Source organism: Stenotrophomonas sp. YJH_SMC_16 (assembly GCF_059367875.1).
On record NZ_JCAFRH010000001.1, the window covers coordinates 906,649 to 963,073 of the forward strand.

Below are 56,425 nucleotides of genomic sequence, written 5' to 3' on the forward strand. Positions count from 1 at the left end.
GCCGGGCTGGCCGCGCTCTCGGCGGCCGAGCCCAGGCGCATCTGCATGGCGCGCTGGGGCACGTCGACGATGGCGTGTTCGCGGATCAGCGGATCGATCGCATCGATCACCTTGCGGTAGTGGCCTTCCAGATGATCGTCGGCGATCTTGTCGGCCTTCAGTGCGCGGATCACCGCTACCGGGTCGCTCGGGTCGGCCACCTTCAGGCCCTTGTCCTTCACCACCAGCGGCGCCAGCTGCTGCATCGCCGAGCGGGTTTCCATGAACTCCAGCTGCGCGCGCTGCATCAGCAGCTTCGGATCGATGTCAATGCCGACCTGCTTGAGCTGGTAGGCGTACAACGGCGCCGGCAGGCGCGCATCGGTGCGTGCCTTCGGCAGCACTTCCTTGCGGGTCCAGGCGGCGTAGTCCTTCATCTGCCCGGCCAGCGCCTTCATCGCCTCATCGGCGCCGGCGATCTGGTACTTCTTCAGCAGCGACTCGATGCCGGTGATGTAGGTCTCGACGTTGTCCAGCGACTGCTGCACTTCGATCTTGGTCGGCTGCAGCAGGCTGCTGTCCTTCAGGCGTTCTTCGTAGCGCTGGCGGGCCAGCGTGGTGAACGCGGTGCCGCCCGGCTGCAGGCCGGCATAGGCCTTGAGGCGGTCAAGCGCCTTGGCCCGGCGCTCGGCCGGCACCTGGTCGGACAGCAGCAGGTTGAGGCCGCTGAACACGGTCTGCGGCGCATCACTCCACGGCAGCAGGTATTTCTCGTTGAGCTCGCTGCCTTCGATGTTCTGGCTGGCGGCGTGGATCATGATCTCCAGGTCCTGGCGGACGTTGGGATCCTTCTCGGTGACCAGCTTTGCCTTGAGTTCATCGCGGGCTTTGGCCATCGCGGCGCGATAGCGCTTGCCGTTGTCCGGGCCAAGGTCTGCGACCTTGTCGTCGTAGCCGGGAACGCCGAAGAAGCCGGTTTCCTCCGGCTGGAACGGGCCTTGTGCATCAAGCAGGATCTGCGCCAGTGCATTGCTGCGGGCAACCCAGGCCGGGCTGGCCGGAGTAGTGGCCTTGGCAGCCGGCGCGGCCAGGGCCGGCGGTGCGGACAGCAGCGGTGCGGCAGTCAGGGCCAGGGCAACGGCGAACGCAATCGGCTTCATGGTGCACTCCAGGACAGGGTTGCCCGCACCCTACGCGCTCAGCGCGGTGGCGACAATCGGCCGGAGGTCACAACGCCGCGGTCAGCGGGCATTCGCCGCGATCACGGCAGGCCTGCAACTCGCACTCTCCCGCAGCCTCGTCGTCATCCAGCGCGGTCAGATCGAAGGTCTGCTTGTCTTCGGCCAGTACATACATCACCGGGTAATCCCAGACTTCATCGCGACGGCTGCCCTGCACGAACAACCGTCCGTGCGCATGCGGTCCTTCCAGCGCAACGGTCAGGCCGACATCGCGCTGGCCGTTGATCGCGGTCTGCATGCTGCCCAGCGGCATCGATTCGATATGCAGCGGCTCGCCGAAGGCTTCCACCAGTTCGATGCTGCAGCCCGCGCGACGCAGCGCTTCGCGCATCGGCGGGCTCTCGCGTGCCGCCTCGCTCCAGCGCAGCACGCTCCAGGTCACCACGCCACCTGCGCCGCCCAGCACCAGCACCACCGTCAGCGGCATTGCCCAGCGCCAATGGCGGCACCACCAACCGGCGGACGTCTGTCGATGGGTGGGAATCGGTGGTGGCAGGGTCATCGGCGGGCTCCTTCCCGGCTGCGGATCAGGGCTTCAGGCAACGTCCCAGGAAGGCTTCGGCCACGCGGTAGCGATGCAGGGCATCGGCGCCGGACAGGCCATGCTTGGCACCCGGGTAGGTCATCAGCTCGAACGGCTGTGCACGCTTCTGCAACGCGCTCATCAGGCTGGTCGAATTGGTGAACAGCACGTTGTCGTCAGCCATGCCGTGGATCAGCAGCAGCGGCGAGCGCAGGCCGTCGATATGGGTCAGCACGCGCGCTTCGCGGTAACCCGCTTCATTGCGCGCCGGCAGATCCATGTAGCGTTCGGTGTAATGGCTGTCATACAGGCCCCAGTCGGTCACCGGCGCACCGGCCACGCCACAGGCGTACTGGTTCGAGGCCTTGGCCAGCAGCATCAGGGTCATGTAGCCACCGTTGGACCAGCCCTGCACGCCGATGCGCGCCGGGTCCACCCACGGTTGCTGCTTCAGCCAGGTCACGCCGCGCAGCTGGTCGGTCACTTCCACCGTGCCCTGCTTGCCATACAGCGCACCACCGAAGTCACGGCCACGTCGCGGGGTGCCACGGTTGTCCAGCGAGAACACCACGTAGCCCTGCTGGGCCAGATACTGGTTGAACAGGTGGTCGCCACGGCCGGGCCAGCTGTCGGTGACGGTCTGGCTGGCCGGGCCGCCGTAGACGTACACCGCCACCGGGTAGCGCTTGGACGGATCGAAGCCGGCCGGCTTGATCAGGCTGTAGTTCAGCGGGGTCTTGCCATCGGCAGCCGTCAACGTGCCGAACTCGACCGGGCGCTGCGCATCGCGGTAGCGCGCATACGGGTGCTTGGGATCGGCCAGGTCGTTCTCCACCAGCGTAGCGATCTTCTCGCCGTTGGCGCGGAACAGTTCAATCTGCGGCGGCGTAGTGCTGTTGGACCAGCTGTCAACGTAGACGCTGGCATTGCGGGCGAACGTGGCGCTGTGCATGCCCGGCGCCCTGGACAGGCGCTGCGGCTCGCCACCCTGCAGCGACACCGCGTAGATCTGGCTTTCGCGCGAGGTCTCGATGCCGGCACGGAAGTAGGCCTTGCCGGCCTTTTCATCGACCGCCAGCAGTTCGTCCACCGGCCAGTTGCCGTGGGTCAGCGCGGTGGCCTTGCCCTTGCTGTCGATGCGGTACAGGTGCTGGAAGCCGGTGCGCTCGGACGACCACAGCACGCTGCCGTCGTCGAGGAAGCGCAGGCTGTTGTGCAGCGGCACCCAGGTCGGGCTGGTCTCGTGGGCGAGCACGCGCTGGCGGTTGGAATCGAGCGCCACTTCCACCAGGTCCAGCTGTTTCTGGTCGCGCGACTGGCGCTGGAAGCTCAGGTGCTGCGCATCGCGCCAATCGACGCGGGCCAGGTAGATGTCCTGCTCCTTGCCCAGGTCGACCCAGCGCGGCTGCGCGTCGGCGGCCGGTGCGATCACGCCCAGCTGCACGCGCACGTTGGCATCGCCGGCGGCCGGATAACGCTGCTCGATCACGTCGGTGCGGTCGGCGTAGACCTCGTAGCGCTTCTGCACCGGCACCGGTGCCTCGTCGATGCGGGCAAAGGCAATGGCCGAATCATCCGGCGCCCACCAGTAGCCCGTGTGGCGGTCCATCTCCTCATCGGCGACGAACTCGGCCACGCCGTTGCCGATGGTGGTGCTGCCATCACGGGTCAGCTGCAGCTGCTTGCCACTGGCCAGGTCGATCACCCACAGGTTGCGGCCGCGGATGAAGCTGACGAAGCCGCCCTCGGGCGACAGCTTGGCGTCGGTGGCGAATCCTTCACCGTGGGTCAGCTGGCGTACCGCGGCTTGGCCCTGCTGCTTGAGGTCGTACAGGTACAGCTCGCCGCCCAACGGGAACAGCAGGCGCTGCGCGTCCGGCGACCACTGGTAATCGACGATGCCGGTCATCGCGGCGATGCGCTGGCGTTCGCGGCGTGCCTTTTCCTCATCGCTGAGGGTTTCGGTGCCGGGCAGCACCACCTTGGAATCGACCAGCAGCCGGGTCTGGCCGCTGCCGATGTCGTAGGTCCACAGGTCCAGCTGGTTGCGGTCGCTGTCCTTGCCGCGCAGGAAACTGACCTGCGAACCGTCCGGCGCCACCTTCGGCTTCATCAGGGTCGGGCCGGACAACGGCAACGGGCCGGTGATGGCTTCCAGGGTCAGCTTTTCAGCGTGGGCGGCGGTTGTGGTGGCGAACATGAGGGCGAGCGAAGCGAACAGGTGGCGCATGGAGGATCCCGGCAAACGGCAGGTCCACCCCGGCTCGGAGCACGGGGCGGTCGTTCCCCATCCTAACCAAGCCCGTGCAGGAAGGCAGCATGACCTTTTGCCCATAAGGAATGCTGACGAGTGCCGACCAACGGCCGGCACCCACCGTCCTGGGTCAACGCTGGCCGAACAGGTGCTTGCGCTCTTCGTCGCTGAGCGGCTTGCCGGCGTTGGGGTTCACCTGCTGGCGCAGGGCATAGGCGCGCTGGGTGGCCGGGCGTGCGGCGATGGCGTCGTGCCAGCGCTTGAGGTTCGGGAACGCGGCCAAATCCACCGGCAGCTTGTCGTAGGCGCCGATCCACGGATAGCTGGCCATGTCGGCGATGCTGTACGCGTCGCCGGCAAGGAAGGCGTGCTGGGCCAGGCGCTTGTCCATCACCCCGTGCAGTCGGCGCACCTCGTTGTCGTAGCGCTCGATGGCATACGGGATCTTGTCCGGCGCATACACGTTGAAGTGGCCCATCTGGCCGCTCATCGGGCCCAGGCCGGCCATCTGCCAGAACAGCCATTCCAGGGTGGTGACGCGGCCGCGCGGGTCGCTGGGCAGGAACTGGCCGGTCTTTTCGGCCAGGTACAGCAGGATCGCGCCGGACTCGAACACGCTCAGCGGGGCGCCGCCATCGGCCGGGGCGTGGTCGACAATCGCCGGCATCTTGTTGTTCGGCGAGATCGCGAGGAATTCCGGCTTGAACTGGTCGCCCGAGCCGATGTTGACCGGGTGGATGCGGTACTCCAGGCCGGCTTCTTCCAGCAGCAGGGTCACTTTGTGGCCGTTCGGGGTGGGCCAGTAATACAGGTCGATCATGGCGGCGGCTCGGGGTGCGGAAAGGAACCTGAAGTCTAGTGCGTGAGTTGGGTTGGCACCGTCATGGCGGGCCGGTAACCTCGCGGCTCCCCCGAAACGCACTGTCCTGCATGAGCCACAGTCCTCGCCCCCTGTCCCCGTTGTCCTCGCTGATCTTCGCCTCGCGCTGGCTGCAGCTGCCGCTGTACCTGGGCCTGATCCTTGCCCAGTGCGTGTACGTGTTCCTGTTCGGCAAGGAACTCTGGCACCTGCTGTCCCACTCGGTCTCGATGGGCGAACAGCAGATCATGCTGATCGTGCTGGGCCTGATCGACGTGGTGATGATCTCCAACCTGCTGGTGATGGTGATCGTCGGCGGCTACGAGACCTTCGTCTCGCGCCTGCGCCTGGAAGGCCACCCGGACCAGCCGGAATGGCTGAGCCACGTCAACGCCAGCGTGCTGAAAGTGAAGCTGGCGATGGCGATCATCGGCATCTCCTCGATCCACCTGCTGAAGACCTTCATCGCCACCAGCGCGCTGAAGGGACTGCCGCTGTGCAAACCGGAACAATGGGCCGCTGCAGTGTCGTCGGCTTCGACCAGCTTCTACAACGCTGGCGTCGATACCTGCACGACCATGACCCAGGAAGGCGTGCTGTGGCAGACCATCATCCACTGCGTGTTCATCCTGTCGGCGATCGGCATCGCCTGGACCGACAAGCTGATGTCCAACAGCCACAGCAAGTCCCACGACAAGTCGCACGACCACTGAGGTCGTTGCCAGCAGCGGCATGACGCCGTTGCCCGTCCCGGCCACCACCCCTTGTACGCGGCGGTGGCCGGGATGCTAGATTGCACCCTCGCCGTTGCCGGCGGTGGCGTCGGGAAACGTCACCCTGCCGCGCCCGGACCCCAGGTCCCGGCCATGCGTATCAATGATTTACGTCACGTCGTCTTCTAGAGGGGAGCAGGATGTCGCACGTCTCAACGATCACCGCCGCGCGCCGGTGGCTGCCGGTTGCCCTGGCAGTGGCACTGGCCGCCTGCTCGGGCAAGGAAGAATCCGCAGCGCCTGCTGCCGCCACGGCGCCTGCCGCTGCCGCACCCGCCGCACCGGTGGTCGCTGCCAAGGTGCAGTCGATGGGTACCGAGCAGCTGCGCGAGTCGGCCAGCCAGGCGCTGCGCGAGAACCGCATGTATGCACCGGCCGGCGACAACGCCATCGAGTACTACCTCGCCCTGCGTGACAAGACGCCGGACGACGCCTCGGTGAAGAGCGCGCTGACCGATCTGCTGCCCTACACCCTGATCGCCGCCGAGCAGCACCTGGGCCGCGAGGACTACACCGAGGCGCAGCGCCTGGTGGCACTGATCGAGAAGGTGGATGCCTCCGCCCCCGCACTTCCGCGCCTGAAGGAAGGCCTGGCCAAGGGCGTGGAGAACGCCGCCAAGCGCACCGAGACCGAAGCCGAGAAGGCAAAGAAGGACGCCGAGGACCGCAGCAAGCAGCAGATCGAACAGCAGCGCCTGGCCGAACAGCGCACCAAGGAAGCCGACGCGGCCAAGCAGATCGCCGCGCAGCAGGATGCCGCACGCCGCGACAACGAGCGCCAGGAGGCCGAGCGCCAGGCCGCGGCCCGTCGCGATGCCGAACAGAAGCAGCAGCAGGCCGCCGCCCAGCAGGCCAGCGCCGCGCGCCAGGCAGCCGCCGCCGCAGCTCCCACCCTGCGCCCGGTCAGTACGCCAGCGCCGCGCTATCCGGCCGAAGCCCTGCGTTCGGGAACGTCGGGGGAAGTACTGGTGGAGATCACCGTCGGCACCGACGGCTCAGTGGTCAGCGCCCGCGTGCTGCGCGCAACGTCCGGACGGACCTTCGACCGCGAAGCCCTGAACGCGGTCAAGCGCTGGCGCTTCGAGCCGGTCAACGCGCCGGTCACCACCCGCCGCACCCTGGTGTTCGCGCCGGGCGGCTGACCGCAGAAAAGGGGACGGACGGGATCAAGTCGTTTCTGCCGCCTCCATGACGCCAAGGCCCGGTCCGTCCGGGCCTTGTCCGTTTCAGGCCGCGCCATCAATCAGGTGCTGCAGGGCAGGATCGCGCGCGACCAGCACCTGGAACAGGCCCAGCGCATGCAGGCCCGGCAGCAACGCACGCAGGTCAGCTTCGGCAGTGGCGCGGAAGGCGGGATCGTTGGACGGATCCTGCCAGTCACGAACGCTGGCCAGGAAAGCACCTACGCTGCCCTTGCGCACGGTGACGCCGTTCACCTGCACGTCGTTCTGATGGTCGGGAAGAATGTCCTGTGGCTGCATGGGAAAGCGCTCCGTTGAAGTAGGCTCCAGTGTCGGGACGCGGACGCGACGTTTCTGCCGTATAACTGCCAATTGATATGGCAGATCAGACAACCACCGGATTACTCGACCCCACGTTGGCCGATACCGCCGACGGACCGGTGGTGCTGGCGGCCGGGCTGCACCAACGCGGTATGCGTCGCACAGCGCGCCACCGGCATGCCCGTGGGCAGCTGCTGGGTGCACACCAAGGGCTGCTGCGGATCGCCGCCGACGACCTGCACTGGCTGCTGCCCGCAGGTCACGTCGCCTGGATACCGCCCTTGCTGCCCCACGCGCTGCTGAGCGCAGACGGGTTCGATGGCTGGAGCCTGTACTTCAACGCCCAGGCCTGCCTGGGCCTGCCCGCCACACCGCGCATTTTCCAGCCCAATGCACTGCTGCGGGCGGCGACAACACGTGCGCTGCGATGGCCCCACCAGCCACTGGATGCTGCGCAGGCACGACTGGCCGGTGTGATCGCCGATGAGATCGCCGCCAGCACGCCTCTGCCGCTTGCCCTGGCACAACCGCGTGACCGGCGACTGCAGAAGATCGCCGCCGCACTGGCGCACGCACCCGAAGACGGCCGCAGCATCGAGGACTGGGCCGCCAGCAGCGGCCTGTCCGGCCGCAGCCTTGCCCGCCGTTGGCAGGCCGAAACAGGCATGACCTTGAGCCAGTGGCGGCAGCGCCTGCGCGTGCTGCTGTCGCTGCCACGCCTGCTGGCGGGCGAACCGGTGATCAGCGTCGCGCTGTCGATGGGCTACGACACGCCCAGTGCGTTCATCGCCGTGTTCAAGCGCGAGATGGGCGTGACGCCTGCGCGGTACGGGGAGGACTGACGTATCCAGCACTCCCTCTATGCTTCCTTGCGACCTAAGCTGCTTGCTGATTTCAGGAGCGCAACAGATGAAGTACGACGACGCCAGCTGGCATTCCGGGGGTGACTTCCCTTCGGATCTTCCTGCAGAGGCCGGTGCCACTCACATCGGTATGTACCTGGCATGGCTGCTGCTACAGGGCATGGCAAGCGAAGAGCTCGCCGAGGACGCAGAAGAAGACCTGCAGGCGCTGCTGGAACGCAGAACGACGCCAGGCCTGTTCCTGCTGGAGTGCAGCGACGGCAAATTCGTCGACGATCTGATCAGTGATGAAGCCAACACGTTCACCGCTGCGTACTACGACCTCGAGAATGGCCAGTACCTGGACGACTATGAGGGACAGCTGGGCGCCAATGTCCCGGATCTGTACCACGTCGCCGATACCTGGGAGAACTTCGATCGACTGGCACCGGTGATTGCCCAGCGTTTCGCCATTTGGCAGGCAACGCAGTCCTGAAATCAACGAGGCCCGGAATGACCGGGCCTCGTTTCAGATCCGCCGGGCATGGCCCGGCGCTACCACCCGCACTTAGCCGGAGATCGCCAGACGCTCATTGTGGTAGCGCCGCACCGCGGCGAACCACAGCAGTGCGGCCAGGCCGAGGCTGGCGCCCAGGTAGATGGCCCAGACTGCCGGCGTGATCGGCTCGTGGCGGATCACCTTCAGCAGCATCTGGTTCTGCGACAGGAACGGCACGGCGTACTGCCACAGCTCGCTCTTCAACGGATAGGCCACCAGCGCGTAACCGGGCATCATCGGCAGCAGCATCAGCCAGGTCATGTGGCTCTGCGCCTCCTTCATGCTCTTGGCTGCGGCCGACAGGAAGGTCAGCAGCGAGGTGCCGATCATCAGCATCGGCAACATCACCAGCAGCATCTGCAGCATCGAACCGACATTCATGTTGAACTGGCGGCCGATGTTGCCGGGCGCGATCTGCGCGCTCACCTTGAACGCCACCAGGGTCAGCAGCAGCGACACGAACCCGACCACGCAGGCGGCGGCGATCTTGCCGCTTACGATCGCGCTGCGCGAACCCGGCGTGGCCAGCAGCGGCTCCAGCGACTGCCGCTCGCGCTCGCCGGCGGTAGCGTCCATCACCAGGTAGGCGCCACCGATGAACGAGGTCAGCGTCAGCAACACCGGCAGCAGCATCGACAGGATCATGCCGCGCTTGGCTTCGGCACTGGCCAGGTCCTGGCGCGCCACGTCCAGCGGCCGCGCGACCTGTGCGTCGATGCCACGCGCCATCAGGCGCAGCGCACCGATCTGGCCATTGTAGGTCGCCAGTGCCGCCTCCAGGCGTGCGCTGGGCACTTCTGCGGCGCGACGGGTACTGTCCTTGATCACCTCCACCAGCGCCGGCTTGCCATCGGCCCAGTCCTTGCCGAAGTCATCGCTGATGCGCAGTGCCACGTCGATCTGCTGGCTGCGGATGGCCTCGGCCAGGTCCTTCGGTGCCGGCGCGGCGTTCAGCCCCTGCGCGGCGAGGAAACGCACCAGATTAGGGGCGTTGTCCGCACCGATGGTCGGAATCTGCAGCGGTTGTTCAATCTGGGTGCGTACCCGGCTCTCGGCCAGCTTGCCCATGCCCAGCAGCAGCACCGGGTACAGCAGCGGCCCGAACAGCAGGGTCAGCAGCAGCGTGCGGCGATCACGGGAAAGGTCGCGCAGTTCCTTGCGCATCACCGTCATCAGGGTCGACATCATGCTCATGCGTGCAGGCCCTCTTCGCTGCCGATCAGTTTCACGAACGCATCTTCCAGGTTGGATTCGCCGGCCTGCGCACGCAGTTCATCGGCGCTGCCGGCAGCCATCACCGTGCCCTTGGCGATGATCACGATGTGGTCACACAACGCCCCCACCTCCTGCATGATGTGGCTGGACAGGATCACGCAGCGCCCCTCATCGCGCAGGCCCAGCAGGAAGCGGCGCAGTGCGCGCGTGGTCATCACGTCCAGGCCATTGGTCGGCTCATCGAGAATGACGTTGCGTGGGTCGTGCACCAGCGCGCGGGCAATCGCGGTCTTGGTGCGCTGGCCCTGCGAGAAGCCATCGGTCTGCCGGTCGAGGATATCGCCCATGTCGAGTGCATGTGACAGCACCTCGATGCGCTCGCGGATGCGCTCGGCCGAGAGACCATGCAGTTCGCCGAAGTAGGCGATGTTCTCGCGCGCGGTCAGGCGCTTGTAGACACCGCGCGCGTCGGGCAGCACGCCAAGGTGGCGGCGTACGTCCACCGGATTGCGCGCAGCATCGACACCATCGACGCTGATGCTGCCCTGGTCGGGGGTCATCAGCGTGTACAGCATGCGCATGGTGGTGGTCTTGCCGGCACCATTGGGGCCGAGCAGGCCGGTGATGCGGCCATCCTCGGCGCGGAAGCCGACGTTGGAGACCGCCTGGATGCGGCCCGTGCGGGTGTCGAAAGCCTTGTGCAGGTTGTCGGCGACGATCATGGTTCCCATCCGTTGAACGAGGTGAACGCCGGCACGTAGCTCAGCGTGTCCAGGCAGCCGGCATCCAGCGCCTTGGCATCGGTCTTGTCGATGAACTGGCCGAGCAGGCGCGGCATGCAGCCGGCGGTCAGCGTGCCGTGGCCCTGGCCGCGGGCGACCAGCGCGCGGCCATTGGGCAGGCCCTTGAGCACCTGCTCGGCATAGCGCGGCGGCGTCACCGGGTCCAGCTCACCGGACAGCAGCAGCGCCGGTACGTCACTGCGCAGCGGCACGGCATTGGCCGCCGGTGCCGGCCGGTGCGGCCATACTGGGCAGGCGGCGAAGAAGGCACTGGCCACGTCGTTGCCGAACAGGCGCTCGGGATCTTCGGCCGGTGCGTGGTAGCGCGGCGCATCTTCGCTGCAGATCACCGACCACTGCATGCCACGATTGATCTGGAAATCCATGCTGCGGTTCGCACCGCGTGCCAGCGACGCCAGCGGTGCATAGCGGCCATGCGCGGCTTCATCGAGAACCAGCGGCAGCAGCGAGGAATACTGCGGCACATAGGAGAAGGCGAACGCCAGGCCGATCACGCTGTCCGGACTCAGTACATCCTGCCGGGTCTGGTTGGTGCCGGGGTCGCGATACTCCACCGAGACCGGCGCACGGCGCAGGGTCTCGACCACGCTGCGCAGCTGCGCGCGGGTGTCGGTCGGGAAGCGCTTGCTGCAGGCGGCATCCTTGCGGCACTGCGCCGATTGCAGGGCGATCGCATCCTCGAACGTCGTGGCGAAATCACCGCCCACCACCAGCTCATTCGGCACTACGCCATCGATGACGATGCTGCGCGTGTGCTGTGGATAGGCACCTGCATAGCGCTGGGCCACGCGCGTACCGTAGGAGCCGCCGACCAGGTTGATACGCTCGACGCCCAGCGCCTGACGCACCGCATCCAGATCAGCAATGGCCTCGGTGGTGGTGTAGAAGCGCGCATCGGCCCGCCCCCGCAGCGAAGCGGCGCAGCGCTCGGCGTAATCGCGCAGCGACGCTTCAGTGGGTGCGGCATCCTCGTCCATGGCCAGTTCCTTGCCATCCGCGCCACGGCAGTTGAGCGGGTTGGAGCCGCCGGTACCGCGCTGGTCGACGAGGAAGATGTCGCGCTGCTTGCGCACCTGGCGCAGGGCGGTATCGACAATGACGGCCACCTCGCTGGCTGCCTGGCCAGGACCACCGGCCAGGAAGAACACCGGATCGGGCTGGCTGCTGCCGCCATCGCCCGATTCCAGCCAGGCGATGCGCAGGCCGACGCGTCGACCATCGGGCCGGGCCCGGTCCTCAGGCACCTGCAGGGTGGCGCACTGCGCTTCCACGTTGGCGCTGGCGCCTTCGGTGGACAGCGTGCAGGGCTGGAAATCGATGCTGCCGAAGCGGCGGCTGGGTGCATCGCTGGCGCCTTCGGCGCCGGGTGACGGTGACTGGCTGCAACCGGCAAGCATCAGGCTGGCCAACGCTGCGGCCAGCGCGAGGTGGTGTCTTTGCATCGTGCTCGTTTCCCCTGGAGGACGTTCCTGGCAACCACGACGGGCTGCCGCGGAAGATGTGACTCAACTTACACGGGCACGGCGTCGTCGGCGATGGGCAGACGCGAAATCTCCGCCGGCGTGGCGCAGGCCAGGCGATCGCGGCCGGCGGCCTTGGCCCGGTACAGCGCCGCGTCTGCCGCTGCCAGCAGCGTGGACAGGTCGCCGTGGCCGTCGTCCATGGCCAGGCCGATGCTGGCGGTGACCGTCACCGGCCCGGTGGTCAGCCGCGCCGGCTTCTGCTGCAGAGCGGTACGGATCGCCGCAGCCCCCGCCATCGCTTCACCCTGCGTGCTGCCGGCCAGCACCAGCACGAACTCCTCGCCACCGTAGCGGCCCAGCAGCGTGTCGTGGCCCTGCAAACCGTGCTGCAGCAGCGCAGCGAAGTGGCGCAGTACCTGGTCTCCGGCCAGATGACCCCAGCGGTCGTTGATCTGCTTGAAGTGATCGACGTCGACCAGCAACAGGGCCAGTGGCCGGCCCTGCCGACGCATCCGCTGCAACTGTGCCTGTCCATCGGCCAGCACCGCGCTGCGGTTGAGCAGCCCGGTCAGCCCATCGGTGCGCGCCGCACGCCGCAGATCGACCAGCATGCGCTCGACCAGCAGCAGCACCATCGCAAAGCACCGCGCCAGTTCCAGCATCACGCCGGCAAGGTAGGTGACGAACATCGGTGTACCGGTGCGCATGATGTCCTCGCCGGCATCGGGTGCCACCGGCAGGAACAGGCGCACCGCGTACAGGGCCGCCTCGGCCAGGAACACCGCCGCCGCCAGACGGCAGCTGGTGCGCTGCTGCACGGGGGCATGCCGCAGCAGCAGCCACGCGATCCAGCCATCGACCAGCAACGTGAACACACTGAACACCTGCAGGCGCGCGCCCAGGTCCGGCCACAGCACCAGGAAGGCGAAGATGCAGGCCATGAAGGCGGCCGCCATCAACAATGGACGCCACAGCGGCAGCGGCTGTTCCAGATGCAGCGCCACGCCGCGCAGCATCAGCACCGCGCAGCCGGCCATCGCCGCATTCCCGGCCAGTATGGCCGGCGCCAACGGCAGGTAGGGTCGCAGCGCCAGCAGGGTCACACCCAGGGTCAGCAGCCACAGGCTGGCGGTCCACAGGCGCAGCACCGGTTGCCCGCGCAGCACCACCAGCAGCAATGAGAACCCCACGGCAATGCCGATGCAGAGCAGGAAGCCAAGCACGGTAATGGTCGGGAAATCCAGGGACATGCGGCGCTCATCGGCCGGGGGGCGCGCGCATCTTAGCGCCTTGTGGTGCGATCCCTCCGGCGCTTCCCGCCCCGATGGCGATGCGGGGTCTGAAAACGGCGAGCATGGCGGCCGGCGCATGCGCAGAATCCGCGGAAAACCAAGGAGACGCCCATGCATGCGTGGTACCTCGGTGGCATCGACCACCGCCCGTTTCTGCACCTGTTCGAGAAGAGCGACACCGCGTTGGCTGCGCTGGGCATCCAGCGTCGCTGGGCCGGCGAAACAGGAGGACACCCCTGCCGGATCAGCCTGGGCGATCCACCCGGTGGCAGCGAGCTGCTGCTGTTGTCCCATGTGCACCTGCCCCTGCATTCGCCCTATCACGCCTCGGGCCCGATCTTCGTGCAGCGTGGCGTGACCCGATGCGTGCTGCCGCCAGGTGAAGTACCGCCGTACGTACAGCGCCGGATGATCTCGTTGCGCGCCTATGACCAGGCTGCATGGATGCTGGCCGCAGAGATCAGCGCGGGCACGGACGTCTCCGCTCGGCTGGACGCGCTGTTTGCCGATCCTGCCGTGGCCTTCGTGCAGCTGCACAACGCGGCGCACGGCTGCTTCTCATGCCAGGCGGATCGCATGGGTATGGCGCCGACGTAGCAGGATCTCCACGACGTGATCGTTGCCACGCCAAAGACGTGATCGTCAGCGCATCCGTTCAGTCCCGCGTGAAGCCTGCGGGAAGGGCTTCACACCCACAGTCACGGATCGGCATTTCCATGGTTCCGCACCCTGCGCTGCGACTCGATACTCGCCGTGGTGCCGCCGAAAGTCCGCCGTGCAGCGCAGCTCCTGCGGTCACCGCTCTCATTCGACGACCACAAGGAAGCGCCATGTCATTCCGATCCATACCGTTGCTGATGGCCACCTCGTTCGCGGCTGCGGGCCTATGCCTGGCCGGGAATGCATCCGCCCACGGCACCATGACCACGCCGATCAGCCGCGTCTATGCCTGTTTCCAGGGCAATCCCGAGAATCCGACCAACCCCGCCTGTGCCGCCGCCAAGGCGGTTGGTGGATCGCAGGCGTTCTACGACTGGAACGGCATCAACCAGGCCAACGCCAACGGCAACCACCAGGCCGTGGTGCCCGACGGCAAGCTGTGCAGCGGCAACAATCCCACCTTCCGCGGCCTGGACGTGAACCGCAGCGACTGGCAGACCACGCCCATCCACGCCGATGCCAATGGCAAGTTCACCTTCGTGTTCAAGGCGACCGCGCCACATGCCACGCGTGACTGGCGCTTCTACGTCACCCGCGAAGGCTGGCAGCCGGGCAGCCCGCTGGGCTGGGCCGATCTGCAGGAGTTCTGCACCCTGGGCAATACGCCGCTGTCGGCCGATGGCACCTACAAGCTGCAGTGCACGCTGCCGCAGCGCACCGGCCAGCATGTGATCTACAACACCTGGCAGCGCTCGGATTCGACCGAAGCGTTCTACACCTGCATGGACGTGCGCTTTGAAGGCGGCGGCGGAGGTACGACGCCGGCACCGCAATGGCAGGATGCTGGCCCGGTGACCGCACGCGGTGAGTTGCCGGTGGGTACCACGCTGGCACTGCGGGTGTTCAACGCCAGCGGCAACGATGTCGAACGTGTGGAAACGACCTTGGCCAGCGGCCAGACGTCTGCCTCGCAGTGGCCCTTGGCGCTGGCGCGCAAGGTCAATGGCAGTGCACAACATGCGCGCGTGGGCGTGCTTGCCAATGGCGTGATCACGCCGTCGGCGTCGGCCACCGACAATCGCGTGTACCTGAAGGACGGCAACCGCTTCCAGCTCGATACCAGGGTGCCGGACCCGGGTACGCCGTCGCCGGGCGGTGATTTCGACCACGTGTACCCGGCGGGCATCGGCAGCTATGTACCGGGCCAGACCGTGGTGAAGAGCAGCGACGGCAAGCTGTATGCCTGCCGCCCGTTCCCGGAAGGTGCGTGGTGCAACGTCAATGCCGAGGCGTACCGGCCGGGTGTGGGTGCGGCCTGGCGCGATGCGTGGATCGCGTACTGAGACCGTGTACAGGGAACGGTGGCAGAGCGCCGTTCCCTGCATAGCGTGAGACGCGCCAGCGCGTGAGTGTGAAGCCGTTCCCATACGGAACCACGCGATGCTTTTTTCAAAGTAGTCCTATGGATGCGGGCGGGTGGGATGCCGAGACTTCGCGGGGTTTCACCACCCACAGGAGATCTCCATGCATCTGTCATATCGGACTGTCATCGCGCTGTCTGTGATCGCAGGCATTGCCACCTCTGGCAGCGCTTTCGCCCACGGCACCATGTCCAAACCCTCCAGCCGCGTCTACTCCTGTTACCAGGGCAATCCCGAAAATCCGACCAACCCGGCCTGCGCTGCTGCCAAGACCATCGGTGGCGCCCAGCCGTTCTACGACTGGGCAGGCGTCAATCAGGCCAACGCCAATGGCAATCATCAAGCGGTGGTTCCAGATGGCGAGTTGTGCAGCGGCGGCAACAGCAAGTACCGCGGCCTCGATCTGAACCGCAGTGACTGGCCGACCTCACCGATCCACGCCGATTCGCGCGGGCGTTACACCTTCGAGTTCAAGGCCCCGGCCCCGCATGCCACCCGCGAGTGGAAGTTCTACGTCACCCGCGACGGCTGGCAGCCGGACAGCCCATTGCGCTGGGCCGACCTGCAGGAATTCTGCACGGTGGGCAACGTGCCGGTCTCCGGCGACGTCTACAAGCTGGATTGCCCGCTGCCCAAGCGCAGCGGCCAGCACATCATCTACAACACCTGGCAGCGCTCGGATTCCGGTGAAGCGTTCTATACCTGCGCGGACGTGCGCTTTGAGGGGGGCGGTGGTGTGACCCCGCCGCCGCAGTGGCAGGATGCCGGCCCGGTCACCGCCCGCGGTGCGCTGGACGTGGGCACCACCGTGACCCTGCGCGTGTTCAACGCTCAGGGCAACGATCTGGAGCGCCCGGAGATCACCCTGGCCGCAGGTCAGACCGCTGCGAACCAGTGGCCGCTGGCGCTGGCCCGCAAGGTCAACGCCAGTGCGCAGCAGGCGCGCGTAGGCGTGATGAAGAACGGGGTGATCACACCGGTCGCCTCGGCCACCGAGAACCGCGTCTACCTGAAGCCGGGCAACCTGTTCCAGATCGATACCCGTGTGCCGGGCCCGATCGATCCGCCGCCGGGCGACGACTACGACTTCGTGTATCCGGCCGGTATCGGCAGCTACAAGCCGGGCGAAACCGTGGTCAAGGGCACCGACGGCAGGCTCTACGCCTGCCGCCCGTTCCCGGAAGGCGCGTGGTGCAACATCAATGCCGATGCCTATCGCCCGGGCACGGGCTTTGCCTGGCGCGATGCCTGGATCGCGTACTGACGCAGGCGACCGGGGGCGGCGTGATGCCGCCTCCGGTTCAGGGAATGCCGGCCAGCGGCCGGCACGCCCCGCCTACTTGCTGCTGACGTACTTCTCGCGGCGGATCTGCGGGTTGCCCAGGCCGGCGGCCTTCAGCAGCTCGGCGCAGGCATCGACCATGTCCGGGTTGCCGCACAGGTAGGCGATGTCGGTGGCCGGGTCCGGCGTGAAGCCGGCCAGCGCCTGCTGTACGTAGCCGTGCTGCACGTCCGGGTGAGGATCAGCCGGCATTTCGCGCGACAGGCACGGAACATAACGGAAGTTCGGGTGCTTTTCGGCGAAGCTGTAGAAGTCTTCGCTGTACAGCAGCTCACCCGCGCTGCGCGCGCCCTGCAGCAGCACGATCTGCACGCCCCGTTCGGCCATCGCCGTTTCCAGCAGCGGCAGCATCGAGCGGTACGGGGTGACGCCGGTGCCGGTGGCGATCAGCAGGTAACGGGCATTGTGGTCGCCAGGATTCAGGCAGAACCGGCCATAGGGGCCGGACGCACTGATCTGGCCGCCCGGCTCCAGCGCCTCGAACAGGGCCGTGGCGGCGCCACCGGGCACGAAACTGACCGCGATATCCACCGCCTCGCCCGGGCCCAGCGCATGGTCGTGGATGGTCGCCAGCGAGTAGCTGCGCTTGGTTTCAGTGCCGTCGGCGTAGCTGAAATGGACCTGGATGAACTGCCCGGGCTGGAAATCCAGCGGCTGCCCATCGTCACGCACGAACTGGTAGTGGCCGACGGTCGGGGCCAGCATGCGGCAGCCGACCAGCTTGAGGGGGAATTGAACAGGCACGACTTTTCGGGACAGTGTGTAGCCGGGGCAAGCCCTCGGGGTCTTCTATAATAGCCCCTCCCCGCCCCTCTCCAGCGCCAGCCCATGGGCGCGAAGGCTTCGAGCTTGGCATCCCAGAACGATATGGCGCCCGCCCTGCGCGTGCGCGACCTGCGCAAGACCTACGACAACGGCACCCAGGCCCTGAAGGGGGTTTCCCTGGAAGTGGCCCCGGGCGATTTCTTCGCCCTGCTCGGCCCCAACGGCGCCGGCAAGTCGACCCTGATCGGCATCATCAGCTCCCTGGTCAACCTCAGCGAGGGCCAGGTGGAAGTGTTCGGCAGCGACCTGGTGCGCAACCGCAGCGCCACCATGCGCCTGATCGGGCTGGTGCCGCAGGAAATCAACTTCAACCTGTTCGAGAAGCCCTTCGACATCCTGGTGAACTACGCCGGCTTCTATGGCGTGCCGCGCGAGGAAGCGGAACAGCGCGCCGAAGAGGAGCTGAAGCGCGCGCACCTGTGGGAAAAGGCCCAGGTGATGAGCCGCACGCTGTCCGGCGGCATGAAGCGCCGGCTGATGATCGCCCGCGCGATGATGACCCGCCCGCGCCTGCTGATCCTGGACGAGCCAACCGCCGGCGTGGACATCGAGATCCGTCGCGACATGTGGCGGGTGCTGAAGGAGATCAATGCCGCAGGCACCACGATCATCCTCACCACCCATTACCTGGAAGAAGCCGAGTACCTGTGCCGCCACCTGGCGATCATCAACCATGGGCAGATCGTCGAGCAGGGGCCGATGCGCGCCCTGCTGGCCAAGCTGGACGTGGAAGGCTTCCTGCTGGACATCGACGGTGAGCTGCCGGCGCAGCTGCCGGTGATCGAAGGCGCGACGCTGACCGCGCCGGACCCGCACACGCTGGACATCGACATGCCACGCGCAATGGACCTCAACCGCGTGTTCGCCACGCTCAACGAGGCCGGCATCCGCGTGCGTTCGATGCGTACCAAGAGCAACCGCCTGGAGGAGCTGTTCGTGCGCCTCACTGGCAACCTGGAGACTTCCGCATGAGCACCACCGAGCTGACCGACGGCCAGCGCAACCGCGTCGCGCTGCTGACCATCGTGCGCCGCGAAGTCGCCCGCATCATGCGCATCTGGGGCCAGACCCTGGTGCCGCCGGCGATCACCATGACCCTGTACTTCCTGATCTTCGGCAACCTGATCGGGTCGCGCGTGGGTGACATGGGCGGCTACACCTACATGCAGTTCATCGTGCCGGGCCTGGTGATGATGAGCGTGATCCAGAACAGCTACGGCAACATCAGTTCCTCGTTCTTCGGTGCCAAGTTCGGCCGCCACGTGGAAGAGCTGCTGGTCAGCCCGATGCCGAACTGGGTGATCCTGTGGGGCTACGTGGCCGGCGCGGTGCTGCGCGGCCTGATGGTGGGCGTGATCGTGCTGATCATCGCAATGTTCTTCACCCCGGTGCGCATCCCGCACCCGCTGGTGATGCTGACCACGGTGATCCTGGGCGCGACGATCTTCTCGCTGGCCGGTTTCATCAATGCGGTGTATGCAAAGAAGTTCGACGACGTGGCGATCGTGCCGACCTTCATCTTGACCCCGCTGACCTACCTGGGTGGCGTGTTCTATTCGGTGAAGCTGCTGCCGGGCTGGGCCGAAGCAGCCACGCATGCGAACCCGATCTTCTACATGGTCAATGCGTTCCGCTATGGCCTGCTGGGCAGCAGCGATGTGCCGCTGCCGGTGGCCTACGGCCTGATGATCGGTTTCGTGGTGGTGCTGACGGCGCTGGCGCTGTGGCTGCTGCGCCGTGGCGTGGGCATGCGCAGCTGAGTTTTGCGTGCAGGGCCTGCGGCCCTGCACCCGCCGAATCAACGTCAACTTCTACGGCAACATCAAAAGCTGGCATTCCGTGGGTTGGCGGGGTGGGTCCGGTTGCGGGGGACGCCGTAAACCCATCCCTGGGGGCTTGGCCGCGGCATCCATGCCGCGGACACCCCCGCAATCGGACCCACCCCGCCTTGGACAGATTGCCGCTGCTGTGGGTAGGTGTCGACCTTGGTCGACACGATGGATCCACGCCATGCGTGGATGAAGCGTTCCAAGCCGATGCTCGGCGCTTTTCGTCTGGGATTGCGGCTAGGCTGTGGCGATGAAGATCACTTCCATTCCGTTGGACAAGGCCGTGTCGGACGGCCCCATCGATGCCTTCAGCCATGTGGTGCTGGGCGATTCGCCCACCCTGGATGAGGTACTGGATTGCCTGGCGTCGCTGCACGTGGCCAATCCCCGCCATCGCTATCTGTGCACGCTCGACGATGTCGGTCAGTGCCGTTACACCAGCATGCACGCGTCCGACGACGCGCGCATCGCACTGTACGAGGACGAAGACCCGGCGACCCCCGAAGATGCGTTGGCGGCACGCGAGCGGTTGCTGGCGCATGTCATCGCGCAGCTGGAGCACTCCTTCCATCGGCTGGAATGGACCACCCTGCCGGGTACCTTGCTGTGCAATGACGCAGACATCGAGACGCTGGTCACGGCCAATGCCGCACCCGACCTCATCGTCGACGAAGCGGTCTGCGTACAGCAGGTGCCGGTGGACCGCGATGACCTGCTGATCGCCGCCCTGCCCAACGGCTACTTCAGCGCGGACTGGGACATCTTCCAGAACCACGCCCTGATACGGCACCTGCAGGAGCGGTACGACTACCGCCTGTTCGGACTCGGCGCATCGTGGCTTGGCTTCCAGCGTAACCGCGCGCCACCGCCAGCAGAGGCAAACGCGTTGGTCGCTGACCTGCAGCGTGTCTACGCTGCCGGAACGCACGACATCTGGTCACAACTGGCTGCAACGCTGGCCACCCGAACCACGCTTCTATTGGGATACACCGAGGACTTCAGCGAACAGCTGCCCTGAGCACCGCTCTACACGAGCGAGCGCCGCGAACGACCCGCTTCCGCTCTTGATCTGCTTCCCGTGGTGGCCGCGCCCGGCCAACCCCGATGAACAGTGCTTTCCGCGAACCACCACGGGGGCACCGCCGTTGGCCACATTCTCCGGCACAATCGGACCCATGATTCCCCCAGAACACGGTGAACCTGCAATGCGCATCCTGATCCTTGGCGCCGGCGGTACCGGCGGTTACTTCGGTGGTCGCCTGGCCCAGGCCGGCGTGGACGTGACCTTCCTCGTACGCCCCGCGCGCGCCGCACAGCTGGACCGCGATGGCCTGGTCATCCGCAGCCCGATCGGCGATGCCCGCTTCCCGGTGCAGCACGTGACCGCCGATGCGCTGCCCACATTGGCCGCGCAGAAGCCTTTCGATCTGGTCATTCTCAGCTGCAAGGCCTACGACCTGGACAGCTCGATCGACGCCATTGCTCCAGCCGTGGGCGCGAACACCACCGTGCTGCCCATCCTCAATGGCCTGCATCACTACAATGCGCTGGACCTGCGCTTCGGCCGCGAGGCGGTGCTGGGCGGCCTGTGCTTCATCAGCGCCACCAAGGCGCCCGATGGCGCGGTGCTGCATCTGGGCAAGCCGGCCAAGCTCACCTTCGGCGAGCGCGACGGCGGAGCGATCTCCGCACGCGTGCGCGCCTTCGCTGCCGCCTGCGCACAGGCCAATCTTGATCACCTGGCCAGCGAGCGCATCGGCCAGGAGCAATGGATCAAGTACACCTTCCTGACCGCGCTGGCCGCCGCCACCTGCCTGCTGCGCGCGGACATCGGCACCATCGTCGCCACCGATGATGGCCAGGCCATCGTGCGCGGCCTGTACGACGAGTGCCTGGCCGTGGCCGAAGCTGCCGGTGAGCCGATTCCCGATGCCGCGCAGGACACCGCGCGCGGCACCCTCACCCAGGCCGGCTCTGCATTGAAGGCATCGATGCTGCGGGACCTGGAGGCTGGCCAGCAGGTCGAGGCCGAACAGATCGTCGGCGACATGCTGGCGCGTGCACGCAAGGCCGATCAGGAAGCCCTGTTGCTGCAGGTCGCCTACAGCAGCCTGCAGGCCTACCAGGCACTGCGCGGCGCGTGAGCATCCCGTTGCCGGCCAGTGCGCTGCCTACGCGGGTGCTGATCCTCGGTATGGGCTGGAGCGGATGCGTGCTGGCCACGCAGCTGCAGGCACGGGGAGTGCACGTCGTCGGCACGGTGCGTGACCCCTCGTCGGCGCCGGACGATGGCCTGCTGCGGCATCAGCTGCGCGCCGACGCGCCACCTTCGTCAGCCCTGCTCGATGAGATTGCACAGGCGGAGTTCGTGCTGTGCAGCGTACCGCCAGATGCCGAGGGCGACCCGGCACTGCGTCTGCTGCTGCCGGCACTGCAGGACAGCCCGGCACTGCGCTGGGTGGGCTATCTGTCATCCACGTCGGTGTATGCCGACCGGGCCGGCGGCTGGGTTGACGAGCGCAGCGCAGCCGATGCCACTGAAGCAGCCGGCGTGCAGCGCCTGCGTGCCGAAGCGCAATGGCGTGCGCTTGCAGAAGAACGTGGCATTGCCTCTGCGGTGTTCCGCCTGCCTGGCCTGTACGGTCCCGGACGCAACGCACTGCTGCAATTGGCCGAAGGCCGTGCCCGCCATGTGATTCGGCCGGGCCTGGTGTTCAATCGCCTGCACGTAGAGGATCTTGCGGCAGTGATCATCGCGGCGATGCAGCGACCGACCCACCAGGGCCTGTACCTGCCCAGCGACGACGAACCGGCACCACCACAGGATGTGCTGGCCTTCGCCGCGCAGCTGGGCGGGCTTGCGATGCCGCCGGCCGTGGCCTGGGACGATCCAGCGCTGAGCCCGACGCTGCAGCGCTTCTACCAGAGCAACAAGCGCATCGACAGTCGTGGCACGCGTGCGGCGCTGGGGTGGGCACCGCGGTTTCCGACGTATCGGGAAGGACTGCAGGCGCTGGCCGCTTCGCTCGCCGGGCATGGCCCGGCGCTACCGGACAGCGCTTTGTAGAGCCGAGCCCATGCTCGGCTGCTCTTTGCGTCTTTCGCGCTGCGCGCGATAAGCCGAGCATGGGCTCGGCTCTACGGATCAACCCACCTCGGGCAGGCGGAAGAACGCACGCGTGGCCGCCGTGGCGTTGGCCGCCGTCACCGCCACGTCCTCGCCACGGTCGCGCGCCAGCTCTTCCACGATGTGCGAGAGGAACATCGGCTCGTTGCGGCGATCCTTCGGCATCGGCTTCAGCGTGCGCGGCAGCAGGTACGGTGCATCGGTCTCGATCATCAGGCGGTTGGCCGGGATGTTCTTCACCAGTTCGCGCAGGTGCGCGCCACGGCGCTCGTCACACAGCCAGCCGGTGATGCCGATGTACCAGTCCTGGTCCAGGTAGTCGAACAGTTCGTCGCGTTCGCCGGTGAAGCAATGCACCACCGCCGGGCCGATGCGGCCTTCGAAGTTCTTCATCTGTGCCATGAAATCGGCATGCGCATCGCGCTGGTGCAGGAACAGCGGCTTTCCATTCTCAGCGGCCAGCTGCAGCTGTCGCTCGAAGGCGCGGTGCTGGGCCGGGCGCGGCGAGAAATCACGGAAGTAGTCCAACCCACACTCCCCCACCGCCACTACTTCCGGGTGGGCATGCAGCGCGCGCATCTCAGCATCGCATTCCTCGGTGTATTCCACCGCGTGATGCGGGTGCACGCCGGCCGTTGCGTACAGGAAGCCCGGATGCTGCTGGGCCAGCTGCACCGCCAACGGCGAGTGCTCGCGGCTGGCGCCGGTGATGACCATCTGCACCACGCCGGCCTGGCGCGCGCGGTCCAGCACGGCGTCACGGTCGCGGTCGAAGGAATCGTGGGTCAGGTTGGCGCCGATATCGATCAGGTGCATGGTCATCGCGGGGGAAAAGTGCCCGCGCATTGTACCTGCGCCCGCCGTGGCCCCTTATCCTTTGCCCATGAACGCCCCGCTCTTCCCCATTTCCCCGCTGCTGCCACAGATCCAGCAGCACCTGGCCGCGCAGCCGCGACTGGTGCTGGAAGCCCCGCCCGGCGCCGGCAAGACCACCCAGGTACCGCTGGCACTGCTGGATGCACCGTGGCTGCAGGGCCGGAAGATCATCCTGCTGGAACCGCGCCGGGTGGCCGCGCGCAGCGCGGCGCTGTTCATGGCGCGGCAGCTCGGTGAAGAGGTGGGCGGCACCGTCGGCTACCGCATCCGCTTCGAGAACAAGATCTCGGCGCGCACACGCATTGAAGTCGTCACCGAAGGCATCCTGACCCGCATGCTGCAGGACGACCCGATGCTGGAAGAGGTCGGTGCGATCCTGTTCGATGAGTTCCACGAGCGCCATCTCAACGGTGATCTCGGCCTGGCACTGACGCTGGACGTGCAGGCACAGCTGCGTGACGACCTGCGTCTGGTGGTGATGTCGGCAACACTGGATGGCGAGCGCCTGGCACGCTTCCTCGACGCGCCGCGGCTGAGCAGCGAGGGCCGCAGCTACCCGGTCGCGATCAGCCATTTCCCGGCGCGCCGCGATGAGGCGCTGGAACTGCAGGTGCGCCGCGCGGTGCAGCAGGCCTTGGCCGAACACCCCGGTGACCTGCTGGTGTTCCTGCCCGGCCAGCGCGAAATCGCGCGCGTGCAGGCTGGACTGCAGGAATCGCTGGATGCCGGCGTCGAAGTGCTGGCCCTGCACGGTGAACTGCCGGTGGAACAACAGGCGCGCGTGCTGCAGGCCGCCAGCGATGGTCGCCGCCGCGTGGTGCTGGCCACCAACGTGGCCGAATCCTCGGTGACCCTGCCCGGCGTGCGCGTGGTGATCGACAGTGGCCAGGCACGCGAACCGCGCTACGACCCCAACAGCGGTTTTACCCGGCTGGACGTGGTGGCCATCGCGCAGGCGTCGGCCGACCAGCGCGCCGGCCGCGCCGGACGCGTGGCCGAGGGCGTGGCCTGGCGGTTGTGGCCGCAGTCGCAGCGGTTGGAGCCACAGCGTCGCGCCGAGATCGACCAGGTGGAACTGGCAGGACTGGCACTGGAACTGGCGGCCTGGGGCAGCAGCGACCTGCACTTCCTCGACCCGCCGCCGGCCGGCCCGATGGGCGCGGCACGCGAACTGCTGCAACGGCTCGGCGCCCTGGCCAGCAGCGGTGCGATCACCGCACTTGGCCGGCGCGTGCTGGCGTTGGGCACGCATCCGCGGATGGCGGCGATGCTGCTGGCGGCGCCCGATGCACGTGCGCAGGCGCTGGCCGCTGATCTGGCCGCCCTGCTGGAGGCGCGCGACCCATTGCGCCAGGGCGGTGACGCGCTGGCGGCACGCTGGCGCGCACTGGCCGCGTTCCGCAATGGCCGCGCACCGGGTGACGCCAACCGCAGCGGTCTGGCCGCCATCGATGCGGCCGCCAAGCAGTGGCGACGTCGCCTACGCTGTGATGCCGCGCCGCCCGCCAGCATCGAGGCCCACGAACTGGGTGACCTGCTCGCACATGCCTTCCCCGACCGGATCGGTTTCCAGCATCCCAGCGATCCATTGCGCTACCTGCTGGCCAATGGTCGCAGCGCGCGCCTGCACGAACTGAGCGACCTGCGTGGCGAACCGTGGCTGGTGGCCAGCGAGCTTCGCTTCGAGGCACGCGATGCGCTGCTGCTGCGTGCCGCACCGGTGGACGAAGGCCAGCTACGCAAGGCGTGGCCGGAGCGCTTCGTCACCGAAGATGTGGTCCGCTGGGAAAGCGAGCGCCGCGCCCTGGTGGCCCTGCGCGAGACCCGTTTCGACCGCATCGTGCTGGACAGCCGCTCGGCCGGCCGGGTCGATCCGCAGCACGCCGCGCAGGCGCTGACTGACGCGGTGGCCGAGCTCGGCCTGCAGGCGCTGCCATGGACCGAAGGCCTGCGCCAGTGGCAGGCACGGGTGGAATCACTGCGGCGCTGGATGCCGGAGTTGGATCTGCCCGACTGCAGCGACGCGGCCCTGCTGGCCAACCTTGCGCAGTGGCTGCAGCCCGCGTTCGCCGGCAAGAGCCGTCTGGATGCGCTGGACGAGTCCAGCTTCGGCGAGGCGCTGAAGTCGCCGCTGGAGTGGTCGCAGCGGCAGCTGGTCGAGCGCCATGCGCCGACCCGCATCACCGTACCTTCAGGCTTGGAACGGCCGATCACCTACGCGTTGGACAGCGAAAGTGGCGAGCCGTTGCCGCCGGTGCTGGCGGTGAAGCTGCAGGAACTGTTCGGCCTGGCTGATACGCCGCGCATCGCCGATGGGCGCGTGCCGCTGACCCTGCACCTGCTGTCGCCCGGTGGCCGGCCGCTGCAGGTCACCCAGGACCTGCGCAACTTCTGGGAAAACACCTACGCCGAAGTGAAAAAGGAGATGAAGGGCCGCTACCCGCGCCATCCGTGGCCGGATGACCCGTGGACGGCCACGGCCACGCACCGGGCCAAGCCACGCGGGACCTGACCGGCCCTGCCGGCACCACCGGTTGCGGACCCTGCCTGATCCTGAATGGCTGCGGTAAAGTCACGCCACGTGCGGCCTCGACTGACATACCGTTTACGGGCAACACGCGACACTGGACTTCGACCCGAGGCAAAGGACCCCCGCATGAGCAAGCTGACCGTAATCACCGACCGCGCTCTGGAGCGCGCCCTGGAGCTGGCCCACACCGCCGGCGATGGCCTGAAGAGCGCCGGTGGCAGCCTGCGCAATGCGGACTGGATCAAGACCGGCGCCGCCATCGGCGCAGTGAAGACCGGCGGCAAGGCTGCGACCAAGTTCGTGCGCCGCAATCCGGCAGTGGCCGTGGCCGCAGCTGCGGTCGGTGTGGGCCTGCTCGGCTATGCGCTGTACCGCAAGCAGCAGAAGAAGAAGGCCGCCAATGGCCACGTGGTGAATGGGCAGGCGCAGCGCATCAATGCACGTGACCGCCGCAATGACACCGTGGTGGATGAGCACAGCGACATCGGCAGCGACGCCTGAGATCGTCGGCCGCTGCCAGGGCCGGGGTCCTTCCGCAGGAAGGGCTCCGGCCTTTTCATTTCAACCGATCTGGCGCCACTGGCCCGGCTGCAGGTCGTCCAGCCGGTAGGGTCCCATCGACACGCGGACCAGCCGCAGCGTCGGCAGGTTCACCGCCGCGGTCATCCGCCGCACCTGGCGGTTGCGGCCCTCGCGGATTGTGATCGCCAACCAGCTGTCAGGCACGGTCTTGCGGAAACGTACCGGCGGATCCCGCGTCCACAGCGACGGCGCCGGATCGAGGCGCTCGATCTTCGCCGGCAGGGTCGGCCCGTCGTTCAGCTCAACGCCGTCGCGCAGCCGCTGCAGCTGCTCGTCGCTGGGGGTGCCTTCCACCTGCACCCAGTACGTCTTGTCGGCCTTGTGCTTCGGGTCGGTCAGCTTGTGCGCCAGCGTACCGTTGTCGGTCAGCAGCAGCAGGCCCTCGCTGTCATGGTCCAGGCGGCCGGCGGCATACACGCGCGGCGGCAGGCCAAACCCGGCCAGGGTCGGCCGCGGCGGCACGCTGCGGTCGGTGAACTGGCAGAGCACGTTGAAGGGCTTGTTGAAGGCAATCAGCATTGCGGGCACGGCGGGCGGCAGATGGCGCATTGTCCCACGCCGCGCTGCTCGCTCGCCGGGCACCGCTTTGGCCGAGGCTGCGGCGGGATCAGCCGAAGACCTTCCACTCCAGCAGGAACGAACCCAACACCAGTGCGATGCCGCACGCCGCGATGACATTGGCCCGGCGCCGCAGGCGGACCGGTGGCGGATTCATGGCACGCGCACGTTCCTCCAGCAGCGCACCGGCGAACAGCACGGCAAACCCCACCGTCGCCACCAGGTCGTAGGCATGGCCACCGTAGAACACGAAATCAATCAGCCGCGCCAGCACCAGCACGGCCACGGCGATGTAGAACACTTTCTTCAACAGTCCACTCCATGGATGGTAGCGCCGGGCCATGCCCGGCGGATGCACATTGCGTCGATTGCCACGCCGCTGCGCTCGCCGGGCGTGGCCCGGCCCTGCCGATTTACGGCTTGATGAAGCGCAGGGTCATGCGATCGCTCTCGCCGATCGCCTGGTACTTCGCATCGTCGGCCTTGTCGTGCTGGTTGGTCGGCGGGAGCGTCCACACGCCGTTCGGGTGGTCCTTGGTGTCGCGCGGGTTGGCGTTGACCTCGCTGCGCGCATCCAGCTTGAAACCAGCCGCCTCGGCCATCGCGATCACCTGCTGCTGGCCGACATAGCCGGTGTCATCGTCGTCGGCCACATCGGCCTTGGCGCGATGCTCGACCACGCCCAGCACGCCGCCCGGCTTGAGCACGTTGAAGAAGCCCTGGAACATGCCCTGCGCCTGGCCGGCCTTGCGCCAGTTGTGCACGTTGCGGAAGGTCAGCACCACGTCGGCTGAATTGGCCGGGCCGAACACCGGCTTGGCCGGATCGTAGGCGACCACGGCAGTCTTGCCGAACTGCGCCGGTGCGCCGGCGTACTTCTTTTCCAGGCTGTCGCGGCTGCGCTGCTGGTAGTCACGGCCGCGGCCTTCGGGTACGGCCATCGGGTCGACCACGGCGGCGACGTAATGACCCTTGTCATGTAGCAGCGGCGCCAGGATCTCCGAGTACCAGCCGTTGCCGGGGGTGATCTCGATGACGGTCTTTTCCGGAGCCACCCTGAAGAACGACAGCGTCTGCGCCGGATGACGGAAGCCATCGCGCTTGACGTTGTTGGCATCGCGGGTGGGCGCCTTCACCGCCGCGTCGATGGCCGGCGAGACCTCGATCTTCGCCGGCGCGACCGTAGCCGGTGCGGCGAACGCGGGAACAGCAGCAAGCAGGGCCGAAGCAAGCAGCAGTCGGCAACCACGCAGGGACGAAGCAGGCATCATCGGGACGACTCCAGCGGAAGATGCGGCGAGACTAGCAGTCACAGCGTCCCAGGTGTTCACAAAACGTTAGCTGCGTGCGCGCCGCGGAACACTGTTTTGTGGTCGTCGCCGCAGCACGGTCACACATCGCGTTCTATTCTGGAGCACTTCCCCCAAGGAGTCCGTGCCCATGACGGCAACCCGCGAACTGGGCCGTTCCGGCCTGCATGTACGTCCGCTCGCCTTCGGTGGCAACGTGTTCGGCTGGAGCGCCGATGAGAAGGCCAGCTTCGCCCTGCTCGATGCCTTCGTCGACGCCGGTTTCAATCTGGTCGACACCGCCGATGTGTACTCGGCCTGGGTGCCCGGCAATGTCGGCGGCGAATCGGAGACGCTGATCGGCAAATGGTTCGCGCGCAGCGGCAAGCGCGACAAGGTGGTGCTGGCGACCAAGGTGGCCAAGTGGGCCGAACGCCCCGGCCTGACCCCGGACAACATCAATGCGGCGGTCGAGGATTCGTTGCGCCGCCTGCAGACCGACGTGATCGACCTGTACCAGGCGCACGAGGACGATGAGTCGACGCCACTGGAGGCGACGCTTGCGGCATTCGGCCGCCTGATCGAGGCCGGCAAGGTGCGTGCGATCGGCGCCTCCAACTACAGCGCCACGCGCCTGGCCGACGCGCTGAAGGTCTCCACCGACTACAAGCTGCCGCGTTACGAAACCCTGCAGCCGGAGTACAACCTGTATGACCGCGCCGGCTACGAAAAGGAACTGGAACCGCTGGTGCAGCGCGAGCAGATCGGCGTGATCGGCTACTACGCGCTGGCCAGCGGCTTCCTCAGCGGCAAGTACCGCACGCCGGCCGATGCAGCCAAGAGCCCGGCGCGTGGCGAGAACGTAGTGAAGCGCTATCTGAACCCGCGCGGCTTGCGCATCCTGCAGGCGCTGGATGACGTGGCCAGCAAGCACGGCGCCAGCGCCGCACAGATCGCGCTGGCGTGGCAGATCGCGCGGCCGTCGATCACTGCGCCGATCGTCAGCGCCACCACCGTCGAACAGCTGCACGATCTGCTGGCAGCGGCCAACCTGTCGTTGAGCGTGCAGGACGTCGCGCAGCTGGATGCCGCCAGCGCGGAAGCCTGAGTTGTAGTGCCGGCCGCCGGCCGGCATTTCACAACAGCGAAGAAAATAATTGAACAAAATGGTTGCGCGCGACTAAATCGTGGTTTATCGTGCGCACCTCGTTTCAACGACCACTGGAAAACTCCCTTGAACGCGCATTCCGTCGCCACCGCCAAACTACTGCCATGCCTGCGCATGGACGTGCTGGCGCGCGCGTTCGGCAAGGAAGACCAGCTGACAACGGCCTGATACCCGCCCTGCGGAGATCGGCCACCCCGATCTCCGAGGCCTGACGACGCCCTCGGAACGCACGTCCCGGGGGCGTTTTCGTTTGCGTCGGCACAAGGACCCGCGATGCCAGAACTGCACCCCGCGCGGCAACCCGCCGCTCACTGACCCAGGTTTCTTCGCCGCACCGGAGGATTTTCTCCGCGTGCATGGCAACGCCTGGACATTATCTGCATCGCACCCAAACATTATCGCTCGCGATAATGTCGGTGGCCTGCACCCTCGACTACCAACGGTCCCGTTTCAACCACGGGCTGGTGCGCGCGGCATTGCCGTGGCGTATGCCGGAGGTCGCGGACATGCCATCGCCTGGATCGCCTGCTGGAGGCAGGCGCCGGTTCGCCGGCACGCGGTTCGATTCCGCGCGGTCCCCAACTGGATAGCTCAGCTTGGTCAGAGCAACGGATCCGTAATCCGTCTGTCGTGGGTTCGATTCCCACTCCAACCACATGACCTGTCACGTCATGACTTGAAGCAACACCCGGGGCGCAAGCCCCAGCGGCCATCGTCGCCGTCCACCGTCATTGCCTTCGGGCAGGAACGTGGAAGGCAACGGACCGCACGCCGGGCCTCGGCCTGTCACCACTACCTGCCCCACTCTGCTCCGGTGCTGTCTGCCGGCAGCGATGGCCGCAAGGGTGATGACGCACCGAAGGCTCCGCGCGCGGACCGTCGGCCGATGGCCGCCCTCTTCCGCTGCCTGCACGTGGTGTGCAGGCGGCCTCGCCACGACCTGATCGACCCGGGTCATGGTGATTCATCCGCATCGGGTCGGACCACCAGAGCCATACAAGGAGAGACTCCCATGTTCTGGACCATCAAGGTCGTGATCGGCGACGGCGAGCGCGGCCTGGTGTATCGCAACCGTCGTTTCCAGCAGATCCTGCTGCCGGGCGTGCACCGCCTGTCGCCGTTCGGCGGCCGGCCGCACGTGGACCTCCACAACGCATCGAAGGGCGCGGCCTACACCGGCAGCGACCAGGACAGCCTGATCGAAGCGCTGGACGCACAGCTGGACACGCACTTCGTACTGGCCAACGTCGGCGCCGGCGAAGTCGGCCTGTTGCTGCGCAACGGCCGCATCGACGAGGTGCTGCCGCCGGGCAGCCGCCGTCTGTACTGGCGCGGTTCGGTCGACACCCAGGTACGCGTGATGACGCTGGGTGACGAGCCGCGCATCCCGCTGGACGTGCAGCAGCGCCTGGGCCAGCTGGGCGTGCTGCCGCGTGTCGCGGTGATCAGCACCGTGCCGAGCGAGTCGGTCGGCCTGCTGTTCATCGATGGCACGCTGCGCCAGACGCTGGACGCCGGCCTGCACGCGTTCTGGAACTTCAACGGCAACGTGTCGGTGGAGCGCGTGGAGCTGCGTGCGCGTTCGCTGGACGTGTCCGGCCAGGAACTGCTCAGCCGCGACAAGGTGACCCTGCGGGTGAACCTGGCCGCGACCGTGCAGGTGGTCGACCCGGTGCGTGCACACCGCACGCTGAGCAATGCCGATGAGTTCATCTATCGGCAGCTGCAGTTCGGCCTGCGCCAGGCGATCGCCGCACGCAGCCTGGACGAGCTGCTGGGCGACAAGGCGGCACTGGACGGCGAGATCGCTGCCCATGTGCAGGCGGCGATCGAGGGCCATGGCGTGCGGCTGCTCGGCGTGGGCATCAAGGACGTGATCCTGCCGGGCGAGATGAAGGAGATCCTCAACGGCGTGGTGCTGGCCGAGAAGCAGGCCCAGGCCAGCGTGATCCGTCGCCGCGAGGAGGCCAACGCCACGCGTTCGCAGCTCAACACCGCAAAGCTGATCGAGGACAACCCGGTGCTGATGCGCTTGAAGGAGCTGGAGGCGCTGGAGAAGGTCACCGAGAAGATCGACAAGCTCACCGTGTTTGGCGGCCTGGAGGGCGTGCTGAAGCAGCTGGTGACGATCAGGTAGGGGTAGCGGCGGCGCAGGGACGCGCCGCCGGCCCATCAAGGACATTCAACAAGACAATGGACACGCAACAGAACTATCAATGGCTGCACGCCGAGGGCACCACGCCGATCAAGGGCTGGGTCAACGGCGTGCCGCTGGAAGCACAGGCCCACGAGCAGCTGCGCAACATCGCCGCGATCCCGTTCGTAGGGCCGTGGGTGGCGGTGATGCCGGACGTGCACCTGGGCAAGGGCGCGACCGTGGGCTCGGTGATTCCGACCCGTGGCGCGATCATTCCGGCCGCGGTCGGTGTCGACATCGGCTGCGGCATGGCGGCGGTGCGTACCACGCTGCGCGCCAACGACCTGCCCGATGACCTGCGGCAACTGCGCAACAGCATCGAGCGCAGCATCCCGGTCGGCAATGGGCGCGGCGGCGAGCATCACCGCATGCCCGACAGCATCCACACCCGGTTGGTGCAGTCCGGGCTGGCCGACGGCCTGGAGAAGATCAAGGACAAGCACCGCCGGATCCGCACCGACAAGCTGGACCGCCAGCTGGGTACGCTGGGCGGCGGCAACCACTTCATCGAACTGTGCCTGGACGAGACGGATACGGTGTGGGTGATGCTGCACAGCGGCTCGCGCGGCACCGGCAACCTGATCGGCACCTACTTCATCGAGAAGGCGCGCGAGGAGCTGGCACGGCGCGTGCTGGGCTTCCACCTGCCGGACAAGGACCTGGCGTTCTTCATGGAAGGCGAGCCGCTGTTCGATGACTACGTTGAAGCGGTGTCGTGGGCGCAGGACTACGCGCGGCAGAACCGCGAGGCGATGATGTCGCGTGTGCTGGCCGAGATGCGCCACCGCTTGCCGAAGTTCCAGCTGGCGGCGATGGCGGTGAACTGCCACCACAACTACGTGCAGAAGGAAACGCATCACGGCCAGGAGCTGCTGGTGACACGCAAGGGCGCCGTCAGTGCCCGCGAGGGTGAGCTGGGCATCATTCCCGGCAGCATGGGCACGCGCAGCTACATCGTGCGTGGCAAGGGCAACGCGGACAGCTTCCACAGCTGCAGCCACGGTGCCGGCCGGGTGATGAGCCGTGGCGCCGCGCGCCAGCAGATCACGCTGGCCCAGCATCGCGACGCCACCGCGCACGTGGAATGCCGCAAGGACAGCGGCGTGCTGGATGAGTCACCGGCCGCGTACAAGTCGATCGACGATGTGATGGCCGCGCAGCTGGACCTGGTCGAGGTGGTGCACACCCTGCGCCAGGTGCTGTGCGTGAAGGGGTAACCGAGCGGTGCCGGCCTAGGCCGGCACCCACCGGAACACGTTCAGCGCGCCACGCTGTCTTCAGTCACCAGCGCGTGGTGCACGCCGATGCCCGCACGCACGCCCTCGGCAGCAGCCAGGGTGATGTTGCCAACTGTGGTTGCATCGCCGGCGGCGTACACGTTCGGTAGCGAGGTCTGCCTCATCGCATCGACCTCGATCAGCACGCCCAGCGGGCTTTCCAACAGGGTGCAGCCCAGCTGCTGCACCAGCGGCGTCGCCATCGTCTGCGTGGCCGGCACGAACAGCGCGCGTTGCGCGATGCGGCGGCCATCAGCCAACTCCACTTCCAGCCAGGTCGGCTGGTCGCCCTGCACGCCCACCACCGGCGCGGTCTCGATCTGCACGCCGCGCTGCTGCATGGCGGCCCGCTCCTCATCGGTGATCGGCAGGCCCTGGCTGAAGAAGGTAACATTTCCCCAATCGACGAACAGCGGCGCCTTGCTGGCGGACATCGGGTGCCCACCAAGCAGACCGATTGCGCCACCACCCACTTCGTAGCCATGGCAGTAGGGACAATGCAGCACGGTGCTGCCCCAACGCTCGGCCAGGCCCGGCAACGCCGGCAACTGGTCGGCAATACCGCTGGCCAGCAGCAGCTTGCGCGCGGCCAGGACCTGGCCATCGGCGGTACGCACTTCCACGCCTTCGGCGCGGGCGGTGGCCTGCACGGCTTCGGCATGCACCCAACGCACGGTGGGGTAGTCCAGCAGCTGCTGTCGCGCGGTCTTCAGCAGCTCGGCGCCGCTGATGCCATCCAGCCCCAGCACGCCGTGCGAATGGCTGGCGAAGCGGTTGCGCGGCAATCCGGCGTCGATGACCGTGACCGGGCGGCGGGCGCGGGCGAGGATCAGGCCGGCGGCAATGCCGGCATAGCTGCCGCCAACGATGAGCACATCAGGATTCATGATGACCTTCCAGGGAACGGTGATGGGCGAGATGGCGGGCGAAGTCGGCGCCGAGCTGGTCCAGCGTGGTCGCCTGCAGCCGCTGTTCGAGAAGGCGCTGTGCTTCGCGCGCCCCTTCGAGCAGGGCGCTGTTGACCAGCTGCTGGATAGGGCAGCCGCCGCCGGAATCGCGGGCGCCGGCCTGCACCAGCGGTGGTGCGCCCACGGCCAGATAGATGTCATGCAGGGTGATCGTTGCGGGATCGCGTGCCAGCAGGCTGCCACCGCCGTGGCCACGGGTGCTGCGCACCAGGCCGGCCTTGTGCAGCTGTGCCAGCAGGCGACGGATCACAACCGGATGCGTCGGCAGGCACGACGCCAGCTGCTCGGACGTACGCGGGGCAGCGTGGCCCACCAGATGTGCCATCACGTGCAGGGCGTCGGAAAGCGGGCTTGCTGATTTCATGTAACAACAATAGTTACATTTAAACCATCTGTCGAGAGTCCGTATTCGTTCCATATGGACACATTTGTCCTATGAAACATCTCCTTCACATCGCTAAACGGAACGCGAATGTGATCGTTGTCGCACTTCAGACGTGCAGGGCACGGGTCGATACCGCATTGCCCCTTCCCGAGAGTCCCTTCCATGAAAGCGTCTGTCCGTGCTCCGCGCCTGCAGTCCAAGCTGCTCGGCGCGGTTTCTGTTGGTCTGGCCGTGGTCCTGCTGTGCGCACTGGCGGGCCTGGCCTCCGCTTGGTTGAAGCTGTCCACCGAAGTTCCATCCGAAGTCGCGCACAGCCGCGATGCAGAACGCCTGCAACGCGAGTTCCGCGGCCAGGTGCAGGAATGGAAGAACGTATTGCTGCGCGGCCGCGACGATGCGCTGCGCCAGCGCCATCTGGATGCCTTCGACAGCGAGGGCCGCCTGGTCGAGCAGCTGGCCAAGGGCCTGCTGGCCAGCCCGGACGCGCGCACGCGTGAACTGGCGCAGGCCTTCATCGGCCTGCACGCGCAGCTGCAGAAGGACTATCACGCCGCCCTGCAGGCATTTGCGGAGGCCGGCTACGATCCCGCTGCCGGCGACAACCTCGTGCACGGCAAGGATCGCCCGGTGGCGAGCGCACTGGATACGTTGAGCGCGCACGCCACACAGGTGGCAGAAGCGGCGGTGGCCGCGCGTTCCCAGCAGGCGCGGCAGACGTTGTTGGTGTGCGCGGCGTTGACCGTGCTGGCCGCCGTGCTGTTGCTGATGGGCCTGGCGTGGTGGCTGCGGCGTGCCGTGGTGCAGCCGGTACTGGCCGTGGAAGCCGCCGCACGTGCGGTGGCCGCCGGTGACCTGCAGCATGTGGTGCAGGTGCGCAGCCGCGACGAGATCGGTCGCCTCGCGCAGGCCATGCAGGCGGTGCAGTCGACACTGCGCGGCGTGCTGGATGCACAGGCCACGATGGCGCAGGCGCATGAGGCCGGCACCATCAGCCACCGCATGGACGCCAGCGCCTTCCCCGGCGCGTTCGGCACCATGGTGGCCGACAGCAACACGCTGGTGGATGCGCACATCCAGGTGAAGATGCGCGCGATCGCGATCATGGGGCGTTACGCCGTCGGTGACCTCAGCCAGGACATGGAACGCCTGCCCGGCGAAAAGGCCGTGATCACCAATGCATTGGATACGGCCAAGGCCAATCTCGGCGTGATCAACGGCGAGATCCGCCGCCTGGCCGAAGCCGCTGCCGCCGGTGACTTCAGCCAGCGCGGCGACAGCGCACGCTTCGAACATGATTTCCGCGCGATGGTCGACGGCCTGAACCGCCTGATGCAGACCACCGAACTGAACCTGGGCGAGGTTTCCAGCATGCTGCGCGCGATTGCCGATGGCCGTCTCGGCGCGCGCATGCACGGTGATTTCCAGGGTGTATTCGCGCGCATCGCCGGCGACGCCAATACCACCGCCGCGCAGCTGGCGACCATCGTCACCGACATCAAGCACGCCTCCGGCAACATCCACACCGCCGCCGCGGAGATCGCTGCCGGCAACAATGATCTGTCGCGCCGCACCGAACAGCAGGCCGCCAACCTGGAAGAGACGGCGGCATCGATGGAGGAACTGACCTCCACCGTGCGCCAGAACGCCGAACACGCGCGCCAGGCCAACCAGCTCGCGATCGGCGCGCACGCGGTCGCCTCGCAGGGCGGCAGCGTGGTCGGCCAGGTGGTGGCGACGATGGGCGCGATCGAGACCTCGTCGCGGCAGATCGCCGAGATCATCAGCGTCATCGATGGCATCGCGTTCCAGACCAACATCCTGGCGCTGAATGCTGCGGTGGAAGCGGCACGCGCCGGAGAACAGGGCCGCGGCTTCGCGGTGGTCGCCAGCGAAGTGCGCACGCTGGCGCAGCGCTCGGCGGCGGCCGCGAAGGAGATCAAGTCACTGATCGAAGCCTCGGTGGAACAGGTTGGCCATGGCGCACAGCGCGTGCGCGAGGCAGGCGACACCATGGCCGAGATCGTGGCCTCGGTGCAGCGCGTGACCGACATCATGGTCGAGATTTCCGCCGCCTCGCAGGAACAGAGCGCGGGCATCGAGCAGGTCAGCCAGACCGTGATCCAGATGGACGGCACCACCCAGCAGAACGCTGCGCTGGTGGAGGAAGCCAGCGCCGCGGCACGCAGCCTGGAACAGCAGGCGAACCGGTTGATCGAGGCGGTGGATGTGTTCGATCTGTCGACCACGGCGGATGCGAAGGGCGGGTTGGCGCGCGCGGCCTGATTGGTCCGGTTGCCGGCCAGCGTCAGATGGGTAGCGCCCGACCGTTGGTCGGGCGATGGCAGGTGCAGTGCGGACCAACGGTCCGCACCCACCCGAATCCGATCAGCGCAGGTAACCGCTCTGCGCCATTGCTTCACCCAGGTAATCCAGGAACGAGCTGATCCGCGCCGATACCGCCGTGTTGCGGTAATACACCGCGTGGATCGGCTGGTACACATCCAGCGTCTGCGCCGCCAGCACCGGCACCAGGGTGCCAGCAGCGCGGTCGCTATCGGTGACGAAGTCGGACAGGCAGGTGATGCCGACACCTTCCACCGCCAGACGGCGCAGTGTCTCGCCACTGGACACGGCGATGTCCGGCCGCACCAGCAGCAGCCCATCCGACTCTCCGGGCAACGGCCAGCGGTTGAGTGACTCCGGCTCGTTGAAGCTGAGCAGTGTGTGCTGGCCCAGTGCGGCGACGCTGGCCGGTTCGCCGTGTGCAGCCAGGTAGGCCGGGCTTGCCACCAGCCGCAGCTGGCACCGCCCCAGCGGCCGCGCATGCAATGTGGAGTCGGCCAGTGGCCCGATCCGGATCGCCAGATCGGTGCGCCGCTCCAGCAGGTCGATGTAGCGGTCGGAGCTGTTCAACTCCAGCTGCACTTCCGGGTAGCGCGCACGATAGCCGCTCACCAGCGGCGCGATCACGTGCAGCACGAACGGCATCGCCGCATCCACGCGCAGGCGCCCTGCCGGGCGCTCGCGGCGTGCCGCCATCTGTTCCTCGGCCGATTCCACCGCATCGATGATCGCCCGGGCATGGCGCAGGAACGCCTCGCCCTCGGCAGTCAGGTGCAGGCGGCGGGTGGTGCGGGTCAGCAGGGTGATCCCCAGCTTGTCCTCCAGCCGCCCCAGCGCACGGCTCACGCCCGAGGGCGTCTGCCCCAGCTGCTCGGCAGCGGCACTGATCGACCCGCCGTCGATCACCGCGAGGAAGGCCTGCATTTCATCGAGAGTGGTCTTCATCCCGCCATTATTGACTGAGCGGCAATAGTGATTGGCGTGAAGACTGGTTTTTCGGCAAAGGTGCACCGCGCACACTGCGCGCCTTCCTTCCCTCCGGAGCCGGCCATGATCCGTGGCATTCCCCTCGCCCTGCTGGCGTTGACCCTCGGTGCCTTCGCCATCGGCACCACCGAGTTCGTCATCGTCGGCCTGATTCCCACCATTGCCGCCGATCTGCAGGTCAGCCTGCCCTCCGCAGGCCTGCTGGTCTCGCTGTATGCCCTCGGGGTGGCCATCGGTGCGCCGGTGCTGACCGCGCTGACCGGCCGCGTGCCGCGCAAGACCCTGCTGGTGGCGCTGATGGTGCTGTTCACGCTTGGCAACGTCATCGCCTTCCTGGCGCCGGGCTACACGTCGCTGATCGCCGCGCGCATCCTCACCGGCCTGGCCCACGGCGTGTTCTTCTCGATCGGTTCGATCATCGCCACCGCGGTGGTGCCGAAGGAGAAGGCCGCCGGTGCCATCGCCATCATGTTCACCGGCCTGACCGTGGCACTGGTGACCGGCGTGCCGCTGGGCACCTTCATCGGCCAGCACCTGGGCTGGCGCGCCACCTTCCTGGCGGTGGCCGGGCTCGGCGTGATCGCACTGCTGGGCGCGCTGCTGTTCGTGCCGCGCAGCGTGCCGCAGAGCGCCCCGTCCAGCTTCCGCCAGCAGATGGCGGTGCTGGCCCAGCCGCGCCTGCTGCTCGTCTATGCGATGACCACGCTGGGTTATGGCGGCACCTTCCTGGCCTTCACCTACCTGGCGCCGATCCTGCAGGACGTCACCGGTTTCTCGGCCAACGCGGTCAGCCTGGTGCTGCTGGTGTACGGCGTGTCGGTGGCGATCGGCAACCTGTGGGGCGGGCGCATGGCCGACCGCATGGGCCCGGTGCCCGCGCTGAAGCGCATCTTCGCCCTGCTGGCGGTCGTACTGTTCGTGCTCACCTTCACCGCCTACAACATCTGGCTGATGCTGCTGACGGTGCTGGCGCTGGGCGCGGTGGCCTTCGGCAACGTGCCCGGCCTGCAGGTCTATGTGGTCAAGCAGGCGCAGCGCTATGCGCCGCAGGCCACTGACGTGGCCTCGGGGCTGAACATCGCCGCCTTCAACATCGGCATCGCGCTGGGCGCCTCGCTCGGCGGCCTGGTGGTGGAGAACATCGGCCTGATGCACACGCCGTGGCTGGGCGCGCTGGTGGTGGTGGGCGCGTATGCGCTGACCGTGCTCAGCGGCCGCCTGGACCGTCGTGATGGCATCGATGATCGTGCCCACGGCATCGCCGTGGCCGCGCATTGAGACAGGTCATGCCGTGCCGGCACCCTGCCGGTACGGTGGTGCAATGCACCGTTGCCGGCACGTATGCGGCCACTGGCCTACCCTTTGCCGGATATTCGCATCCCTCCCCTCTGCTGGAGCTCCCCATGACTGTCCCCGCCTTCGGTCTCGGCACCTTCCGCCTCAAAGACCAGACCGTGATCGACTCCGTGCGCAACGCGCTGGATGTCGGCTACCGCGCCATCGATACCGCACAGATCTACGACAATGAAGCCGAGGTCGGCCAGGCCATCGCCGATTCCGGCGTGCCGCGCGATGAGATCTACCTGACCACCAAGGTCTGGATCACCGAGTTCAAGCGCGAAGCGCTGCTGGCCAGCCTGCGCACCAGCCTGGAGAAGCTGCGCACCGACCATGTCGACCTGGCACTGATCCACTGGCCGTCGCCGAACGACAAGGTCGACGTGCCGATGGAGGAGTACCTGACCGCACTGGCCGAGGCCAAGGCACAGGGCCTGACGAAGGAGATCGGCATCTCCAACTTCACCATCGCACAGACCCGCAAGGCGATCGAGATCCTCGGCGCCGATGCGATCACCACCAACCAGATCGAGATCCATCCGTACCTGCAGAACCGCCTGCTGGTGAAGTTCCTGCAGGACAACGGCATCCACATCACCGCCTACATGAGCCTGGCCTATGGCGAGGTGATCAAGGACCCGGTGATCCAGGCCATTGCCGGCCGTCACCAGGCCACGCCCGCGCAGATCGCACTGGCCTGGGCACTGCAGCAGGGTTACTCGATCATTCCGTCTTCGACCAAGCGCGAGAACCTGTCGGGCAACCTGGAAGCGGCAGCAATCCGCCTCACCGACGAAGACATGGCGCAGATCGCCAAGCTGGATCGTGGGCACCGCCTGGCCAACCCGGAAGGCATTGCGCCGGCCTGGGATTGAGGCCCCGTTGTTGTAGAGCCGAGCCCACGCTCGGCTGCCGTCTCCCTGGAGCCGAGCATGGCTCGGCTCTACAGACTGGATCCCCGAGGCGCCACCTCGTGCAGCATCCGCAGCACCTCGTGCACATCCAACGGTTTGCACAGGAAGCCGGCGGCGCCCATTGAACGCGCCCTCTCGATGACCTGCAGACGCGTGTCCGCGCTCATCACCAGGATGGGCGGACCGTCCGTTCTGGAGCCGACCGCTTCAAGTACGTCCCAACCGCTGCAACCCGGCATATGAAGGTCCAGCAGCACCACGTCTGGCGCAAGCGACGCCACCGCAGCCTGCGCATCGCGCCCGTCGTGCCGGCAACTCAGTCGATGACCTGCACATTCCATCAGCCGCTCGACCACCTGCCGGTTGGTTTCCACATCCTCGAACAGCAGGCAATGCAGGGATCGTACCGACGCCGCATGTGCCTTGAACACCGCCTCAAGCGAAGGTGATGCTGCCTCGCCGATCACGGCAGGAGCGGTGAAGCACCACTGGAACGAGGCGCCACCCCACGTGCTGCGGCCCACCTCGATCGTCGCGCCCATGGCATCGGAAATCAGTCGCACGATGTAGAGCCCAAGCCCAACCCCCTGCTCGCAACGGGCATCGCCCTCGCTCACCTGGACGAAGGGGGAGAAGATCGCCTCCTGGTCGCTCTCGTCGATACCGCACCCGGAGTCGGAAACGGTCACCCGCACCTGCCATTGCTCACCGATGCGGGAGGCGTGAATGGACACGCGGGTCTCGCCCCCCACCGGGCTGAACTTGATCCCGTTGCAGACAAGATTGCTGATCACCTGTTCGACCCGGCCTGCGTCAACCAGCATCCACACTGCGGGATCGCAGTCCTCCACCGTCAGCAGTACACCTTTCTCCGCAGCAGCCGGTGCGCAGCTTTCCTGCATCGCATCGAGCGCGGACGCCAATGAACAGGGTTGAGGACGAAGCCGCAGCGTTCCACCCTCGATGCTGGCCACATCGAGGACATCATCAATGCGATGCCGCAGCGCTCTTGCCTGCCGGGCCACCATCGCAAACGAACTGCGCTGCGCCGGCGTCGCGGCGTCCATGTCCAGCAACTGGATGCCATTGATGATGGCGTTCAACGGCGTCCTCAGCTCATGGCTCATCGTTCCGATGAACCGCCCCTGGGCCTCGCGCGACGCGACGGCACGGAGCGCAATATCGCGCATGGCCGCAACCATGGAGGCAACCACGGCCGGCAGCAGGATCGTCAGCGCCAGGGCATAGGCCAGGTAGGCAGGTCGTGAGATCCAATAGCCATCCGGCGCGGCCCACAGCAGCCCCAACGCCGTTGCAGCGATGGCTGGCGCGATCGCCCTCCGCCCGTAGGCAGCCGTCGCCGCGATCACCAGGAAGGGCAGCGTTGCATTGAGCGTCATCAGAAGAATGAAGGCTGCATCGACCTGCACCGTCACCATCACCAGGCTGAGGAGCAGGCCCACCGCGTCGCGCCATGCCACACCGCGATCCTTATGGAGGTTCACCCATGCGGCCCATGCCACGGACGCAACAAGCAGCGCAATCGACGCAGGCAGCACCTTCGCCGCCTCGTTGGCCAGCACGGGTTGTGGTCCATCCATCCAGAGCCAGCACCACAGCACGGTCAGTGCCTGCAATACCACTCTGGACAGGCTGGCACGCGGCTCCTGCAGCCAGGACAGCAACAGCGCAAGTCGTTTCATTTCCAGTGAGCGGGCCGCCTGAAGCAGTGCGTCGGGGCCAGGATCGAGCAGAGCAGAGGGTGCATGGGGCATGGCCGGACTCCTTCACCTGTGAGAAACGATGGAACGTTGCAGAAGGCGCTGCGCCGCTACCGCCAAGGCTTGGGAGCGGCGTCGTATGTGGTCTGCCGCCGCGCCCGATCGAAGGCACTCACCCAGGTCGTCGCACGCGCTGGCGATCAGCCTGCTGCCCAGCGCCGACGTGATGCTCTTGAGCGCGTGCAGGCGCGCCAGTTCTGCATCCAGATCGCTGCTGGGCGTACTCGCAGACTCCACCCTCCACCGTGCTATCGCTTCGTCCAACGCAGCAACAAAGGACGGCAGCTCGCATGGTGACACCGCGGCAATCACCTTCAGCATTGAATGCTCGCCAAGCTCAGGGCGATCGGCGCCTGCCGCCTGCGTTCCCGCCATGCCACGTCGATCGATTGCGTGCATCTGTCTCCGCCATATGTCGCATGCGACCTGTTCGTGCATGTCGCTCCCGGCCAAATACGATTTCGTGCAGGGCCATTCGCGACAACGCATCTTCCCGATTCGCTACTGCATCCGCTCATGAATGAGAGCGAACAAACCCGGAAACCGCTCGGAAAACACGTATCCCAGCCCTAATCCAAGCCATACGCCGCCGAGAATGACGCCCGCTCTTGCGGAGGGTGACAGTCGCTTCAGATCCATGGCATCCAGCATCCACACAACGAAGGCCCCGCGCCATCGGAATTCATTCAAACTTTCCTGAGGTGCACTGTGCTGGCGTTTACCCTTCTTCTTCTGCTGGCATGTGCTGCACTGATCGCCACACGCCGATTCCGCACCGCGGCACTCCTGTCGGTGCTGCCCCTGATGGCCTTGTCCAGCGCAACGGGCCCGATAACGCAATGGATGCTCGACCGGGCCCAGGCCAGCGCTGCATTCACGACACCTGCAGATCGGCCGAAGACAACGATCGTACTGCTGGGCGGTGGCATCGAGCACCATGCCGAGGGCTCCAGCCCGGGTATGGTGGGGTACAGCCGATTGCTGGTTACGGCGCAGCGCTATCTGCTCTGCCAGCAGAAGCACGAGACCTGCAGGTTGATCGTGAGCGGAGGTGCCTCACGAAACCGTAATAACAGCGAGGCCAACGTCTATGCGCGCGAGCTGGTCCGTCTGGGTGTGCCGATGGATCGCATCGAGCAGGAGGATGCCAGCGCCAACACCTGGGAGAACGCCCGGAACAGCAGTGCGATGCTCCACCACGACCCATCGCGCGTGGTAATCGTGACCTCGGGCCTTCACCTCAGGCGAAGCCTGCTCTATTTCCAGCATTTCGGCGTGATTGCCGAAGGCCTGCCCAGCGACCGGCTACGCGCCACACCCGGATGGCTCCCCTCGGCCTTCAACCTGCTGCTGGCTGAGGTGATGTTGCACGAACGTATCGGCGTGCTTCGTTACCACGCCTACAACAGACTGGGGTGGAACGAACCACCGATGCCACCGATCCCCTTCAATCCACAGACAGCCACCCACGCATCGCCGCACTGACCTCGTCCGGCTTTTCCATCGGGGCCAGGTGCCCGCAATCGGGCACCACCACCAGCTGCGAGTGCGGCACCAGGTCGTGCATTTCCTCGCTCACCGCCAGCGGCGTGATGCGGTCGTTGGCACCGCACACGATCAGCAGCGGATCGCGGTAGCCCGCCAGCACGTCATGGCCGTCGCGCCGCTCCAGCGCACTCTGGCGCAGGAATACCTCCGCCCCCAGGCGGGCGGTCATGTCGCGCACGCGCTGCACCAGCACGTAGTCGTCCAGCCGTGAGGCGTCGATGTAGCTGCGCATCAGCACATCGCCGAAGCCATGGAACTTGCCAGGCAGGCGCACGCTGGCGCGCTGGCTACGCCGTTGTTCGGCACGTTCCGGTGAATCGGCGTGGATCGAGGTATCGATCAGCGCCAGCTGCAATACGCGCTCCGGGGCGATGCGCAGGATCTGCTGGGCCACGAAGCCACCCAGCGAGAAACCGGCCAGCGCGAAGCGCTCCGGTGCCTGTGCCAGCACGTCCTCGGCCACCGCCTGCAGGGTCTCGCCGCGGGTCTGGTCGCCTACGGTGCAATCGGCAATGTCGGCCAGGTCGGCCAGCTGTGCGCGCCACAGTTCAGCATCGTTGAGCAGGCCGGGCAGCAGCAACAGGGGGATACGGTCGGTCATGGGGGTATTGTCGCGCCGGCGGGGTGACGGCACCATGCCGCAACGGGTGATTGCACTGTAGAGTCGAGCAAGCTCGACTCTACGACACGGACGCGACCATGGCAGACCCCTACAACAGCAGCCCCACGTCCCCGCCCGCGCTGCGTTTCGACGATGCGCTGGTCACCACCGCCTTCGAGCTGCCCGGCCATCGCGTGGTGCGCAACCTCGGCGTGGTACGCGGCATCACCGTGCGCTCGCGCTCGATCGTCGGCAATTTCCTCGGCGGCATCCAGACCCTGTTCGGCGGCAACATCACCATCTACACCGAACTGTGCGAACAGGCCCGCGAGGAAACCTACCGCGACATGGTCAAGCACGCGCGGCAGCTGGGCGCCAACGCGATCATCGGCATGCGCTACGACGCCACCGATGTGATGACCGGGCTGACCGAGGTGCTGTGCTATGGCACGGCAGTGGTGGTGGAGCCGGTGCTTTGATACTGTAGAGCCGAGTCCATGCTCGGCTCAGGCGCGCCCGTGCGATGCAAGGCAGCCGAGCGTGGGCTCGGCTCTACAGAGGGGTCTCAGGCACTTCGACCTGCTGCACCGGCAGGGTCACCATCATCACCGTCGGGTCGTCCGGGTCGAGTTTGGTCTTGAAGCCCAGGCTCTGGCACATCGCCAGCATGGTGCTGTTCTCGCGCAGCACCTGGCCTTCCACCACGTCCAGGCCCAGCCACTTGGCGTACTCGATCATGATCGCCATCAGCCGCCAGCCGATGCCGTGGCCCTTCAGGTCCGAGCGGATCAGGATGCCGTACTCGCCGCGGTGGTAATCGGCATCGGCGTGCAGGCGTACCGCACCGAGCATCTCGCCACTGCGCGGCTCGATCGCCACCAGTGCGATCGAGCGTGCGTAATCGAGCTGGGTCAGGCGCGCGATGAACTCGTGGCTGAAATGCTTCACCGACTGGAAGAAGCGCAGGCGCAGGTCCTCGTCGCTGACACGGGCGAAGAATGCGCGGAACAGCGCATCGTCTTCCGGACGCACCGGACGCACGAAGGCGCGGCCGCCATCGGACAGTTCGATGGTGCGCTCCCACTCCTTCGGGTACGGGAACACCGAGAAGCGCGGATGACCGCGGCCCTTGTGCAGAATGCGCGACGGCGCCACCGCCACGCGTGCGTCGAGGGCAAGAATGCCCTTGCTGTCAACCAGCAGCGGGTTGATGTCCAGCGTACGCACTTCGGGAATGTCCGCGGCCAGCTGTGCCAGCTTGACCAGCGCCAGCGCCAGTGCACGCTCGTCGGCGGCGGGCACATCGCCATAGGCCTTGAGGATGCGCGAAGCCCGGGTCTGGCCGATCAACTCATGGGCCAGGCGTAGATCCAGCGGGGGCAGCGCCAGCGCCTTGTCGTTGATCACTTCGACCGCGGTGCCGCCGCGGCCGACCACGATCACCGGGCCGAACGTCGCGTCATCGGCAATACCGACAATGATCTCGCGTGCCTTCGGGCGGACGATGGTCGGCTGTACCAGCAGGCCATCGATGCGGGCATCCGGCCGCAGCTGGCGTGCGCGCGACAGGATCGCGTTGGCCGCGCTCTGCACCGCCGGCAACGTGGACAGGTTCAGGCGCACGCCGTCCACTTCCGACTTGTGCGGGATGTCCGGTGACAGGATCTTCAGTGCGACCGTGGCACCGCGCTCGAGCAGCGGCTGCGCCAGGTCCATCGCCTCGTGCGCATCGCGCGCATGCATGACCGGTGCGGACGGAATGCCGTAGGCCTTGAGCAGTTCATGGGTGGCCAGCGGGTCCAGCCACTGCTGGCCGTTGGCCAACGCGGCATCGACCAGCGCGCGTGCGGCCGCTGCATCGACACTGAAGTCCTGCGGCAGGCTGGGTGGCGTTTCCATCAGGGCGTTCTGCGCTTCACGGTAACGCACCAGATGCTGGAAGCCGCGTACTGCCTCCGCCTCGGTCGGATAGGTCGGCACCCGCGCCGCGTTGAGCGTGGCGGTGGCCTGGTCATCGTTGCCCAGCCACACCGCGAACACCGGCTTGTCGCGATGATGGCGCGGACGCAGGCCGAGCGTGCGGGTGAGCGCCTGCGCAGCGTCTGCGGACGAGGTGAATGCGGTCGGCACGTTGACCACCATCACCGCGTCGTTCTCGTTGTCGGCCAGCAGCGCTTCGATGGCCGCGGCATAGCGGTCACCATCGGCGTCGACCACGATGTCGACCGGATTGCTGCGCGACCAGCCCTGCGGCAGCACGGCGTCCAGCTTTTCGACCGTGGTGTCGGACAGGTTGGCCAGGGTGCCACGCAATGCGATCAGCTGGTCCACGGCGAGGCGACCGACGCCGCCGCCGTTGCTGAGAATCGCCAGGCGACGGCCCGGGAAGGTGCCCAACCGCCCCAGGGATTCGGCAGCAGTGAACAGTTCGTCCAGCGCGCCCACGCGCAGCAGGCCGGCACGGTTGAACGCGGCGCCGTACACGTCGTCGGCGCGGGCCAGTGCCTGCACATGGGTATCGCGGCTGCCCGGCTGCACGCGCTCGGCGCGGCCGGACTTCACCACCACCACCGGCTTGGCGCGGGCGGCGGCACGCGCAGCCGACATGAACTTGCGCGCGTCCTTGATCTGCTCGACATAGAGCAGGATGGCGCGGGTGCGGTAGTCGGTGGCGAAGTAGTCGAGCAGGTCGCCGAAGTCGACGTCCATCGTGTCGCCCAGCGAGACCACCGCGGAGAAGCCGACCGAGCGCGCTACGCCCCACTCCACCAGCGCGGCGGCGATGGCCGAGGATTCGGAGATCAACGCAAGATCACCGGCCTGCGGGAAGTGCGCGGCGATGCTGGCGTTGAGTCGCGCGTGCGGCGCGATCACGCCCAGGCAGTGCGGCCCGAGGATGCGCAGGCCATGCTTGCGCGCCACCGCCTCTACCTGTGCGGACAACGAACCCGGGCCTTCGCCCAGGTGCGCGGTGAGGATGATCGCCGCCTGCACGCCGCGCTCGGCGGCGGTACGCACCACCTGCGGCACGATCGCCGCCGGTGCGGTGATCACCACCAGGTCCGGTACCCAGTCCAGATCCTTCAAGCGCTTGACCGTGCGGATGCCATCGATCTCGGCATGCCGCGGGTTGATCCACGCCACCTTGCCGGGGAAGCCGGTGCCGCGCAGATTGCGCATCACCGCGCGGCCGGCCGAACGCTCACGCGGGCTGCCGCCGATCACCGCGACCGACTGCGGACGGAACACAGACTGCAGGTGGTAGGTACTCATGCGCCTACGGTACCCAAAAAAGGGGACGGAGGGGATTAAGTCGTTTGTGCCACAAACGACTTAATCCCCTCCGTCCCCTTTTTGTTCTGCGTGCCGACCAAGGTCGGCACGGTGGCTCCGGCTTACAACAACGTGCCGTGCAGGATCATCGCGGCGATGCTGAAATAGATCACCAGGCCGGTGACATCCACCAGGGTGGCCACGAACGGCGCCGAGGCGCTGGCCGGGTCGAAGCCGAGCCGCTTGAGGATGAAGGGTAGCATCGAGCCGGACAGCGAGCCGAAGGTGACGATGCCGACCAGGGCGGCACCGATGGTGATCGCCAGCAGGATCCAGTGCTCGCCGTAGTCATGCAGGCCGCCCAGCTGCCAGATCACGATGCGCACGATGGCCAGGCAGCCAAGGATGGCGCCCAGCACCATGCCGGTCGGGATCTCGCGGATGGCCACCTTCCACCAGTCGCGCAGGCGCAGTTCACGCAGCGCCAGGCTGCGGATCAGCAGCGAGGTGGCCTGCGAACCGGAATTGCCGCCCGAACTCATGATCAGTGGGATGAACAGGGTCAGCACCACCGCGCGCGCCAGTTCGTCCTCGTAGTGCTGCATCGCGCTGGCGGTCAGCATCTCGCCCAGGAACAGCACGCTCAGCCAGCCGGCGCGCTTGCGCAGCATCTCGAAGAAGCCGATCTGCATGTACGGCTTGTCCAGCGCTTCCATGCCACCGAACTTGTGCGCGTCCTCGGTGGATTCCTCGATCAGTGCATCGAGCACGTCGTCGACGGTGACGATGCCGAGCATCTGCAGCTGCGCATCGACCACCGGAATCGCCAGCAGGTCGTGGCGGCGGATCAGCCGCGCCACTTCTTCCTGGTCCATCAGCGCATCCACCGTCACCGGCGGATTGACCTGGGCCACGTCCAGGATCGACTCCTCCGGCAGGCCGGTGATCAGCCGGCGCATGGTCACCACCTGCTGCAGCTGCTGGCTGGCCGGGTCGAGCACGTAGATGGCGTACACGGTCTCGCGGGTGCGCTCGACCTGGCGGATGTGCTGCAGGGTCTGCGCCACGGTCCAGCTGGCGGGTACCGCCACGTACTCGGTGGTCATCAGCGCGCCGGCGGTGTTGGGCGGGTAGCTGAGCAGCTTCTGGATGGCCTGGCGGGCGTCGGTGCCCAGCAGTGGGATCAGCCGCGCGCGTTCTTCCTCGTCCAGCTCGTGGACGATGTCGGTGGCACGGTCATCGGCCATCAGCCCAAGCAGGGCGGCGGCGCGGGCCGGCGGCAGCGCGGCGACCAGTTCGCCGCTGCGGTGCAGTTCCGGTGCCTCCAGCATCTTCACCGCACGCGGCAACGGCAGCGCGGCCAGCGTTTCCGCAGCGCGCACGAGTTCCAGCGTGTTGAGGAATTCCACCGCATCGGCGGTGTTGTAGTTCGCCAATGGCGCGGCCAGTGCGGCGGCATCGGCCACCGGGCGCAGCAATTGCTTCTGGTTCATCGGGTTTGCCTTGTGGGGGTGCGACCTCGCGCAACGCCAACGCAGGCAAACCGTCCCGATGTCAGGCGGTGGCCATCGCTGGCGTCGAACGAGGTCGACTTCTACTGTCGCTGGACATGGGTTGGGAACTCCGGGATGCGTGTGCCGGCGGACGCGCCGCCAGCGGCGGGCAGTCTGGACCCGTGGGCCATGCAGGTCAACCCGGCCGCTGTGCGCAGGGCGCCTGCCCGGCAGGTTGTTCTCGTGCATACACAGGCCGGCGCGCATAATGACGCGGTGGTACTCGCCACCCCTTCCCCCACCCGAATGGACGCACTGCGGGCTTCCCCGATGACCAGGTATTCCCATGCATAGCGGTGGTCTGGAACTGGCCCTGGTGCTGCTGCTGGCGGCGGTCATCGCCGTGCCGGTGTTCAAGAAATTCGGCTTCGGTGCGGTGCTGGGCTACCTGGCGGCCGGTGTGGTGCTGGGCCCGGACGGGCTGGGGTTCGTGCAGGATGCCGACCGCATCCTTGGCGCCGCCGAGATCGGCGTGGTGATGCTGCTGTTCGTGATCGGCCTGGAGCTGTCGCCGGCACGCCTGAAGGTGATGCGGCGCTCGGTGTTCGGCGCAGGTGCGGCGCAGGTGGCGCTGTCCGGGCTGGTGCTGGGCGGCCTGCTGCTGCTTGACCATTTCCAGTGGAAAAGCGCGCTGGTGGTGGGCGTGGCACTGGCGCTGTCGTCCACGGCGGTCGGCCTGCAGCTGCTGTCCGAGCACAAGGCGATCAACAGCGACCATGGCCGGCTGGGCTTTGCCATCCTGCTGTTCCAGGACCTGATCGCGATCCCGCTGCTGGCAGCCATCCCGCTGCTGGGCGGGGCGAAGAACGAGACCCTGCGCATCGAGGATGCGATGGTGGCGCTGGGTGCGCTGGCGGTGGTGATCCTGTGCGGGCGCCCGGTGCTGCGCAAGGTGTTCAGCATCATCGCGCGCACCCGCAGCCCGGAAGTATTCACCGCCACCGCCCTGCTGGTGGTGCTCGGCACTGCCTGGTTCATGCAGGAGGCCGGCCTCAGCCCCAGCCTGGGCGCGTTCCTGGCCGGCGTGCTGCTGTCCGATTCGGAGTTCCGGCACGAACTGGAAGCGCAGATCGAGCCGTTCAAGGGGCTGCTGCTGGGCCTGTTCTTCATCGCGGTGGGCATGGGCATCGACCTCGACCGCATCGCCGCCGAGCCGTGGCTGATCGCGGCCGGGGTGGCGATCCTGCTGGTTGTGAAGTTCAGCCTGCTGTACGTGATCGGGCGTATCGCCAAACTCAGTTCGCGGCAGTCACTGCTGTTGGGCAGCGTGCTGTGGCTGGGCGGCGAGTTCGCCTTCGTCGTATTCAACGAGGCGCAGCGCGCGCACCTGCTGGGCAACGCCAACCACGACCGGCTGGTGGCGATCGTCGGCCTGTCGATGGCGATCACGCCGCTGCTGATGATCGCGCTGCTCAAGCTTCTGGGCCAGGAGAAGGCGGCGCCGCGCCAGGCCGCCGAGGCCGACAAGGTGGCGCCGGACAACCGGCCCAAGGTGCTGATCGCCGGCATGGGCCGCTTCGGCCAGGTGATCGCGCGCCTGCTGACCGCGCAGAAGGTGCCGTTCGTGGCGCTGGAAGCGAACCCGGACACCGTGGCCGACCTGCGCCGCTTCGGCAACCAGCTGTACTACGGCGACCCGACCCGGCCGGAGATGCTGCGCGCTGCGGGCGGCGAGCACATCGATGTGTTCGTGATCACCGTGGATGACCCCGAGACCAACCTGCGCGCGGTGCGTATGGTGCGCCGGCTGTACCCGGACGCGACGGTGCTGGCGCGTGCACGCAACCGCCAGCATGCGTGGCGCCTGATGGACATGTCGGCCGAGCCGTTCCGCGAAGTGTTCGGCACCAGCCTGGAGATGAGCGGCCGCGTGCTGACCGCGCTGGGCGTGGCACCGGACGTTGCCGAACGCCATGTGCAGCGCTTCCGCGAGCACGACGAACAGCTGCTGCGCGACCAGTATCTGGTGTACGACGACGAGGCGGCGGTGATCCAGACCTCGCGCGACGCACGCAACGACCTGATGCATCTGTTCGAGGCCGACGCGGAAAGCGACGGCAAGTAGGGGGCCGACAAACGGTCGGCACCCACCACAGATTGCGGTTGCCGGCCAGCGGCCGGCACGACCCTTTTCCAGGAATCAGCCGTTGTCGCGCAGGAACCGCGCCATCGACGAAACGCCCGGCACGCGCGGTTCGAACTCACCGGCCACGTCGATGAAGCCGCGCATCACCGCGATCTCGCGCGGGCTGCGGTTGAGGCTGTCGCGCACTTCCGGATCGGCACCGGCACGCAGCAGGCGCTGCACCAGCAACGGCAGGCCATGCAGCGCGGCCAGGTGCAGCGGACCGAAGCCGCGCGGATCGCGCACGTCCAGGCTGACATCCTCATCCAGCAGGCGCTCCACCGCCGCCATCACCACCTGCTCGTCGCAGGCAGTACCCGGCTCGGCACGCGCACCCAGCAGCAGCAGCAGCGGCGTGACTGAACCGGCGGCGGCCTGGTCCGGTTCGGCACCGGCCAGCAGCAGGGTGTCGAGCAGGGCCAGCAGGCGCGAGCGGTCGCGCGCACTGAAGCCGTACAGCGCGGCACAGTGCAGCGGGCCCAGCTGCTGCGCGTCACCGGCATGCACGTCGGCGCCGGCGGTGAGCAGGCGCGCGACGATGTCCGGCAGGCCCAGCGCCGAGGCCAGCATCAGCACGGTCACGCCGCCCGGCAGGCGGTGTTCCAGCTTGGCGCCGGCGTCGAGCAGGGCCGAAACGATATCCACCTGACGCATGCTGACCGCCGCCGACAGCGGCGTGGCACCACTGGCCGCAGCGTGCTGCGGATCGGCGCCACGCGCCAGCAGCAGGTCGGTCACCGCCAGATGGCCACCACCGGCGGCGCGCAGCAGCGCGGTGCAGCCCTGCGCATCGACCGCGTCGACGGCGAAGCCCAGATCGATCAGGCGGCGCACCGCATCCACGTCACCAGCCATCGCGGCGGCCGGAAGATCGGCCTCGCGCAGGGTGCGGCGCGGCAACGGCCATACCCGCCAGTCCAGCCAGTCGGCCAGATCGCGGCGACCAATCGACAGCGCCACGCCCAGCGGCGTCTGGCCGTCGGCGGCACGGGCTTCCGGCGAGGCACCGTGCTGCACCAGCAGCTTCAGCGCGCCTTCGCGGGCCAATGCGGTGGCCAGATGCAATGCGGTCATGCCATGGCTGTCGCGCGCTTCGCGATCGACACCGGCCTTGAGCAGGGCCTGCTGCAGGCGCAGCCAGCCCAGGCGCACCGCCAGCGACAGCGGCGGATCACCGGCCGGCGAGGCGGCGAACGGATCGGCGCCACGTTCCAGCAGTTCCAGTGCCAGCTGTTCCAGGCCACGGGCGGCCTGGTCGTGCTGCGCACACGCGGCGAGGAAGCGTGCCAGGCCACCGCGTCCGGCCGGCGACAGGCCACGCTGCAGCATGACCTGCAGCGCCGGCACCGCGTCGATGCCGCGCGACAACAGCGCGAACATCGGCGTGTCGGAACAGGCGTCACGCACGTAGGGATCGGCACCGTGGGCCAGCAGCCAATCGACCGCACGCGGCTCCAGCGCCAGTTCCGGATCGAGCAGCAGGCCACCCAGTTCTTCCGGCTGGCACAGCTTGGCCAGCGCGGCCATGCCTTCGGTGTTGCCGAAGCCCAGCGCTTCACGCAGCAGGGTCAACGGCGGACGGTCCGGCAGCAGGCCACTGGCACTGGCGGCTTCGCCGCGCTCGGCCAGGCCATCACTGACCGCGGCCGGCAACGGATAGGAGGGGTCCAGCAGAGCCACGATCGCCCAGCGGCCGGCTTCGGCAGCGTAGTCCACCGCACGGCGACCGACCGGATCGGCGGCATCGGCGGCGATGCCCAGTTCGACCAGGCGCTTGATCAGCAGCGGTGAGACATCCTCGGCCATCGCCGCCAGCTGCACCGCGTTGCGGCCTTCGCCGTCCACCGCGACCAGGTCCGGCTTGTGCGGCAGCAGATGCTCGACCACGGCGGCACGACCGGCACGGGCCGCTTCCAGCCATGGCGTACGGCCCAGCGCATCGCGCGCTTCCAGATTGGCACCGGCGCCGAGCAGCACGCCGATGATCTCCACGTGGCCGGCCAGGGCCGCCTCGTGCAATGCACTGCGGCGCTGGCGATCGCGGGCGTCGGCGCGCGCCTTGTGCTTGAGCAGCAGCTGCACCCCGGCCGGATCGTCATCTTCGGTGGCAGCGGCGGCCAGCAGCACCGGCGTGCCCTCGGCCGGTTCGCTGCGCGCACCGCGTTCGAGCAGGAAGCGGGCCAGGCGCCAGTTGCCGACCTGGCAGGCCACCGCCAGCGGCGACCAGCCCTCGTTGTTCAACGCATCGACTTCGGCGGCGGCATCGCGCAGCAGCGCGGCCACGCCCGGGTCGGAACTGCGCGCGGCATGGTGCAGCGGGGTGTTGCCATCGCTGTCGACGGCACGCGAGTCGGCGCCGTTGGCGAGCAGGGTCATCACCGCTTCGGGGCGGCCGTGCCAGCTGTCGCGGGTGGCGGCCAGCAGCGGGGTCATGCCCCGGTGCGGCGCATTCACATCGACGCCGCGGGCGATCAGTTCGCGCAGCAGGCGCAGGTCCGGCAGCACCGCCGCCAGCACCGCCAGGCTGCGCTGGTCGCGCCAGTTCGGGTCCGGCAGCGCATACGGATCGGCACCGGCCTGCAGCAGCTGCAGGCCCCGGTCGATGCGGCCATGGCGGGCGGCTTCATACAGTGCCGGGGTCAGTTCCTGCGGTGCCATCGCCTCCAGCGGCGCGGTTTCGGCCGCGGCGGCGAACATCGGTTCGTGCTCGTTGCCGGCGGTGGCCAACGGGCTCGCGCGCAGCGACACCAGCGGCGCGGGCGCGACCCGCTGCAGCAGCAGGTGCAGCACCGGCGACAGCAGCACGACCGCCAGCGCGGCGGGCCAGCGCGCGCTTTCCGGCAGCAGGCCCGGCCAGGCCGGCAGCACCACCAGCGCGGCCAGCGCGATCACCAGCGCGGCCACGCCGAGGCCACGCCAGGCGGTCAGGTCGCGCCCAGCCAGCGCCTGCCAGTGCTGGGCCAGGCTGCCATCGAGGCGTTCGACATCGTTCCACAGCGGCCAGGTGCGCCAGGCCGCCAGCAGGCCGGCACTGACCAGCACGCTCAGGCCCAGCACCGCCGCAAGGCTGCCGCTGTCACGCAGTGCGGCCAGCGGCCAGGCCAGCAGCAGCGCCAGCAACAACGGCGCTGCCGTCCACAACGCCAGCAGCGCCGGCAGGTCCTGGCGCGCGACCACCTTCAGCGGCAGCAGCGCGCGGCTGCGCCGCCACCACGACACACCCAGCGCGAACGCCGGCTGCGCCAGTGCAGCAAGGATGGCGCCTGGAACGCCGCCCACGGCGGCGCCCAGCGCCAGCACGGCGCCCACGGCGAAGACGATCGACAGGGCGCGCGGACGGGACGTGTCAGTCATAGTGGCGCGGCATCAGGCTGGCCACCGACGGCGGCACCTGCAGGTAGAACCCGCGCTCGCTCATTTCGCTGCGGACCTTTTCCGGATCGGCCTGGGCCAGGCGGCGCTGAGCATCCAGGGCCACGTCCAGGACGAAGGCGAGCGTCCCCAGCGAGGTGAGCAGCGGCGCAGGCAGCGCGCTGAAATCATCGCGACGGGGAACGTAGACGTAGGTGTCCGGCTTGAGTTGGCTTTTATAGACGTAGGCGTGCATGTCCGCGGGACGATAACCCGGGAAGAGCCATGATTGTGTCGGAAAGCCGACACCGGGGAAAGCCGTCAGCCGACGATGACGGCGTGATCGACGGCGTTTCCCCGGCGGGGTTCAGCAATGTGGCGGCGGCGTTCAGCCACGGCCGGCACCACGCAGGCGCTTACTTGACCTTGGCGTAGGTACCCTTCAGCGCGACGCCGGCGAGGATCGCACCGGCGTAGCATTCGTAGTTGGTGCTGCTCTTGAACTCGTTCTTCTTGTAGTAGCTGACGATGTCGACCACGGCGTTGGCGCCGCGCGACTTGGCGCCGTCCTGCAACGCGCGCAGCGCCGACAGTGCGACCCAGCGGCAGGCTTCGGCATCGCTCTTGTTGGCGGCGTTGGTCTTCTTGTTGGTCACGTCTTCGCCCAGGCGCTGCTGCACGCTGACCGGCTGGCCGGCCAGGTAGAAGCGGACGCTGCCGTCGATGCCGGCGTCCTTGGCAGCCTGCGAACTGACCAGTTCCTGCAGGGACTGCTCCACGCGGGTATCGCGGGCAGAAGCGGTGGAGGCCAGGGCCAGCAGTGCGGTGGCCGTGGCGATCATCAGGGTGCGGCGCATCGGAACATCTCCTTGTCGAGGGTGCGGGTAGGTTGCGGGAACAACGGCGGTGGGGCGGTGGATCACTCGCGCCAGCGGCGGAACACCAGCGAGGTGTTGATGCCGCCGAAGGCGAAGTTGTTGCTCATCACGTACTCGGCCTGCAGTTCGCGGCCTTGACCGGTGATGAAGTCGAGCTGGCCACAGCGCGGGTCGACCTCGGCCAGGTTCAGGGTCGGCGCGAACCAGCCAGCACGCATCATCTCGATGCTCATCCAGGCCTCGAACGCACCACAGGCGCCGAGCATGTGGCCGACATAGCTCTTCAGCGAGCTGATCGGCATGCGGCTGCCGAACACCTGCGCGGTGGCCTGGGTCTCGGCGATGTCGCCGTGATCGGTGGCGGTGCCGTGGGCGTTGACGTAGTCGATCTGCGCCGGCTCCAGGCCCGCATCCTCCAGCGCCAGGCGCATGGCCTGGGCCATGGTGTCGGCGCTGGGCTGGGTGACGTGCTGGCCGTCGCTGTTGGTGCCGTAGCCGACCACCTCGGCAAGAATGGTGGCACCGCGCGCCTGCGCGTGCTCCAGGTCTTCCAGGATCAGCGTACAGGCACCCTCGCCCAGCACCAGGCCATCACGGCCAGCATCGAACGGGCGCGGCGTGGTCTGCGGCGCATCGTTGCGCACGCTGGTGGCGAACAGGGTGTCGAATACCGCCGCAGCGGTGGCATCGAGCTGCTCGGCACCGCCGGCCACCATCACCGTCTGCTTGCCGCTGCGGATCGCTTCATAGGCCGCGCCCACGCCCTGGCTGCCCGAGGTGCAGGCGCTGGAGGTGGTGTAGACGCGCCCGGACAAACCGAAGAACACGCCGATGTTGACCGGCGCGGTGTGGCTCATCATCTTCAGGTAGGTGGTGGCACTGATGCCTTCGGTGGTGAATTCGTTGAGCATGCGCCCGAATTCGCCGGTGGCCTCATGGCTGCCCGAGGACGAGCCGTAGGCTACGCCGGTACGGCCGCTGCGCAGTACCGGATGCTCGTGCAGGCCGGCTTCGCGCAGCGCCACCTCGGTGGCGCGCACCGACATGACCGCGACCTTGCCCATCGAGCGGGTGGTCTTGCGGTTGTAGTTCGGCGGCAGCTCGAAGTCCTGCGCCGGCGCGGCCAGCTTGGTGTTCAGGCCGGCATAGACATCCCATTCGGGCATCGTGCGCACGGCATTGCGGCAGCTGCGCAGGTGCGCTTCGATGGTAGGCCAGTCGTGGCCAAGCGGACTGATGGCCGCAGCACCGGTAACCACCACGCGACGATCGGCGCCCATCAGAGCATGCCCCCGTTCACCGAGATCACCTGGCGGGTGATGTAGCCGGCCGGCTCGGACAGCAGGAACGACACCGTCGCCGCCACTTCGTCGGGGCGGCCGACACGGCCAGCG

At 67.4% G+C, this 56,425-nt stretch carries 50 protein-coding genes and 1 tRNA gene (2 of these 51 running past the window's edge); 24 read left to right on the forward strand and 27 right to left on the reverse strand.

Annotated features, from left to right (window positions below):
* The 4 genes from AC5P6E_RS04065 to AC5P6E_RS04080 all read right to left on the reverse strand — a co-directional run.
* Positions 1-1,139, reverse strand: partial view of a DUF885 domain-containing protein gene (locus AC5P6E_RS04065; protein ID WP_495230708.1) — the 5' portion only. The gene continues 664 nt to the left of window position 1, outside the view; only the first 1,139 of its 1,803 coding nucleotides appear in the window; it begins with the start codon at positions 1,137-1,139; its stop codon lies beyond the left edge, outside the window.
* Positions 1,140-1,206: 67 nt separating this feature from the next.
* A complete protein-coding gene (locus AC5P6E_RS04070) occupies positions 1,207-1,722 on the reverse strand; it encodes a cytochrome c oxidase assembly factor Coa1 family protein (protein ID WP_495230709.1) in 516 nt (171 codons plus the stop codon).
* A gap of 25 nt (positions 1,723-1,747) precedes the next feature.
* Complete coding sequence (locus AC5P6E_RS04075; protein WP_191850258.1) at positions 1,748-3,973, reverse strand: S9 family peptidase; 2,226 nt, start codon at positions 3,971-3,973, stop codon at positions 1,748-1,750.
* A 154-nt stretch (positions 3,974-4,127) separates the two neighbouring features.
* A complete protein-coding gene (locus AC5P6E_RS04080; RefSeq protein WP_495230710.1) occupies positions 4,128-4,817 on the reverse strand; it encodes a glutathione binding-like protein in 690 nt (229 codons plus the stop codon).
* Positions 4,818-4,927: 110 nt separating this feature from the next.
* Between AC5P6E_RS04080 and AC5P6E_RS04085 the strand changes: the two genes are divergently transcribed.
* Entirely contained in the window at positions 4,928-5,569 is a 642-nt protein-coding gene (locus AC5P6E_RS04085) for a TIGR00645 family protein (protein WP_029379810.1), read from the forward strand.
* 200 nt (positions 5,570-5,769) lie between these two features.
* On the forward strand, positions 5,770-6,771 hold the full coding sequence (locus AC5P6E_RS04090; protein ID WP_010482231.1) for an energy transducer TonB: 1,002 nt from the start codon (positions 5,770-5,772) through the stop codon (positions 6,769-6,771).
* An 84-nt stretch (positions 6,772-6,855) separates the two neighbouring features.
* On the opposite strand, the gene AC5P6E_RS04095 is transcribed toward AC5P6E_RS04090, so the two are convergent.
* Positions 6,856-7,110, reverse strand: coding sequence for a hypothetical protein (locus AC5P6E_RS04095; protein WP_019336741.1), 255 nt, complete (start codon positions 7,108-7,110; stop codon positions 6,856-6,858).
* 77 nt (positions 7,111-7,187) lie between these two features.
* Here AC5P6E_RS04095 and AC5P6E_RS04100 point away from each other — a divergent pair, with 77 nt between their 5' ends.
* The gene (locus AC5P6E_RS04100) at positions 7,188-7,973 is read left to right on the forward strand and encodes an AraC family transcriptional regulator (RefSeq protein WP_109813767.1); all 786 of its coding nucleotides are present in this window, start codon (positions 7,188-7,190) and stop codon (positions 7,971-7,973) included.
* Between the two features lie 67 nt (positions 7,974-8,040).
* Positions 8,041-8,469 carry a DUF7832 domain-containing protein gene (locus AC5P6E_RS04105; RefSeq protein ID WP_019336743.1) on the forward strand — a complete coding sequence of 143 codons (429 nt, stop codon included), beginning with the start codon at positions 8,041-8,043 and terminating at the stop codon, positions 8,467-8,469.
* Between the two features lie 72 nt (positions 8,470-8,541).
* On the opposite strand, the gene AC5P6E_RS04110 is transcribed toward AC5P6E_RS04105, so the two are convergent.
* The 4 genes from AC5P6E_RS04110 to AC5P6E_RS04125 all read right to left on the reverse strand — a co-directional run bounded on the left by AC5P6E_RS04110 (position 8,542) and on the right by AC5P6E_RS04125 (position 13,263).
* Complete coding sequence (locus tag AC5P6E_RS04110) at positions 8,542-9,726, reverse strand: ABC transporter permease (RefSeq protein WP_019336744.1); 1,185 nt, start codon at positions 9,724-9,726, stop codon at positions 8,542-8,544.
* Entirely contained in the window at positions 9,723-10,469 is a 747-nt protein-coding gene (locus AC5P6E_RS04115; RefSeq protein ID WP_495230711.1) for an ABC transporter ATP-binding protein, read from the reverse strand. Before AC5P6E_RS04115 ends, AC5P6E_RS04110 begins: the two co-directional genes overlap by 4 nt.
* A complete protein-coding gene (locus AC5P6E_RS04120; protein ID WP_495230712.1) occupies positions 10,466-11,992 on the reverse strand; it encodes an alpha/beta hydrolase in 1,527 nt (508 codons plus the stop codon). Before AC5P6E_RS04120 ends, AC5P6E_RS04115 begins: the two co-directional genes overlap by 4 nt.
* Positions 11,993-12,060: 68 nt before the next feature.
* Positions 12,061-13,263, reverse strand: a complete 1,203-nt coding sequence (locus tag AC5P6E_RS04125; protein WP_495230713.1) for a GGDEF domain-containing protein — start codon at positions 13,261-13,263, stop codon at positions 12,061-12,063.
* A gap of 153 nt (positions 13,264-13,416) precedes the next feature.
* On the opposite strand from AC5P6E_RS04125, the gene AC5P6E_RS04130 reads away from it, so the two are divergent.
* The 3 genes from AC5P6E_RS04130 (at position 13,417) to AC5P6E_RS04140 (ending at position 16,650) form a co-directional block, all read left to right on the forward strand.
* A complete protein-coding gene (locus AC5P6E_RS04130) occupies positions 13,417-13,902 on the forward strand; it encodes a DUF1203 domain-containing protein (protein WP_312661440.1) in 486 nt (161 codons plus the stop codon).
* A 233-nt stretch (positions 13,903-14,135) separates the two neighbouring features.
* Positions 14,136-15,308, forward strand: a complete 1,173-nt coding sequence (locus tag AC5P6E_RS04135; protein ID WP_164191666.1) for a lytic polysaccharide monooxygenase — start codon at positions 14,136-14,138, stop codon at positions 15,306-15,308.
* A gap of 181 nt (positions 15,309-15,489) precedes the next feature.
* Positions 15,490-16,650 carry a lytic polysaccharide monooxygenase gene (locus tag AC5P6E_RS04140; RefSeq protein WP_197656330.1) on the forward strand — a complete coding sequence of 387 codons (1,161 nt, stop codon included), beginning with the start codon at positions 15,490-15,492 and terminating at the stop codon, positions 16,648-16,650.
* 72 nt (positions 16,651-16,722) lie between these two features.
* Here AC5P6E_RS04140 and AC5P6E_RS04145 read toward each other — a convergent pair whose 3' ends face one another.
* On the reverse strand, positions 16,723-17,472 hold the full coding sequence (locus tag AC5P6E_RS04145; protein WP_495230714.1) for a ferredoxin--NADP reductase: 750 nt from the start codon (positions 17,470-17,472) through the stop codon (positions 16,723-16,725).
* An 84-nt stretch (positions 17,473-17,556) separates the two neighbouring features.
* Between AC5P6E_RS04145 and AC5P6E_RS04150 the strand changes: the two genes are divergently transcribed.
* The 5 genes from AC5P6E_RS04150 to AC5P6E_RS04170 all read left to right on the forward strand — a co-directional run bounded on the left by AC5P6E_RS04150 (position 17,557) and on the right by AC5P6E_RS04170 (position 22,449).
* On the forward strand, positions 17,557-18,525 hold the full coding sequence (locus AC5P6E_RS04150; RefSeq protein ID WP_019336751.1) for an ABC transporter ATP-binding protein: 969 nt from the start codon (positions 17,557-17,559) through the stop codon (positions 18,523-18,525).
* Complete coding sequence (locus tag AC5P6E_RS04155) at positions 18,522-19,313, forward strand: ABC transporter permease (RefSeq protein WP_019336752.1); 792 nt, start codon at positions 18,522-18,524, stop codon at positions 19,311-19,313. Before AC5P6E_RS04150 ends, AC5P6E_RS04155 begins: the two co-directional genes overlap by 4 nt.
* 319 nt (positions 19,314-19,632) lie before the next feature.
* Positions 19,633-20,400 (forward strand): hypothetical protein, encoded by a 768-nt coding sequence (locus tag AC5P6E_RS04160; protein WP_241888701.1) that lies wholly within the window; start codon positions 19,633-19,635, stop codon positions 20,398-20,400.
* Positions 20,401-20,587: 187 nt separating this feature from the next.
* Positions 20,588-21,526 carry a 2-dehydropantoate 2-reductase gene (panE, locus tag AC5P6E_RS04165; protein ID WP_053443699.1) on the forward strand — a complete coding sequence of 313 codons (939 nt, stop codon included), beginning with the start codon at positions 20,588-20,590 and terminating at the stop codon, positions 21,524-21,526.
* The gene (locus AC5P6E_RS04170; protein WP_053443700.1) at positions 21,523-22,449 is read left to right on the forward strand and encodes a Rossmann-fold NAD(P)-binding domain-containing protein; all 927 of its coding nucleotides are present in this window, start codon (positions 21,523-21,525) and stop codon (positions 22,447-22,449) included. Before panE ends, AC5P6E_RS04170 begins: the two co-directional genes overlap by 4 nt.
* 78 nt (positions 22,450-22,527) lie before the next feature.
* Here the strand turns inward: AC5P6E_RS04170 and AC5P6E_RS04175 are convergent, their stop codons facing one another.
* Positions 22,528-23,325: a TatD family hydrolase gene (locus AC5P6E_RS04175; protein ID WP_053443855.1), complete on the reverse strand. Its 798-nt coding sequence runs from the start codon at positions 23,323-23,325 to the stop codon at positions 22,528-22,530.
* Positions 23,326-23,392: 67 nt separating this feature from the next.
* On the opposite strand from AC5P6E_RS04175, the gene hrpB reads away from it, so the two are divergent.
* Together hrpB and AC5P6E_RS04185 are read left to right on the forward strand one after the other, a co-directional pair.
* Positions 23,393-25,897, forward strand: a complete 2,505-nt coding sequence (gene hrpB, locus AC5P6E_RS04180; protein WP_329834315.1) for an ATP-dependent helicase HrpB — start codon at positions 23,393-23,395, stop codon at positions 25,895-25,897.
* 144 nt (positions 25,898-26,041) lie between these two features.
* Positions 26,042-26,416 (forward strand): hypothetical protein, encoded by a 375-nt coding sequence (locus tag AC5P6E_RS04185; RefSeq protein WP_019336760.1) that lies wholly within the window; start codon positions 26,042-26,044, stop codon positions 26,414-26,416.
* A 60-nt stretch (positions 26,417-26,476) separates the two neighbouring features.
* On the opposite strand, the gene AC5P6E_RS04190 is transcribed toward AC5P6E_RS04185, so the two are convergent.
* The 3 genes from AC5P6E_RS04190 to AC5P6E_RS04200 all read right to left on the reverse strand — a co-directional run bounded on the left by AC5P6E_RS04190 (position 26,477) and on the right by AC5P6E_RS04200 (position 28,326).
* The gene (locus AC5P6E_RS04190) at positions 26,477-27,016 is read right to left on the reverse strand and encodes a pseudouridine synthase (protein ID WP_043399505.1); all 540 of its coding nucleotides are present in this window, start codon (positions 27,014-27,016) and stop codon (positions 26,477-26,479) included.
* Between the two features lie 88 nt (positions 27,017-27,104).
* Positions 27,105-27,356, reverse strand: coding sequence for a hypothetical protein (locus AC5P6E_RS04195; protein ID WP_224329425.1), 252 nt, complete (start codon positions 27,354-27,356; stop codon positions 27,105-27,107).
* 112 nt (positions 27,357-27,468) lie between these two features.
* Positions 27,469-28,326 (reverse strand): class I SAM-dependent methyltransferase, encoded by an 858-nt coding sequence (locus AC5P6E_RS04200; RefSeq protein ID WP_010482267.1) that lies wholly within the window; start codon positions 28,324-28,326, stop codon positions 27,469-27,471.
* Positions 28,327-28,495: 169 nt separating this feature from the next.
* On the opposite strand from AC5P6E_RS04200, the gene AC5P6E_RS04205 reads away from it, so the two are divergent.
* From AC5P6E_RS04205 to AC5P6E_RS04220, 4 genes are all read left to right on the forward strand, one after another.
* The gene (locus AC5P6E_RS04205; protein WP_329834313.1) at positions 28,496-29,452 is read left to right on the forward strand and encodes an aldo/keto reductase; all 957 of its coding nucleotides are present in this window, start codon (positions 28,496-28,498) and stop codon (positions 29,450-29,452) included.
* Between the two features lie 643 nt (positions 29,453-30,095).
* Positions 30,096-30,167 (forward strand) — tRNA-Thr (locus tag AC5P6E_RS04210).
* Positions 30,168-30,524: 357 nt separating this feature from the next.
* Positions 30,525-31,649 carry an SPFH domain-containing protein gene (locus AC5P6E_RS04215; RefSeq protein ID WP_019336765.1) on the forward strand — a complete coding sequence of 375 codons (1,125 nt, stop codon included), beginning with the start codon at positions 30,525-30,527 and terminating at the stop codon, positions 31,647-31,649.
* 56 nt (positions 31,650-31,705) lie between these two features.
* The gene (locus tag AC5P6E_RS04220) at positions 31,706-32,926 is read left to right on the forward strand and encodes an RtcB family protein (protein ID WP_248854137.1); all 1,221 of its coding nucleotides are present in this window, start codon (positions 31,706-31,708) and stop codon (positions 32,924-32,926) included.
* Between the two features lie 41 nt (positions 32,927-32,967).
* Here AC5P6E_RS04220 and AC5P6E_RS04225 read toward each other — a convergent pair whose 3' ends face one another.
* Together AC5P6E_RS04225 and AC5P6E_RS04230 are read right to left on the reverse strand one after the other, a co-directional pair.
* Complete coding sequence (locus AC5P6E_RS04225) at positions 32,968-33,873, reverse strand: NAD(P)/FAD-dependent oxidoreductase (RefSeq protein ID WP_329834309.1); 906 nt, start codon at positions 33,871-33,873, stop codon at positions 32,968-32,970.
* The gene (locus AC5P6E_RS04230; RefSeq protein WP_329834307.1) at positions 33,863-34,318 is read right to left on the reverse strand and encodes an Rrf2 family transcriptional regulator; all 456 of its coding nucleotides are present in this window, start codon (positions 34,316-34,318) and stop codon (positions 33,863-33,865) included. Before AC5P6E_RS04230 ends, AC5P6E_RS04225 begins: the two co-directional genes overlap by 11 nt.
* 183 nt (positions 34,319-34,501) lie before the next feature.
* Here AC5P6E_RS04230 and AC5P6E_RS04235 point away from each other — a divergent pair, with 183 nt between their 5' ends.
* On the forward strand, positions 34,502-36,622 hold the full coding sequence (locus AC5P6E_RS04235; RefSeq protein ID WP_312718621.1) for a methyl-accepting chemotaxis protein: 2,121 nt from the start codon (positions 34,502-34,504) through the stop codon (positions 36,620-36,622).
* 102 nt (positions 36,623-36,724) lie between these two features.
* Here the strand turns inward: AC5P6E_RS04235 and AC5P6E_RS04240 are convergent, their stop codons facing one another.
* Entirely contained in the window at positions 36,725-37,627 is a 903-nt protein-coding gene (locus tag AC5P6E_RS04240) for a LysR substrate-binding domain-containing protein (RefSeq protein WP_495230715.1), read from the reverse strand.
* 105 nt (positions 37,628-37,732) lie between these two features.
* On the opposite strand from AC5P6E_RS04240, the gene AC5P6E_RS04245 reads away from it, so the two are divergent.
* Together AC5P6E_RS04245 and dkgB are read left to right on the forward strand one after the other, a co-directional pair.
* Positions 37,733-38,947: an MFS transporter gene (locus tag AC5P6E_RS04245; protein WP_495230716.1), complete on the forward strand. Its 1,215-nt coding sequence runs from the start codon at positions 37,733-37,735 to the stop codon at positions 38,945-38,947.
* A gap of 125 nt (positions 38,948-39,072) precedes the next feature.
* On the forward strand, positions 39,073-39,882 hold the full coding sequence (gene dkgB / locus AC5P6E_RS04250) for a 2,5-didehydrogluconate reductase DkgB (protein ID WP_392422266.1): 810 nt from the start codon (positions 39,073-39,075) through the stop codon (positions 39,880-39,882).
* Between the two features lie 68 nt (positions 39,883-39,950).
* Here dkgB and AC5P6E_RS04255 read toward each other — a convergent pair whose 3' ends face one another.
* Positions 39,951-41,696 carry an ATP-binding response regulator gene (locus AC5P6E_RS04255; protein ID WP_495230717.1) on the reverse strand — a complete coding sequence of 582 codons (1,746 nt, stop codon included), beginning with the start codon at positions 41,694-41,696 and terminating at the stop codon, positions 39,951-39,953.
* A gap of 12 nt (positions 41,697-41,708) precedes the next feature.
* On the reverse strand, positions 41,709-42,101 hold the full coding sequence (locus AC5P6E_RS04260; RefSeq protein WP_392422270.1) for a hypothetical protein: 393 nt from the start codon (positions 42,099-42,101) through the stop codon (positions 41,709-41,711).
* Between the two features lie 309 nt (positions 42,102-42,410).
* Here AC5P6E_RS04260 and AC5P6E_RS04265 point away from each other — a divergent pair, with 309 nt between their 5' ends.
* Complete coding sequence (locus AC5P6E_RS04265) at positions 42,411-43,187, forward strand: YdcF family protein (protein ID WP_392422272.1); 777 nt, start codon at positions 42,411-42,413, stop codon at positions 43,185-43,187.
* On the opposite strand, the gene AC5P6E_RS04270 is transcribed toward AC5P6E_RS04265, so the two are convergent.
* The gene (locus AC5P6E_RS04270; RefSeq protein ID WP_071305583.1) at positions 43,150-43,851 is read right to left on the reverse strand and encodes an alpha/beta fold hydrolase; all 702 of its coding nucleotides are present in this window, start codon (positions 43,849-43,851) and stop codon (positions 43,150-43,152) included. The two genes, AC5P6E_RS04265 and AC5P6E_RS04270, sit on opposite strands and share 38 nt — an antisense overlap.
* 98 nt (positions 43,852-43,949) lie before the next feature.
* Here AC5P6E_RS04270 and AC5P6E_RS04275 point away from each other — a divergent pair, with 98 nt between their 5' ends.
* Positions 43,950-44,330, forward strand: coding sequence for a YbjQ family protein (locus AC5P6E_RS04275; RefSeq protein WP_053443712.1), 381 nt, complete (start codon positions 43,950-43,952; stop codon positions 44,328-44,330).
* Between the two features lie 73 nt (positions 44,331-44,403).
* Here AC5P6E_RS04275 and AC5P6E_RS04280 read toward each other — a convergent pair whose 3' ends face one another.
* Both AC5P6E_RS04280 and mgtE read right to left on the reverse strand, forming a co-directional pair.
* Positions 44,404-47,124 carry a bifunctional acetate--CoA ligase family protein/GNAT family N-acetyltransferase gene (locus tag AC5P6E_RS04280; protein WP_490848869.1) on the reverse strand — a complete coding sequence of 907 codons (2,721 nt, stop codon included), beginning with the start codon at positions 47,122-47,124 and terminating at the stop codon, positions 44,404-44,406.
* 122 nt (positions 47,125-47,246) lie between these two features.
* Positions 47,247-48,617, reverse strand: coding sequence for a magnesium transporter (gene mgtE, locus AC5P6E_RS04285; protein ID WP_010482288.1), 1,371 nt, complete (start codon positions 48,615-48,617; stop codon positions 47,247-47,249).
* A 346-nt stretch (positions 48,618-48,963) separates the two neighbouring features.
* On the opposite strand from mgtE, the gene AC5P6E_RS04290 reads away from it, so the two are divergent.
* The gene (locus AC5P6E_RS04290) at positions 48,964-50,742 is read left to right on the forward strand and encodes a monovalent cation:proton antiporter-2 (CPA2) family protein (RefSeq protein ID WP_197576863.1); all 1,779 of its coding nucleotides are present in this window, start codon (positions 48,964-48,966) and stop codon (positions 50,740-50,742) included.
* A 75-nt stretch (positions 50,743-50,817) separates the two neighbouring features.
* Here AC5P6E_RS04290 and AC5P6E_RS04295 read toward each other — a convergent pair whose 3' ends face one another.
* From AC5P6E_RS04295 to AC5P6E_RS04315, 5 genes are all read right to left on the reverse strand, one after another.
* The gene (locus tag AC5P6E_RS04295; RefSeq protein ID WP_329832410.1) at positions 50,818-54,156 is read right to left on the reverse strand and encodes an ankyrin repeat domain-containing protein; all 3,339 of its coding nucleotides are present in this window, start codon (positions 54,154-54,156) and stop codon (positions 50,818-50,820) included.
* The gene (locus tag AC5P6E_RS04300; protein WP_010482302.1) at positions 54,149-54,409 is read right to left on the reverse strand and encodes a YcgL domain-containing protein; all 261 of its coding nucleotides are present in this window, start codon (positions 54,407-54,409) and stop codon (positions 54,149-54,151) included. The genes AC5P6E_RS04295 and AC5P6E_RS04300 overlap by 8 nt, the downstream gene beginning before the upstream one ends.
* Before the next feature lie 160 nt (positions 54,410-54,569).
* Entirely contained in the window at positions 54,570-55,010 is a 441-nt protein-coding gene (locus tag AC5P6E_RS04305) for a hypothetical protein (RefSeq protein ID WP_010482305.1), read from the reverse strand.
* A 62-nt stretch (positions 55,011-55,072) separates the two neighbouring features.
* Positions 55,073-56,311: a beta-ketoacyl-ACP synthase gene (locus AC5P6E_RS04310; protein ID WP_049413131.1), complete on the reverse strand. Its 1,239-nt coding sequence runs from the start codon at positions 56,309-56,311 to the stop codon at positions 55,073-55,075.
* Positions 56,311-56,425, reverse strand: the 3' end of a protein-coding gene (locus AC5P6E_RS04315) for a 3-ketoacyl-ACP reductase FabG2 (RefSeq protein WP_029379816.1). The gene runs 617 nt beyond the window's last position; 115 of the gene's 732 nt are visible here — the last part of the coding sequence; the start codon falls outside the window, past its right edge; it ends in the stop codon at positions 56,311-56,313. Before AC5P6E_RS04315 ends, AC5P6E_RS04310 begins: the two co-directional genes overlap by 1 nt.

Coding starts and splice junctions, on each gene's coding strand:
- AC5P6E_RS04070 (WP_495230709.1), bottom strand. CDS start 1,722: ATGACCCTGCCACCACCGATTCCCACCCATCGACAGACGTCCGCCGGT.
- AC5P6E_RS04075 (WP_191850258.1), bottom strand. CDS start 3,973: ATGCGCCACCTGTTCGCTTCGCTCGCCCTCATGTTCGCCACCACAACC.
- AC5P6E_RS04080 (WP_495230710.1), bottom strand. CDS start 4,817: ATGATCGACCTGTATTACTGGCCCACCCCGAACGGCCACAAAGTGACC.
- AC5P6E_RS04085 (WP_029379810.1), top strand. CDS start 4,928: ATGAGCCACAGTCCTCGCCCCCTGTCCCCGTTGTCCTCGCTGATCTTC.
- AC5P6E_RS04090 (WP_010482231.1), top strand. CDS start 5,770: ATGTCGCACGTCTCAACGATCACCGCCGCGCGCCGGTGGCTGCCGGTT.
- AC5P6E_RS04095 (WP_019336741.1), bottom strand. CDS start 7,110: ATGCAGCCACAGGACATTCTTCCCGACCATCAGAACGACGTGCAGGTG.
- AC5P6E_RS04100 (WP_109813767.1), top strand. CDS start 7,188: ATGGCAGATCAGACAACCACCGGATTACTCGACCCCACGTTGGCCGAT.
- AC5P6E_RS04105 (WP_019336743.1), top strand. CDS start 8,041: ATGAAGTACGACGACGCCAGCTGGCATTCCGGGGGTGACTTCCCTTCG.
- AC5P6E_RS04110 (WP_019336744.1), bottom strand. CDS start 9,726: ATGAGCATGATGTCGACCCTGATGACGGTGATGCGCAAGGAACTGCGC.
- AC5P6E_RS04115 (WP_495230711.1), bottom strand. CDS start 10,469: ATGATCGTCGCCGACAACCTGCACAAGGCTTTCGACACCCGCACGGGC.
- AC5P6E_RS04120 (WP_495230712.1), bottom strand. CDS start 11,992: ATGCAAAGACACCACCTCGCGCTGGCCGCAGCGTTGGCCAGCCTGATG.
- AC5P6E_RS04125 (WP_495230713.1), bottom strand. CDS start 13,263: ATGTCCCTGGATTTCCCGACCATTACCGTGCTTGGCTTCCTGCTCTGC.
- AC5P6E_RS04130 (WP_312661440.1), top strand. CDS start 13,417: ATGCATGCGTGGTACCTCGGTGGCATCGACCACCGCCCGTTTCTGCAC.
- AC5P6E_RS04135 (WP_164191666.1), top strand. CDS start 14,136: ATGTCATTCCGATCCATACCGTTGCTGATGGCCACCTCGTTCGCGGCT.
- AC5P6E_RS04140 (WP_197656330.1), top strand. CDS start 15,490: ATGCATCTGTCATATCGGACTGTCATCGCGCTGTCTGTGATCGCAGGC.
- AC5P6E_RS04150 (WP_019336751.1), top strand. CDS start 17,557: ATGGGCGCGAAGGCTTCGAGCTTGGCATCCCAGAACGATATGGCGCCC.
- AC5P6E_RS04155 (WP_019336752.1), top strand. CDS start 18,522: ATGAGCACCACCGAGCTGACCGACGGCCAGCGCAACCGCGTCGCGCTG.
- AC5P6E_RS04160 (WP_241888701.1), top strand. CDS start 19,633: ATGAAGATCACTTCCATTCCGTTGGACAAGGCCGTGTCGGACGGCCCC.
- panE (WP_053443699.1), top strand. CDS start 20,588: ATGCGCATCCTGATCCTTGGCGCCGGCGGTACCGGCGGTTACTTCGGT.
- AC5P6E_RS04175 (WP_053443855.1), bottom strand. CDS start 23,325: ATGCACCTGATCGATATCGGCGCCAACCTGACCCACGATTCCTTCGAC.
- hrpB (WP_329834315.1), top strand. CDS start 23,393: ATGAACGCCCCGCTCTTCCCCATTTCCCCGCTGCTGCCACAGATCCAG.
- AC5P6E_RS04185 (WP_019336760.1), top strand. CDS start 26,042: ATGAGCAAGCTGACCGTAATCACCGACCGCGCTCTGGAGCGCGCCCTG.
- AC5P6E_RS04190 (WP_043399505.1), bottom strand. CDS start 27,016: ATGCTGATTGCCTTCAACAAGCCCTTCAACGTGCTCTGCCAGTTCACC.
- AC5P6E_RS04200 (WP_010482267.1), bottom strand. CDS start 28,326: ATGATGCCTGCTTCGTCCCTGCGTGGTTGCCGACTGCTGCTTGCTTCG.
- AC5P6E_RS04205 (WP_329834313.1), top strand. CDS start 28,496: ATGACGGCAACCCGCGAACTGGGCCGTTCCGGCCTGCATGTACGTCCG.
- AC5P6E_RS04215 (WP_019336765.1), top strand. CDS start 30,525: ATGTTCTGGACCATCAAGGTCGTGATCGGCGACGGCGAGCGCGGCCTG.
- AC5P6E_RS04220 (WP_248854137.1), top strand. CDS start 31,706: ATGGACACGCAACAGAACTATCAATGGCTGCACGCCGAGGGCACCACG.
- AC5P6E_RS04225 (WP_329834309.1), bottom strand. CDS start 33,873: ATGAATCCTGATGTGCTCATCGTTGGCGGCAGCTATGCCGGCATTGCC.
- AC5P6E_RS04230 (WP_329834307.1), bottom strand. CDS start 34,318: ATGAAATCAGCAAGCCCGCTTTCCGACGCCCTGCACGTGATGGCACAT.
- AC5P6E_RS04235 (WP_312718621.1), top strand. CDS start 34,502: ATGAAAGCGTCTGTCCGTGCTCCGCGCCTGCAGTCCAAGCTGCTCGGC.
- AC5P6E_RS04240 (WP_495230715.1), bottom strand. CDS start 37,627: ATGAAGACCACTCTCGATGAAATGCAGGCCTTCCTCGCGGTGATCGAC.
- AC5P6E_RS04245 (WP_495230716.1), top strand. CDS start 37,733: ATGATCCGTGGCATTCCCCTCGCCCTGCTGGCGTTGACCCTCGGTGCC.
- dkgB (WP_392422266.1), top strand. CDS start 39,073: ATGACTGTCCCCGCCTTCGGTCTCGGCACCTTCCGCCTCAAAGACCAG.
- AC5P6E_RS04255 (WP_495230717.1), bottom strand. CDS start 41,696: ATGCCCCATGCACCCTCTGCTCTGCTCGATCCTGGCCCCGACGCACTG.
- AC5P6E_RS04260 (WP_392422270.1), bottom strand. CDS start 42,101: ATGCACGCAATCGATCGACGTGGCATGGCGGGAACGCAGGCGGCAGGC.
- AC5P6E_RS04270 (WP_071305583.1), bottom strand. CDS start 43,851: ATGACCGACCGTATCCCCCTGTTGCTGCTGCCCGGCCTGCTCAACGAT.
- AC5P6E_RS04275 (WP_053443712.1), top strand. CDS start 43,950: ATGGCAGACCCCTACAACAGCAGCCCCACGTCCCCGCCCGCGCTGCGT.
- AC5P6E_RS04280 (WP_490848869.1), bottom strand. CDS start 47,124: ATGAGTACCTACCACCTGCAGTCTGTGTTCCGTCCGCAGTCGGTCGCG.
- mgtE (WP_010482288.1), bottom strand. CDS start 48,617: ATGAACCAGAAGCAATTGCTGCGCCCGGTGGCCGATGCCGCCGCACTG.
- AC5P6E_RS04290 (WP_197576863.1), top strand. CDS start 48,964: ATGCATAGCGGTGGTCTGGAACTGGCCCTGGTGCTGCTGCTGGCGGCG.
- AC5P6E_RS04295 (WP_329832410.1), bottom strand. CDS start 54,156: ATGACTGACACGTCCCGTCCGCGCGCCCTGTCGATCGTCTTCGCCGTG.
- AC5P6E_RS04300 (WP_010482302.1), bottom strand. CDS start 54,409: ATGCACGCCTACGTCTATAAAAGCCAACTCAAGCCGGACACCTACGTC.
- AC5P6E_RS04305 (WP_010482305.1), bottom strand. CDS start 55,010: ATGCGCCGCACCCTGATGATCGCCACGGCCACCGCACTGCTGGCCCTG.
- AC5P6E_RS04310 (WP_049413131.1), bottom strand. CDS start 56,311: ATGGGCGCCGATCGTCGCGTGGTGGTTACCGGTGCTGCGGCCATCAGT.